The sequence below is a fragment of the Telluria sp. AC161 genome, from assembly GCF_979258535.1.
In genome coordinates, this window is sequence record NZ_OZ409861.1 from 5085876 (window position 1) to 5142597 (window position 56722).

At 63.3% G+C, this 56722-nt stretch carries 49 protein-coding genes and 3 tRNA genes (2 of these 52 only partly in view); 23 read left to right on the top strand and 29 right to left on the bottom strand.

Annotated features, from left to right (window positions below):
- Positions 1-705: the 5' portion of a diguanylate cyclase domain-containing protein gene (locus ACZ0AJ_RS22615; protein WP_499456622.1), read on the bottom strand. 654 nt of this gene lie to the left of the window's left edge; only the first 705 of its 1359 coding nucleotides appear in the window; its start codon is at positions 703-705; its stop codon lies off the left edge, out of view.
- 286 nt (positions 706-991) lie between these two features.
- Between ACZ0AJ_RS22615 and ACZ0AJ_RS22620 the strand changes: the two genes are divergently transcribed.
- Positions 992-1822 (top strand): lectin OAA family protein, encoded by an 831-nt coding sequence (locus ACZ0AJ_RS22620; RefSeq protein WP_499456623.1) that lies wholly within the window; start codon positions 992-994, stop codon positions 1820-1822.
- A 286-nt stretch (positions 1823-2108) separates the two neighbouring features.
- On the opposite strand, the gene ACZ0AJ_RS22625 is transcribed toward ACZ0AJ_RS22620, so the two are convergent.
- From ACZ0AJ_RS22625 to ACZ0AJ_RS22635, 3 genes are read right to left on the bottom strand one after another with little or no spacing between them, the layout of a single operon-like run.
- Positions 2109-3038 (bottom strand): transglutaminase family protein, encoded by a 930-nt coding sequence (locus ACZ0AJ_RS22625; protein ID WP_499456624.1) that lies wholly within the window; start codon positions 3036-3038, stop codon positions 2109-2111.
- On the bottom strand, positions 3035-5617 hold the full coding sequence (locus tag ACZ0AJ_RS22630; RefSeq protein WP_499456626.1) for a circularly permuted type 2 ATP-grasp protein: 2583 nt from the start codon (positions 5615-5617) through the stop codon (positions 3035-3037). Before ACZ0AJ_RS22630 ends, ACZ0AJ_RS22625 begins: the two co-directional genes overlap by 4 nt.
- A gap of 36 nt (positions 5618-5653) precedes the next feature.
- Positions 5654-8989 (bottom strand): transglutaminase family protein, encoded by a 3336-nt coding sequence (locus ACZ0AJ_RS22635; RefSeq protein WP_499456627.1) that lies wholly within the window; start codon positions 8987-8989, stop codon positions 5654-5656.
- Positions 8990-9191: 202 nt separating this feature from the next.
- Here ACZ0AJ_RS22635 and ACZ0AJ_RS22640 point away from each other — a divergent pair, with 202 nt between their 5' ends.
- From ACZ0AJ_RS22640 to ACZ0AJ_RS22650, 3 genes are all read left to right on the top strand, one after another.
- Positions 9192-10604 carry a circularly permuted type 2 ATP-grasp protein gene (locus tag ACZ0AJ_RS22640; protein ID WP_499456628.1) on the top strand — a complete coding sequence of 471 codons (1413 nt, stop codon included), beginning with the start codon at positions 9192-9194 and terminating at the stop codon, positions 10602-10604.
- Between the two features lies 1 nt (position 10605).
- Positions 10606-11664 carry an alpha-E domain-containing protein gene (locus ACZ0AJ_RS22645; protein WP_499456629.1) on the top strand — a complete coding sequence of 353 codons (1059 nt, stop codon included), beginning with the start codon at positions 10606-10608 and terminating at the stop codon, positions 11662-11664.
- Positions 11665-11758: 94 nt separating this feature from the next.
- On the top strand, positions 11759-12556 hold the full coding sequence (locus ACZ0AJ_RS22650; RefSeq protein ID WP_499456630.1) for a transglutaminase domain-containing protein: 798 nt from the start codon (positions 11759-11761) through the stop codon (positions 12554-12556).
- A gap of 131 nt (positions 12557-12687) precedes the next feature.
- On the opposite strand, the gene ACZ0AJ_RS22655 is transcribed toward ACZ0AJ_RS22650, so the two are convergent.
- The 3 genes from ACZ0AJ_RS22655 to ACZ0AJ_RS22665 form a co-directional block, all read right to left on the bottom strand.
- Positions 12688-13854, bottom strand: coding sequence for a zinc-binding metallopeptidase family protein (locus ACZ0AJ_RS22655; protein ID WP_499456631.1), 1167 nt, complete (start codon positions 13852-13854; stop codon positions 12688-12690).
- 259 nt (positions 13855-14113) lie between these two features.
- The gene (aqpZ, locus tag ACZ0AJ_RS22660) at positions 14114-14899 is read right to left on the bottom strand and encodes an aquaporin Z (protein ID WP_499456739.1); all 786 of its coding nucleotides are present in this window, start codon (positions 14897-14899) and stop codon (positions 14114-14116) included.
- A 49-nt stretch (positions 14900-14948) separates the two neighbouring features.
- Complete coding sequence (locus ACZ0AJ_RS22665) at positions 14949-15752, bottom strand: mechanosensitive ion channel family protein (RefSeq protein WP_499456632.1); 804 nt, start codon at positions 15750-15752, stop codon at positions 14949-14951.
- A 334-nt stretch (positions 15753-16086) separates the two neighbouring features.
- Here ACZ0AJ_RS22665 and ACZ0AJ_RS22670 point away from each other — a divergent pair, with 334 nt between their 5' ends.
- Complete coding sequence (locus tag ACZ0AJ_RS22670; RefSeq protein WP_499456633.1) at positions 16087-17622, top strand: hypothetical protein; 1536 nt, start codon at positions 16087-16089, stop codon at positions 17620-17622.
- A 21-nt stretch (positions 17623-17643) separates the two neighbouring features.
- On the opposite strand, the gene ACZ0AJ_RS22675 is transcribed toward ACZ0AJ_RS22670, so the two are convergent.
- Positions 17644-17886, bottom strand: coding sequence for a DUF2256 domain-containing protein (locus ACZ0AJ_RS22675; RefSeq protein ID WP_499456634.1), 243 nt, complete (start codon positions 17884-17886; stop codon positions 17644-17646).
- On the opposite strand from ACZ0AJ_RS22675, the gene ACZ0AJ_RS22680 reads away from it, so the two are divergent.
- Positions 17770-20955, top strand: coding sequence for a bifunctional diguanylate cyclase/phosphodiesterase (locus tag ACZ0AJ_RS22680; RefSeq protein WP_499456635.1), 3186 nt, complete (start codon positions 17770-17772; stop codon positions 20953-20955). The two genes, ACZ0AJ_RS22675 and ACZ0AJ_RS22680, sit on opposite strands and share 117 nt — an antisense overlap.
- 33 nt (positions 20956-20988) lie before the next feature.
- Here the strand turns inward: ACZ0AJ_RS22680 and ACZ0AJ_RS22685 are convergent, their stop codons facing one another.
- Positions 20989-22770, bottom strand: a complete 1782-nt coding sequence (locus ACZ0AJ_RS22685; protein WP_499456636.1) for a DUF885 domain-containing protein — start codon at positions 22768-22770, stop codon at positions 20989-20991.
- 175 nt (positions 22771-22945) lie between these two features.
- Here ACZ0AJ_RS22685 and ACZ0AJ_RS22690 point away from each other — a divergent pair, with 175 nt between their 5' ends.
- Positions 22946-23641 (top strand): SDR family NAD(P)-dependent oxidoreductase, encoded by a 696-nt coding sequence (locus ACZ0AJ_RS22690; RefSeq protein WP_499456747.1) that lies wholly within the window; start codon positions 22946-22948, stop codon positions 23639-23641.
- 6 nt (positions 23642-23647) lie between these two features.
- Here the strand turns inward: ACZ0AJ_RS22690 and ACZ0AJ_RS22695 are convergent, their stop codons facing one another.
- From ACZ0AJ_RS22695 to ACZ0AJ_RS22725, 7 genes are all read right to left on the bottom strand, one after another.
- On the bottom strand, positions 23648-24220 hold the full coding sequence (locus tag ACZ0AJ_RS22695; RefSeq protein ID WP_499456637.1) for a histidine phosphatase family protein: 573 nt from the start codon (positions 24218-24220) through the stop codon (positions 23648-23650).
- Positions 24221-24281: 61 nt separating this feature from the next.
- On the bottom strand, positions 24282-24824 hold the full coding sequence (locus ACZ0AJ_RS22700) for a hypothetical protein (RefSeq protein WP_499456639.1): 543 nt from the start codon (positions 24822-24824) through the stop codon (positions 24282-24284).
- A 121-nt stretch (positions 24825-24945) separates the two neighbouring features.
- Positions 24946-25389: an FxsA family protein gene (locus tag ACZ0AJ_RS22705; protein ID WP_499456640.1), complete on the bottom strand. Its 444-nt coding sequence runs from the start codon at positions 25387-25389 to the stop codon at positions 24946-24948.
- Positions 25390-25530: 141 nt separating this feature from the next.
- Positions 25531-26781: a DUF819 family protein gene (locus ACZ0AJ_RS22710; protein ID WP_499456641.1), complete on the bottom strand. Its 1251-nt coding sequence runs from the start codon at positions 26779-26781 to the stop codon at positions 25531-25533.
- Positions 26782-27005: 224 nt separating this feature from the next.
- Positions 27006-27950 carry a fasciclin domain-containing protein gene (locus tag ACZ0AJ_RS22715; protein WP_499456642.1) on the bottom strand — a complete coding sequence of 315 codons (945 nt, stop codon included), beginning with the start codon at positions 27948-27950 and terminating at the stop codon, positions 27006-27008.
- Between the two features lie 207 nt (positions 27951-28157).
- Positions 28158-28673 carry a peptide-methionine (S)-S-oxide reductase MsrA gene (gene msrA, locus ACZ0AJ_RS22720; RefSeq protein ID WP_499456643.1) on the bottom strand — a complete coding sequence of 172 codons (516 nt, stop codon included), beginning with the start codon at positions 28671-28673 and terminating at the stop codon, positions 28158-28160.
- A 190-nt stretch (positions 28674-28863) separates the two neighbouring features.
- On the bottom strand, positions 28864-29730 hold the full coding sequence (locus ACZ0AJ_RS22725) for an alpha/beta fold hydrolase (protein WP_499456644.1): 867 nt from the start codon (positions 29728-29730) through the stop codon (positions 28864-28866).
- Positions 29731-29962: 232 nt separating this feature from the next.
- Here ACZ0AJ_RS22725 and ACZ0AJ_RS22730 point away from each other — a divergent pair, with 232 nt between their 5' ends.
- From ACZ0AJ_RS22730 to ACZ0AJ_RS22745, 4 genes are read left to right on the top strand one after another with little or no spacing between them, the layout of a single operon-like run.
- Positions 29963-31375, top strand: a complete 1413-nt coding sequence (locus ACZ0AJ_RS22730) for a TolC family protein (RefSeq protein ID WP_499456646.1) — start codon at positions 29963-29965, stop codon at positions 31373-31375.
- Positions 31376-31380: 5 nt separating this feature from the next.
- Positions 31381-32358, top strand: a complete 978-nt coding sequence (locus ACZ0AJ_RS22735) for an HlyD family secretion protein (RefSeq protein WP_499456647.1) — start codon at positions 31381-31383, stop codon at positions 32356-32358.
- Between the two features lie 9 nt (positions 32359-32367).
- The gene (locus ACZ0AJ_RS22740; protein WP_499456649.1) at positions 32368-33549 is read left to right on the top strand and encodes an ABC transporter permease; all 1182 of its coding nucleotides are present in this window, start codon (positions 32368-32370) and stop codon (positions 33547-33549) included.
- A complete protein-coding gene (locus tag ACZ0AJ_RS22745) occupies positions 33546-34688 on the top strand; it encodes an ABC transporter permease (RefSeq protein ID WP_499456650.1) in 1143 nt (380 codons plus the stop codon). Before ACZ0AJ_RS22740 ends, ACZ0AJ_RS22745 begins: the two co-directional genes overlap by 4 nt.
- Positions 34689-34709: 21 nt before the next feature.
- Here ACZ0AJ_RS22745 and ACZ0AJ_RS22750 read toward each other — a convergent pair whose 3' ends face one another.
- From ACZ0AJ_RS22750 to ACZ0AJ_RS22770, 5 genes are all read right to left on the bottom strand, one after another.
- Positions 34710-35405 (bottom strand): SOUL family heme-binding protein, encoded by a 696-nt coding sequence (locus tag ACZ0AJ_RS22750; RefSeq protein WP_499456651.1) that lies wholly within the window; start codon positions 35403-35405, stop codon positions 34710-34712.
- Between the two features lie 186 nt (positions 35406-35591).
- Positions 35592-36392, bottom strand: a complete 801-nt coding sequence (locus tag ACZ0AJ_RS22755) for an HDOD domain-containing protein (protein ID WP_499456653.1) — start codon at positions 36390-36392, stop codon at positions 35592-35594.
- Between the two features lie 530 nt (positions 36393-36922).
- Positions 36923-36998 (bottom strand) — tRNA-Phe (locus tag ACZ0AJ_RS22760).
- A gap of 14 nt (positions 36999-37012) precedes the next feature.
- The gene (locus ACZ0AJ_RS22765; protein WP_499456655.1) at positions 37013-38566 is read right to left on the bottom strand and encodes a carboxypeptidase-like regulatory domain-containing protein; all 1554 of its coding nucleotides are present in this window, start codon (positions 38564-38566) and stop codon (positions 37013-37015) included.
- A 65-nt stretch (positions 38567-38631) separates the two neighbouring features.
- On the bottom strand, positions 38632-39345 hold the full coding sequence (locus ACZ0AJ_RS22770; protein ID WP_499456657.1) for a response regulator transcription factor: 714 nt from the start codon (positions 39343-39345) through the stop codon (positions 38632-38634).
- Positions 39346-39533: 188 nt separating this feature from the next.
- Between ACZ0AJ_RS22770 and ACZ0AJ_RS22775 the strand changes: the two genes are divergently transcribed.
- The 4 genes from ACZ0AJ_RS22775 (at position 39534) to ACZ0AJ_RS22790 (ending at position 42532) form a co-directional block, all read left to right on the top strand.
- The gene (locus ACZ0AJ_RS22775; protein ID WP_499456658.1) at positions 39534-39809 is read left to right on the top strand and encodes a hypothetical protein; all 276 of its coding nucleotides are present in this window, start codon (positions 39534-39536) and stop codon (positions 39807-39809) included.
- Positions 39806-41074 carry a hypothetical protein gene (locus ACZ0AJ_RS22780; RefSeq protein ID WP_499456659.1) on the top strand — a complete coding sequence of 423 codons (1269 nt, stop codon included), beginning with the start codon at positions 39806-39808 and terminating at the stop codon, positions 41072-41074. The genes ACZ0AJ_RS22775 and ACZ0AJ_RS22780 overlap by 4 nt, the downstream gene beginning before the upstream one ends.
- An 88-nt stretch (positions 41075-41162) precedes the next feature.
- A complete protein-coding gene (locus ACZ0AJ_RS22785; protein ID WP_499456660.1) occupies positions 41163-41480 on the top strand; it encodes a hypothetical protein in 318 nt (105 codons plus the stop codon).
- Between the two features lie 50 nt (positions 41481-41530).
- Positions 41531-42532, top strand: coding sequence for a radical SAM protein (locus ACZ0AJ_RS22790; RefSeq protein WP_499456830.1), 1002 nt, complete (start codon positions 41531-41533; stop codon positions 42530-42532).
- Between the two features lie 171 nt (positions 42533-42703).
- On the opposite strand, the gene ACZ0AJ_RS22795 is transcribed toward ACZ0AJ_RS22790, so the two are convergent.
- Positions 42704-42779 (bottom strand) — tRNA-Phe (locus tag ACZ0AJ_RS22795).
- A 58-nt stretch (positions 42780-42837) separates the two neighbouring features.
- On the bottom strand, positions 42838-43323 hold the full coding sequence (locus ACZ0AJ_RS22800; RefSeq protein ID WP_499456661.1) for an acyl-CoA thioesterase: 486 nt from the start codon (positions 43321-43323) through the stop codon (positions 42838-42840).
- A gap of 183 nt (positions 43324-43506) precedes the next feature.
- On the opposite strand from ACZ0AJ_RS22800, the gene epsC reads away from it, so the two are divergent.
- A complete protein-coding gene (gene epsC, locus ACZ0AJ_RS22805) occupies positions 43507-44448 on the top strand; it encodes a serine O-acetyltransferase EpsC (RefSeq protein ID WP_499456663.1) in 942 nt (313 codons plus the stop codon).
- A 10-nt stretch (positions 44449-44458) separates the two neighbouring features.
- Entirely contained in the window at positions 44459-45163 is a 705-nt protein-coding gene (locus tag ACZ0AJ_RS22810) for an alpha/beta fold hydrolase (RefSeq protein WP_499456665.1), read from the top strand.
- Positions 45164-45167: 4 nt separating this feature from the next.
- Here the strand turns inward: ACZ0AJ_RS22810 and uvsE are convergent, their stop codons facing one another.
- The 5 genes from uvsE to ACZ0AJ_RS22835 form a co-directional block, all read right to left on the bottom strand.
- Positions 45168-46082 (bottom strand): UV DNA damage repair endonuclease UvsE, encoded by a 915-nt coding sequence (gene uvsE / locus ACZ0AJ_RS22815; protein WP_499456667.1) that lies wholly within the window; start codon positions 46080-46082, stop codon positions 45168-45170.
- Positions 46083-46165: 83 nt separating this feature from the next.
- Positions 46166-47023 carry a CAP domain-containing protein gene (locus ACZ0AJ_RS22820; RefSeq protein ID WP_499456668.1) on the bottom strand — a complete coding sequence of 286 codons (858 nt, stop codon included), beginning with the start codon at positions 47021-47023 and terminating at the stop codon, positions 46166-46168.
- Positions 47024-47045: 22 nt separating this feature from the next.
- Entirely contained in the window at positions 47046-47630 is a 585-nt protein-coding gene (locus tag ACZ0AJ_RS22825; RefSeq protein ID WP_499456670.1) for a lipocalin family protein, read from the bottom strand.
- Positions 47631-47710: 80 nt separating this feature from the next.
- A complete protein-coding gene (locus ACZ0AJ_RS22830) occupies positions 47711-48052 on the bottom strand; it encodes a zinc ribbon domain-containing protein YjdM (protein WP_183553797.1) in 342 nt (113 codons plus the stop codon).
- Between the two features lie 63 nt (positions 48053-48115).
- A tRNA-Phe gene (locus ACZ0AJ_RS22835) sits at positions 48116-48191 on the bottom strand.
- Positions 48192-48365: 174 nt separating this feature from the next.
- Between ACZ0AJ_RS22835 and ACZ0AJ_RS22840 the strand changes: the two genes are divergently transcribed.
- From ACZ0AJ_RS22840 to ACZ0AJ_RS22860, 5 genes are all read left to right on the top strand, one after another.
- Positions 48366-49595 (top strand): FAD-dependent monooxygenase, encoded by a 1230-nt coding sequence (locus tag ACZ0AJ_RS22840; protein ID WP_499456672.1) that lies wholly within the window; start codon positions 48366-48368, stop codon positions 49593-49595.
- Positions 49596-49620: 25 nt separating this feature from the next.
- Positions 49621-50355, top strand: a complete 735-nt coding sequence (locus ACZ0AJ_RS22845; RefSeq protein WP_499456673.1) for a DsbC family protein — start codon at positions 49621-49623, stop codon at positions 50353-50355.
- A gap of 5 nt (positions 50356-50360) precedes the next feature.
- Positions 50361-50963 (top strand): nucleotidyltransferase family protein, encoded by a 603-nt coding sequence (locus ACZ0AJ_RS22850; protein ID WP_499456675.1) that lies wholly within the window; start codon positions 50361-50363, stop codon positions 50961-50963.
- A 51-nt stretch (positions 50964-51014) separates the two neighbouring features.
- Complete coding sequence (locus tag ACZ0AJ_RS22855) at positions 51015-52835, top strand: M61 family metallopeptidase (protein WP_499456676.1); 1821 nt, start codon at positions 51015-51017, stop codon at positions 52833-52835.
- 108 nt (positions 52836-52943) lie between these two features.
- Positions 52944-54269 (top strand): amidohydrolase, encoded by a 1326-nt coding sequence (locus ACZ0AJ_RS22860; RefSeq protein ID WP_482897243.1) that lies wholly within the window; start codon positions 52944-52946, stop codon positions 54267-54269.
- Positions 54270-54305: 36 nt separating this feature from the next.
- Here the strand turns inward: ACZ0AJ_RS22860 and ACZ0AJ_RS22865 are convergent, their stop codons facing one another.
- Complete coding sequence (locus ACZ0AJ_RS22865; protein WP_499456677.1) at positions 54306-54692, bottom strand: Fur family transcriptional regulator; 387 nt, start codon at positions 54690-54692, stop codon at positions 54306-54308.
- 163 nt (positions 54693-54855) lie between these two features.
- Between ACZ0AJ_RS22865 and ACZ0AJ_RS22870 the strand changes: the two genes are divergently transcribed.
- Positions 54856-56722, top strand: the 5' portion of a protein-coding gene (locus ACZ0AJ_RS22870; RefSeq protein ID WP_499456678.1) for a TonB-dependent receptor domain-containing protein. 239 nt of this gene lie beyond the right edge of the window; only the first 1867 of its 2106 coding nucleotides appear in the window; it begins with the start codon at positions 54856-54858; the stop codon falls past the right edge of the window.

The window sequence follows — 56722 nt, forward strand, 5'->3', positions numbered from 1 at the left end:
CGTGGTCATCGGCACGGCCAGGGCGCCGCCTGCGAGGGTTGCTGCCGCCGCCCGCAGTGGCGCCGGCAGACCGTCCTGGGCATCGGGCGCAAGCAGCAGTGGCGCAGCACACTGCGCCACTGTCTCGCACAGCAGCGGCATCAGCGCTGCGTCGCACGGGGCGCCGTTGTCCGCGAGGTAGGCAAACTCGATGCCCAGGCCGGCCGTATCGCACAGGGCGACCGCAAAGCAGCAGGCCGGCAGGAACTCGTGGACGATGGCGTGGCTGCGCTCGAACAGGTCTGCCAGGTCATCGCTTGCATGGGCCGCTTCTGAAATCGCGTACAGCACCGACTGCATTGCCTGCGCCTTCTTGAGCGCGGTCACATCGCGCGCAACGGCCACGCGCAGCTGGTCGGCCTCGGACCAGCGCGCCGACCACATGATATGGACGATGCTGCCGTCCTTGCGCACATACCGGTTTTCAAAGTTGGTGTGGATATGGCCATTCATGATGTCCTGCGCCGCAGCGAGCGTGCGCTCGCGGTCGGCGGGGGCGACCAGATCGACCACGCGCATGCCGATCATCTCCTGCGGTGTATAGCCGAAGATGTTGACACCGGCCGCACTGACGTACACGAACCGCCCGCCGGCGTCGACCATGCAGACGGCGTCGAGCAGCAGGTCCGTGAAGTTGGCAATCGGGGCGCCCACAGTGTATTCCATGGACATATTCTAAATGACATTTGATGTGGAAATCTGGCGTGTCAATACGGCTGCGGCGTCATGTGTATGGGATGCCCGTTCAGGCAATCACGAAAGACATCCGTAGGAGTAGTCCGGTTTCGAAAAAGCTTGCTGATCTGATAGCAATTCAGGCAGCTGACTAGCGCAAAATAAAGTTCGCTCAGGATGTTTATCCACTACAGCATCGACAGGGTCGTCAGGCGCAGCCAGCCTGCGCATCATCGGGGCAGCGCCGTTCTGCTGCGCAGTCAAGAAGGAGTCAGGCATGTCCAAAACAAGCAAGGCCACGAACAATCTGCATCACGTGCAGAACCAGTGGGGCGGGACGTCGACGCAGTGGCATGAAGGCGGCATGTGGATCATTGGCGCACGGCCCGGTCAGCACGTCGTGGCGCTCGACCTCACGTCGAGCGACAACGGCAAGACGCTCACCGGGCAAATGAAATATGCAGGTGAAGGCGCCATCGGCTTTCGCGCCACTCTGACCCAGAGCAACACGTACATCGTGGAAAACCAGTGGGGCGGTTCGTCGGCGCCGTGGCATCCGGGCGGGACGTGGGTGATCGGCTGCCGCCCTGGCCAGAGCGTGGTTGCTATCCATGTCGAGTCGGGCGACAACGGCGCCACGCTGAAGGGGACGATGACCTACAGCGGCGAAGGACCGATCGGCTTCCAGAGCCAGGCGAGCGATGGCGCCGTGTATGCTGTCGAAAACCAGTGGGGCGGCGGGTTCGCGCCCTGGCACCAGGGCGGCATCTCCGTGCTGGGTTGCCGCGACCAGGCCGTGCTCGCGGTCGACCTGGCGTCGATCGATGGCGGCAAGACCCTGACCGGCACCATGACGTATGCGGGCGAAGGCCCCATCCGCGTGCGCGCCACGGCGGTCGCTGGCAACAACTACCAGGTCGAAAACCAGTGGGGCGACACGTCGTCGGCATGGCATCCGGGCGGCGTCTGGCTGATCGGCTGCCGCGCCGGCCAGCACAGCGTGGCGCTCAATGTCACGTCCGGCAACCAGGGTAACAACCTGCATGGCGGCATGACCTACAGCGGCGAAGGCGCGATCGGGTACCGCGGTACGGAATTGCCGATGTAACCAGCAAGGCACCGGCCACGCTCCCGCAGGTGGCATGGCCGGTGAGTTGTTCGCGTCACACCGCGCCGGGCAGTCATTACAAGCGGGGTCATACAAGCGGGGTCAGGTCTGACATTCGGACACGAGCTCGACAAAAATCTATCTATAAAATCCCAGGCGAAAAGATCAAGGACGAGTCCGTGTCCAAATGTCAGACCTGACCCCGGCTGCTGAAAGAGATCAAGGAAGAGTTCGTGTCCAAATGTCAGACCTGACCCCGGCCGTGATCCTGGCTACCTGTGGATCATCAACTTACCAGCGGTAGCGGCGTCACCGTCACCTGCACGTCCAGCTCCTGCTTGCCCCCGCCCAGCACGATGCCGCGCATCGGCGTCACGTCGCTGAAGTCGCGCCCCCAGCCCAGCGTGATGTGTTCATGCTGCACGAGACACCGGTTGGTCGGATCGAAATCCACCCACCCCAGCGCCGGACAGAACACCGACACCCACGCATGCGAGGCATCGGCCCCGATCAGGCGCGGCTTGCCTTCCGGCGGGTGCGTCAGGATGTAGCCGCTGACATAGCGCGCCGGCAGGCCGATGCTGCGCAGGCAGCCGATCATCAGTTGCGCGAAATCCTGGCACACGCCGCGCCGGCCGCGCAGCACCTGGTCGAGCGGCGTCGAGATGTCGGTGGCCTTGCTGTCGAATTCGAAGTCGTCGAAGATCCGGTGCGTCAGGTCGAGCGCCGCGTCGAGCTGCGGGCGGCCCGGGACGTAGCTCTCGCGCGCATACGCTTCCAGTTCCGGGAACAGGGCGACATGGGGCGACGCGTACAGGTAGCGGCAGGCCTCCAGCGTGGCTGCGCTTTTTTCCTTGCCCATCATGTCGCGCACGGATTCCCACGATAGCGTGCCGGCGATCTGCGCCAGCGTGTAGCGCGCGCGCAGCGAGACCGTCGACTCGGCATGCACAAGCAGGCTGTCATGGGGCACGGTCAGCGCCACGTGGCGCGTGATGTTGCCGAAGTAATCGACGCCCTCGTTGCTGTCGTTGATCACCGGGTCGAGCCAGATCAGGTGCGACTCGGTCTGCTGGCACGAAAACGAGCGCGGCGTCAGGTGCAGGTATTGCTGCGACAGCGTCACCATGCTGTTGTACTTGTAGCGCGTCTCGTGCACCACGCGGTAGCGCGCAACCACATCGGCGCCCACGGCGCCCGGCAGCAAATCGGTCATGAGGTACGGTTCCTTTGCCGGCCGTTGGCGGTATAGCTGAAAAACTGGACGCCGATCTGCTCGGACAAGGCGGCGCTGGCTTGCCCGATGCGGCTGAGAAGGTCGCTGAGCAGCGCATTGCCATGCTTCAGATCGACGCCCGGATCGAGCGCCGTGAGTTCGGCCTTCAATGGTGCCAACAGGTCCAGGCCCCCGGCGCCCTGGGCCTGCGTGACCTTGCCCAGCGTGCCGATGATGCCGTTCAACTGGAACACGATCGAGCGCGGATTGGTTTCGTCCAGCAGCAGCAGGTCGAGCACCGGCAGCCACTCGGGCTGGGCGCGGTAGCGGGCGCGGTAGGTGATGATGCTGTCGGACAGTTCGAGCACCCAGTCGAGATTGCCGTTTTCGTCCATCGCCAGTGCGCGCTGCAGCACGAGCGCCTGGAACTGCAGGCGCTCGAGGCGCCGGCCGATCGACATGAAGCGCCAGCCGAGGTCGCGCACCATGCCGTCGAGGGCAAAGCCGGCCAGCGTCATCAGCGCCGCGGCGGCATCGTCGAGAATCGTCATGACGCCCGACTGCGACGGCCGCTCGCCTGGCGAAGCGACCGGCTGCACCATGCGGTTCAGGGCGCGCCAGTTGTCGACGGAGAAGCGCTCATGCAGCTGGCCGGCGATCCGGTGCAATTGCTGCTGCTGGCGCGCCAGGCCCGGAACAGCGGGCGAGACGACCGCCAGCAGTAGCGCCGATTCGATCTCGGCATCGGTGAAGATCGGGGCCGGCAGGGCGCTGGCCGTGCCCGGCAACTTGGCCGAGCCCACCACGGCCGGCGTGCCCGGCGCGGCCGGCTTGCGCTGCGCATCGAGCAAACCGAACCAGATGCACAGCGCCTCGACGGTGGGCCACTCGGCGCCGCGCTGGTCGAAGCGCACATTGAACAAAATATTCAGTGCCACCCGCAGCAGGCGGCAGATATTGTCGCTGCGCTCGGCATGGCGCCCGAACCACAGCAGGTTTTCGGCCACGCGGCTCGACAGGTTGCTGTCTTCGCGCACCAGGTCTTCGCCCGTGATGCTGCTCTTTTGCAGGCGGTGCGTTTCAACGCGGGCGCGCGCCTGGACCCAGGTGTCCTTGCTGGCGCCACCCATCTGCATCGTCAGCACGCGCGCGTCGGGCCCGGTGGCCACGCGGGTCAGGCCGCCCGGCATCACGACATAGCCATTCGGCGTGGCGCAGGCAAACACGCGCAAGCCCACCGCGCGCGCCTGCAGGCCCGGCGCGCGGCCATCCTTCCACACCGGCGCCTGCGACAGGCGCACCAGTTCCTGCGCGATGTAATGGTTGGGATTGGCGCGCAGATTGGCAATGAACGCCGCGCGCGCTTCGCCGTCGAGATCCTGGCCGAACACGGCCGGCTGGCCCGGCATCGCGCCACTTGGCTTGATCACCAGGCGATCGAGCCTGGCGACTACTGTTTCGAGCGCGGCCGGTTCGCCGCACCACCAGGTGGCCACCGAGGGCATCTTGAGCGGCTCGCCCAGCAGGCGCTTGGACAGCGCCGGCAGGAAGCCGAGCAGGGCGCCCGACTCGAGCAGGCTCGAACCGAGGCTATTGGCCACCACCACATTGCCACGCATGGCGGCCTGGGTCAGGCCAGCCACGCCGAGCAGCGAGTTTTGCAGCTCGAGCGGATCGCACGATTCGTCGTCGACCCGGCGCATGATCACGTGCACCCGGTGCAGCCCGGCCAGGGTCTTGATGAAGACGACGCCGTCGCGCACGGTCAAGTCGCCCCCTTCGACCAGCGTCAGGCCCAGGTAGCGCGCGAGATAGGCCTGCTCGTAATAGCTTTCGCTGCGCGGGCCCGGCGTGAGCAGTACGATCAGCGGCATTTCGCCCTCGCGCAGCGGCGCCGGTTTGTCGCCATGGGCCGCGCACAACCGGCCCCAGTGCACCAGGCTGTCGTGCATCGTGCGGAAGAACGGCGACACCGGCTGCACCTTCAGTTCGCGCAGCAGGTCGGGGAAGGTGGGGGCGATGATCGACCGGTTTTCAAGTGCGTAGCCGGCGCCCGACGGCGCCTGCGTGCGGTCGGCCATCACCCACCAGCGGCCATCGGGCGCGCGCGCCAGATCGACCGCATAGAAATGCAGCGCCACGTCGTCGTGGTGGCGCATGCCGTGGCAAGGGCGCAGAAAGCCCGCGTGGCCATGGATCAGCGCCGACGGCAGCAAGCCTTCGCGCAGCATCGCCTGCTCGCCATACACGTCGCCCAGAATCTTGTTGAGCAGCGTGGCGCGCTGGATCACGGCCGCTTCGATGCCGCTCCATTCCTCGTGCGGCAGGATCAGCGGCAGCACGTTCAGGTCCCACTGGCGCGGCCGGGTGCCGGCGTCGGCCAGCACGTTGTAGCTGACGCCGTTTTCGCGCACCTGGCGCTGCACCATCTCCAGACGCTGGCGCATCATGTCCGGTGCTTCGTGCTCCAGGTTGGCAAGCATCGCACGCCAGTGCGCGCGCGGCGCCTTGTCGGCGCCCAGCATTTCATCGAAACCATCCGGCGCGGCCAGATAGTGGGCAAGCAGTTGATTGGGCATTGGCGTGCAGCTTTACGGTTGAAACGAATGCCAGCGTTACATCGGCTGCCAGCGCAAATCGAGGGTCATCGGGAAGCTCGGATTGAGGTCTTCCTTGTACACCGTGAATGGGCCCGGCGTGTGACCGTGTGGCCAGAAACGGGCAAAACGGCGTGCCTCGGCAGCATTGGCATTGACCGGCGAGCCGGTTTCGCTGCGCCCGCCCGGATGCACGACGTGGTAGGTGCAGCCGCCGATCGAGCGCCCGCTCCAGGTGTCGACCAGGTCGAACACGAGCGGCGCCTGCACCCGGATGCTCGGATGCAGCGCCGACCACGGGCTCCAGGCACGGAAGCGCACACCGGCCACGTATTCGCCCGGCACGCCGGTCGGATGCAGCGGCAGCATGCGGCCATTGCAGGCCACCACGTGGCGCCCGTCGGTCAGGCCGCGCACCAGCAGCTGCATGCGCTCGACCGACGAATCGACATAGCGCGCAGTGCCGCCGGCGGACACTTCTTCGCCCAGCACGTTCCACGGCTCGATCGCCTGGCGCAGTTCCATCTCGACGCCCTCGTAGACGACGGTGCCAAAGCGCGGGAAGCGGAACTCGATGAACGGCTCGAACCAGTGGTCCTCGAACGCATAGCCGGCCGCGCGCAGGTCTTTCGCCACGTCGCGGATATCCTGCGCGACGAAGTGCGGCAGCATCCAGCGGTCGTGCAGCGCCGTGCCCCAGTGTACGAGCTTGGCCTGCAGCGGCTGGCGCCAGAAGCGTGCGACCAGGGCGCGCAGCAGCAGCATTTGCAAGAGGCTCATGCGCTCGTGCGGCGGCATTTCAAACGCGCGGAACTCCACCAGTCCCAGGCGGCCGGTCGGGCCGTCCGGCGAGTACAGCTTGTCGATCGAGAACTCCGAACGGTGCGTGTTACCGGTCAGGTCGACCAGCATATTGCGCAGCAGGCGGTCGACCATCCACGGCTTGTCGCCGGGGTGCATGGTCGGCAGCACCTTGTCCATTTGCTGGAACGCGATCGCCAGTTCGTACAGGTTGTCGTCGCGCGCTTCATCCACGCGTGGCGCCTGGCTGGTCGGGCCGATGAAGGTGCCCGAGAACAGATACGACAGCGCTGGGTGAATCTGCCAGTACGTGATCAGGCTTTTCAACAGGTCCGGCCGGCGCAGCATCGGGCTGTCTTCGACCGTGGCGCCGCCCAGCGTCGCGTGGTTGCCACCGCCCGTGCCGGTGTGGCGGCCGTCGAGCATGAATTTTTCGGTGCCCAGGCGGGTCAGGCGCGCTTCCTGGTACAGCGTCGTCATATTGTGGACCAGCTCATGCCAGCTTGCCGCCGGATGGATGTTGACCTCGATGACGCCCGGGTCGGGCGTGACGCTGAGCAGCTTGATGCGCGGGTCGCGCGGCGGTGCGTAACCCTCGATGCGCAGCTTCATTTTGAGCTTGGCGGCCGTGTTCTCGACCGCCGTGACAAGCGCCAGGTAATCCTCGATGCGCTTTTGCGGCGGCATGAAGATGTACAGGCGGCCCGCACGCACTTCGAGGCACAGCGCGGTGTGGATGACTTCGCGCGCCTCGGGGTCAGCCGGTGCAGCCGTTGCCTTGTTCGACGATTTGCCGGGCGCCACGCTCAGGACCGGGCGCCGGTCCTTCTTGCCAACCGGGAGCGGGCCGCGCGGCGCGAACGGGTCGACATCGAAATCGGGATCGCGTTCTTCGGGCAGCACCCACGGCAGCGTGGCCAGCGGCAAGCGCAGGCCGATCGGCGAATCGCCCTCGATCAGGTACAGGTTTTCGCGCTTGAGCGGCCACGGCGACGTGCGCCAGCTGGTGCCCAGCATGACGGATGGATCGTGCTCGCGGGCTTTCAGCGGTAGCACGTAGCCGGCCACCTGGCCCAGGCCCCGTTCGAGCAGGCGCGCCAGGCGGCGGCGCTCTTCCGGTGCTTTCAGGTCGGCGTCCAGCGGATCGAGATTGCGCGGCAGCGCCTGCTCGCGCTGGGCTTGCAGCAGCACGTCTTCGTAGGCCGGGATGGCGCTGCCGGCCGGCAGGCCGAGCGATTTGACCAGCTCCGCGGCAAAGCGGCCGGCATCTTCGCTGCCGTAGCCATCGTCGATGTGCTCGTCCGAGAACAGCGACGGATCGAACCACATCGGCTGGCCGTCGACGCGCCAGAAGATGTTCAGCGCCCAGCGTGGCAGCGGCTCGCCCGGATACCACTTGCCCTGGCCGTAATGGATCATGCCGCCCGGTGCAAAATGGTTCTTCAGGCGGTGCATCAGGTTGCCCGCCAGCTCGCGCTTCTTGTCGCCGTGCGCCAGCGTGTTCCATTCGGCGCCGTCCATGTCGTCGATCGAGACAAAAGTGGGCTCGCCGCCCTGCGTCAGGCGCACGTCTTGGTTCACCAGATCAGAGTCGACCTGCTGGCCCAGGCGGTTGATCTTGTCCCAGTCGTGTTCCGTGTACGGCTTGGTCACGCGCGGGTCTTCGTGGATGCGCGTGATCGTCATTTCGTGGACGAACGTGACCTCGGCCTTGTCGGTAAAGCCGGTGACCGGTGCCGCCGACGACGGCATCGCCGTGCAGGCCAGCGGAATATGGCCTTCGCTGGCCAGCATGCCCGAGGTCGGGTCCAGCCCGATCCAGCCGGCGCCCGGCACATACACCTCGGTCCAGGCGTGCAGGTCGGTAAAGTCGACGGTGGTGCCGCTTGGGCCATCGAGCGCTTCCTGGTCGGCGGTGAGCTGGATCAGGTAGCCGGACACGAAACGCGCCGCCAGGCCCATCTCGCGCAGGATCTGCACCAGCAGCCAGCCGGTATCGCGGCACGAGCCGGAGCGCTTCTGCAACGTATCTTCCGGCTCCTGCACGCCCGGCTCCATCCGCAGCAGGTACGCGATGTCGCGCTGCAGGCGCTGGTTGATGGCCACCAGGAAGTCGTTCGTGCCCATCGGCTGGGCCAGCAGGTCGCGCCGCGCGCTGGCGACCCACTCGGCCAGCAGCGGGCCGGGCTCTTGCGACTTGGTATATGGGCTCAGTTCGGATTGCAGCAGGTCCGGATAGGCGAACGGGAAGGTCTCGGCGTATTTTTCGACGAAGAAGTCGAACGGGTTAATCACCGTCATGTCCGCAACGAGGTCGACCGTGAACTCGAGCACGTCGGTTTGTTCGGGGAACACGAAACGGCCGATGTAATTGCCGTACGGGTCTTGCTGCCAATTGATGAAATGCTCTTTTGGCAGGACGGTCAGTGAGTACGACAGGATCGGTGTACGCGCATGTGGCGCCGGACGCAGGCGCACTTCATGCGGTGACAGATTGACCAGGCGGTCGTAACGGTAGCTGGTCTTGTGATGAAGCGCAACGCGGATAGCCATGCGGTAGTGCCTTTCGATTGGGGCGCGATCGATGCCGGCGCTCTGAATTTGGTCGTGTTAGTTTGCGCGCAACTAAGTATGAGACTGAGTAAGCGCAAGATAGAAGCATTTAAGCATGATTCATACCTGCGTTCGTTTGACTTGCGAGTCGGACGGGGTGGCTGGCACGTTTCTTGTTAGTATTCTGGCACAGGAGGCAATGATGTCGAACTTTTACGATGAAATGTATTCCACTGCAGCAACCGTACGACCTCATTACCAGGCGTTCGCGGATTGGCTCGCCCAGCAACCCCCGCATCTGATCGATCAAAAGCGGGCGGAAGCCGAGCTGAACTTCCAACGCGTGGGGATCACGTTCGCTGTGTACGGCGACAACGCCGGCAAGGAACGGTTGATCCCATTCGACATCATTCCGCGCGTGATCAACGCCGCCGAGTGGGCCAAGTTGCAGGCCGGCCTGGTGCAGCGCGTGACCGCGCTGAACCGCTTCCTGCACGACGTGTACCACGACCAGAATATCCTGAAGGCGGGCGTCATTCCTGCCGAACAGATCCTGAATAACGCGCAGTACCGACCGGCCATGCAAGGCGTCAAGGTGCCGCTGGATATCTACGCCCACATTGCCGGCGTCGACATCGTGCGCGCCGGCGAGGGCGAGTTCTACGTGCTCGAAGACAATCTGCGCGTGCCATCGGGCGTGTCGTACATGCTGGAAAACCGCAAGATGATGATGCGGCTGTTCCCAGCACTGTTCGCCCGCAACCGCGTGGCGCCGGTTGACCATTATCCCGACCTGCTGCTGGACAATCTGCGCACCGTGGCGCCGCATGGCGGCGACGATCCGACCGTGGTCGTGCTCACGCCCGGCATGCACAATTCGGCCTACTTCGAGCACGCGTTCCTGGCCCAGCAAATGGGCGTGGCGCTGGTGCAGGGGCAAGACCTGTATGTCAGCAACGACACCGTCTACATGCGCACGACGCGCGGCCCGAAGCAGGTCGATGTCATCTATCGCCGCATCGACGACGACTACCTCGATCCGCGCGCGTTCCGCCCCGAATCGACGCTGGGCGTGCCGGGCCTGCTCGACGCGGTGCGCGCCGGCCGCGTCGGCCTGGCCAATGCCATCGGCACCGGCGTGGCCGACGACAAGTCGATCTACCCGTTCGTGCCGGACATGATCGAGTTCTATCTCGGCGAAAAGCCGATCCTGAACAACGTGCCGACCTACCAGTGTCGCAAAAAAGAGCATCTGGACTACACGCTGGCGAATTTGCCGCAACTGGTGGTCAAGGAAGTGCACGGCGCCGGCGGCTACGGGATGCTCGTCGGGCCGGCTTCGACGACGGCCGAAATTGAAGACTTCCGCCGCCGCCTGCTGGCCAATCCGGACGGTTACATCGCCCAGCCGACGCTGGCGCTGTCGGCCTGCCCGACCTATGTCGAATCGGGCATCGCGCCACGGCACATCGATCTGCGCCCGTTCGTGTTGTCGGGCAAGACCGTGTCGATGGTGCCGGGCGGGCTGACCCGCGTGGCGTTGCAAGAAGGCTCCCTGGTGGTCAATTCGTCGCAGGGCGGCGGCACCAAGGACACCTGGATACTGGAGAACTAGCATGTTGAGCCGCACCGCAGATCATTTGTTCTGGATGGCCCGCTACACCGAGCGGGCCGAAAACACGGCGCGCATGCTCGACGTGCGCGTCCAGTATTCGCTGATGCCGCAATCGGTCCAGGCCGAGCAGCAGGGCTGGCGCACGATGCTGAGCGTGTCCGAACTCGAAGCCCAGTTCGACGCCAAGTACGATGCGCTGACGCAGAAGAACGTCATCGACTTCATGGTGCGCGACCCGGACAACCCGTCGTCGATCGCCAGCTGCCTGCGCGCCGCGCGCGAGAATGCCCGCGCCGTGCGCGGCACCTTGACCACCGAAGTCTGGGAAACCGAGAACACCACCTGGCTCGTGCTGCAAAAGCATCTGAGCGAGCGCATGTTCGAACGCGATCCCGGCCAGTTCCTCGAATGGGTCAAGTACCGCTCGCACCTGTCGCGCGGCGTCACGCTGGGCACGATGTTCCAGGATGAAGCGTTCAACTTCATCCGCCTGGGCACCTTTCTGGAACGGGCCGACAACACGGCGCGGATCCTCGACGTGAAGTTCCGGTTCCTGGCGTCCGACACGATCCAGGAAGGCGCGCAGGGCGAATACTATTACCTGGCCGCGCTGCTGCGCTCGGTATCCGCGTTCGAGACGTATCGCAAGGTGTACCGCCACGCGATCACGCCGACGCGCGTGGCCGAGCTGTTGATCTTGCAAGGCAAGATGCCGCGCTCGCTGGTGGCCTGCATGGCCGCGGTCGTCGCCGTGCTGCAGGACGTGCGCAACGAGCTGTCGCACGACACCGAGCGGCTGGCGGAAAAACTGCATGCGTCGCTCAAGTCGGCCGAGATCAACGAGATCCTCGACGAAGGCCTGCACGAATTTTTGACCAAGTTCCTGGCGTGTATTGGCGAGTTGGGCAACGGCATTGGACGTGACTTCCTGCTGCCGGTGGCGCCGGAGTTGCCGGAGATTGTGCCAGTGTCTGTGCCGACCCAGTCGCAGACGCAGTCGCAAACCTCGTCGCCGACCTCGTCACAGACGCAGTCACAAACACAGTCGCAGACGCGCTGATCAATCCGCGCACCAAACCGTGGCGCGGCGCACCGTCATAGCGAGCCTGCGTCATGACGGTGCGCATACTTTAACGATGGAAGGCGGGCCTGCGATGTGGCTGCGAACCGGTTGCAAGCTCAGTTTTACCGTTGATCAGCCCACGCCCTTCATCCTGATGCTGCGTCCCCGCAGCGGTGCGCAGCAATGGGTGGCGCGCGAATCCTATACGCTTACCCCGAGCGTGCAGGTGCTTGAATACACGGATGCCTACGGTAACCTGTGCCAGCGGCTGACGGCGCCGCCCGGTGAATTTTCGATCCAGACGTCGGCCGACGTGCTGACCGATCAGGTTATCAACGTCGCGCCTGGTGCGCCGTTCGACGAAGTGCAGACCTTGCCGGTCGATGTGCTTCTCTATCTGTTACCGAGCCGCTATTGCGAGTCCGACCGCTTTGCCGAAATGGCCAGCGCGATCGTGGCCGGCGTTGCGCCAGGCTACGATCAGGTCGCCTGCATCAGCGACTGGATCCGGCGCGAGGTGCGCTTCAATCCCGCAGCGAATCACACGCAGATGGCAGCGACCGAGGTCAATGAATATCGCGAAGGCGTGTGCCGCGATCTGGCACATCTGGGCATCGCGTTGTGCCGCGCGCTGAGCATTCCGGCGCGCATCGTCGCCGGTTATCTGCATGGCCTGGTGCCGATGGACTTGCATGCGTGGTTTGAAGCGTATGTGGGCGGGCGCTGGTACACGTTCGATGCGAGCCAGGATGGACCGCGCGGCGGTCGCGTGACGATAGGGTATGGGCGCGATGCGGCCGATGTGGCAATCTTTACCCAGTTCGGGCCGGCGCTGGCGCTGCATGAGATGCAGGTGACGGTGGCGTTGCTGGAGGGGGCGCCGGGTTGACGCTTCGTTGTTGCCTATGCCGACCGTAGGGTGGACGGCTATGCCGTCCACGCGTTCAAAGTACCGTGATTTTGTGGCGCGCCAAGGATTGTTGAACGCGTGGACGGGAAACCCGTCCACGCTACTCAAGCTCAGACGGCAGCTGGTGCCGGTGCTGCAGGTGCTGCCGGTGCTGGCGCAGCCGCCGGTGCTGGCGCAGCCGCTTGTGCCTGCGCCGCCTGCGCAGCCAGCGACGGCTTGCCCATCTGATCACGCACGACCTTGTGCACAAATTCCAGCTTTTCCAGCACAGGCGTGCTGAGCTTGAACGGGTACGAATCCGGCATGCCGATGCTGCGGTTCAGGCTATTGAGCACGTAGGTCAGCGCGAACCAGTCGCTCAGCGTTTCTTCGAACGCGCCGGATTTCGTTGGCAGCGTGATCTTGTCCAGTTCCGGTTCGTCGGCCTTGGCCGGCTTGAGCGACAGCCCGCACGAGTGGGCCGTTTCCAGCGTATCGATCATGTGCAGGTAGTGGGCCCAGGTCTCGGCCCAGTCTTCCCATGGGTGCGATGCAGCGTAGCTGCTGACGAAGCGCTCTTCCCAGTCGGCGACCGGACCGTTCTCGTAGTGCCGCTTGAGTGCGTCGCCATAATTCTGGCGCTCGTCGCCGAACAGCACGCGGTAGCTGTCGATCCATGGTGTATCGGCAACCAGGCGGTCGAAATAATAGTGGCCGCTCTCGTGACGGAAGTGACCCAGCAGCGTGCGATAACGTTCGTGCATCTGTTCACGCGTGCGCTCCCGCTCGGCCGGATCGGCTTCGGCGATGTTCAGCGTGATCAGGCCATTGTCGTGGCCGGTCATCACGCACTGGTCGGTCACGCCATCTTCGAGGAACTGGAATGCCAGGCCGGTATCCGGCTGGATTTCTTTCGAGGCCGGGGTCAGGTTCAGCTGCGCCAGCGAGAACAGCAGGCGACGCTTGGCGGTTTCAAGGCGCGACCACAGGACGCGGTTCTTCTCCGAGGTCAGCGCCGGGATCACCACTGTCAGCTGGCATGATTCGCACAACTCATGCGGGTCGTCGGCCGGCAGCATCCAGTTGCACACATTGTGCTGCACATAATTGCTGCACTGCTTATAGAGCTTGCCTTCATCCTTGCGGTTCAGGCTACGCCACAGGCCGCCTTCAGCCTGTTCGAAGCTGTTGATGGAACGCTGGGACGGCTGGTAGCCCAGGGTACTTTCGCAATTGAAGCAGAGGGTGTTCTCGAAGAAGATCTGATGCGAACATTTGTCGCAGTGAAAGGTTTTCATAGCAGCACTGATAGAAGGGTTGGGGATGAAGGTGTATTAACAATCTAACAGTAAATGCGATGCGGGTTTAATCATGTAAGACAATGCCTCATATCGTGTGCGCCCCCTATGATGCGCGCCTGTTACGCCCTTGGCGCGCGCACCAAGCACATGAAAAAATGTGCATAAAAAACAACAAATCACGCCGCTGGAAGACGGCGTGATTCGGCAGCCCCGCGGCCCGGCGTTCCGCCGCTCCGGTCGATCACATACCCGCACGTCAATGCTGGGCTTGCTCTCGACCGACGCCGCTGCCCCGTACCTGCCGCTGGCGCCGCTCCACATGGCCGTAGGCGGGCGCGTCGACCGGTTCCGACACGGGCGCCTGCGCGCCAATGAAGCGGTAGAGCGCGGCGCCAAGTAATGCGCCGGCGATCGGCGCGATCCAGAACAGCCATAGCTGCCCCACGGCCCAGTCGCCTGCAAACACGGCAACGGCCGTGCTGCGCGCAGGATTGACGGACGTGTTGGTCACGGGGATGCTGATCAGGTGAATCAGCGTCAGCGCGAAACCGATTGCCACTGGGGCAAACCCCTTGGGAGCACGCTGGTCGGTCACTCCCAGGATAATCAGCAGGAAAAACGTGGTCATGACCACTTCGCTCAGCAGTCCTGCCAGCAGCGAATAACCGCCTGGCGAATGATCGCCGTAGCCATTGGCAGCAAAGCCATTGGCGCTGTCAAAGCCAGGGGCGCCGCTGGCAATCACATACAGCACGCCGCCGGCAAGGATGCCGCCGGCGACCTGCGCCACGATATAGGGAAACAGCTCTCGCGCGGGAAAGCGGCCCCCGGCCCACAGGCCGATCGAGACCGCCGGATTCAGGTGGCAACCCGAGATATGGCCGATCGCGTACGCCATTGTGAGCACGGACAAGCCAAAGGCGAGGGCGACACCGTGCAGGCCGATGCCCAGTTCGGGAAATGCGGCAGCCAGCACCGCGCTGCCGCACCCGCCCATCACCAGCCAGAATGTGCCGAGAAACTCGGCGCCGTAGGTTTTCATCGTGTTCTCCAGAGGATTGGTCATTGCCAGTCAGGAACCACACGCAGCATCAGGCGCGGCTGCCCGCGCGCCGATCCGCCATGGCGGTGCGGCGCTCGGCGCCGGGAGCACGGCCCAGCATGTTGACCTGATTGGCGGCGACATCGCCTGTACTGCGGATCTGCGGCGCATTCGCCTGGCCACGGTCATACCACCGGCGCACGATCATGGCGGCCGTGTCGCGGCCGCCCAGTCCGAACGACAGGCCGAGTGCCAGCGCGATCGCGCCGGAGGTCGTCATCACGAGAATATTGATGAGCGACGTCGCGATGCCGAGCTGGTTGATCGCCACCATGGCTGCGAATGCCCAGACGGCGTACCGCGCGATCTTGGCCAGCATGGCGGGACTGCCCAGGCCGCCCTTGGCTGCCGCGCCCTGGACCAGATTGCCCAGGGTATTGGCGGCCAGCCCACCGATGCCCAGCACCACCAGCGCCACGACGAGGTTGGGCAGCCACATGAGGAGCTGATGCAGGATGTTCGAGATGGCCGCCAGGCCGAGCGCGTCGAACGCCACGACCAGCGCGATCAGCCGCACGAACCAGCGGGCAATGGCGCCAATCGCGCCGGCGGCGTCGCCTTTCATATTGCTTTTTTGGATGAAGCTGGCCACACCGGCGCGCTCTGCCATGACATTGAAGCGCGCAGCGCGCAGCACCGTCACCACGCCTTTCTCGATGAGCGAGGCGATGAGCCAGCCCGCGACCAGGATGACGGCAAAGCCGAATAGCCGCGGCACGGCCGCAAAGAACATGGACGCTGCCGCGGTGAGCGATCCCAGCATGGCTTCGCTCCAGTTCGTGATGTGCTGCATAGTGCCCTCCCGCTAGCGCGATATGAGGAATCAATGAACACCAGTAAACAACGTGGTGGCGTGTGGAAGACCGCAAGTGATGGTGGGACACCTGGATTGGTGCGAGGTTCCGTCAGTCGACATCCGATCGCGACGGATTGGCGCAATGTGGCGGCAACGATATTGTCGTCGTATTGGGAATCAATTGGCCTTCATACAGCCCATTGACCCAGCACAAACGGCGACGTCATTTCCTGTCGCGCGCTGGCGTACGCGCCCTGCACCGGGCATGATCGGTGCCGGTTCCTGGCAGCGCCGTCGAGCGGCCAGGCGTTCATCACTGACCGGAGAATCCATGCGAATTTCAATGATCTTGTTGTCGATTGCCGGCGCTGCCGCCCTGCGGGCCTGGCCGGGCCTGCTGGTGCTGCTGTCGGTGCTGGGGACCGTCGTTGCGGCGCCAGCCCAGGCGCGATCCGGTGCTGCTGATGCCGGCCGCACGCAGGCCGCTTACCGCGTGATCAATCTGGGCCCGGGGGCAATCGCGGCCTATCCGCACATCAATGCCGCCGGGCAGGTTGCGTTCTCGCTCACCAACGACAACCGCACATCTGGGTTCTTTTACGATGGCAATGTTGTGCGGCAGATCGGTTCGTCGGGCGGCCATACTGTGTACGTGAATGGCCTGAATGATGCAGGGCAGATCGCTGGCACGGCGGTCAACGAAGACAGCGTCGAGAACGCCTTCTTCTGGAGCGCAGGCAGCGGCATGGTCGATATCCGCGTCGAGCAGGGTCGTGGCCGTTCATACGGCTGGGCCATCAACCACCATGGCGTCGTGACCGGCGCGTTCGGCGCTGCCGGGCATCCTTTCCGCTGGAGCATGGCGGGCGGCCTCGAAGACCTGGGCGTCACGCCCGCCATCCCGGCGCCTGCGGCCGGGCGGGTACTCAACGACGCCGGCCTGATCGCCGGCGTGACCACGATCGACGACGAAGTCACGCGGGTGTTTGTCTGGACGCGCTCGGGCGGCGTGGTCGATATCGATACGCTCGGCAGCATCGAATCGTCGCCGGTAGCGGTCGGCGCAGGCGGCGAAGTGGCGGGCAACCGGCTCGCGTTGCAAGACGACGCCGGTGATCACCCGTTCCTGTGGACCCGCTCTACCGGCATGGTCGATCTGGGCACGGGTCCCGGCACGTCGGCATGGGTGAATGCGATGACGCCCGGCCTGCAAATCGCGGGCGCAATCGGTTATGGGGACGGTCGCCAGCGCGCAATGTCATGGACGCGCCAGGGCGGCATGCGCGAGCTGGGCACACTGGGCGGCCGGACTTCGGTAGCGCAGGATGTCAATGCGAAGGGGCAGATCGTTGGCTTTGCCGAGGATGGGGCCGGCGCCATGCGCGCGTTTGTCTGGCGCGCCGACAATGGCATGCGCGACCTGAACCAGTCCCTGCGCCATGCGCCGCCAGGCCTGGTGCTGGAGCACGCGCTGGCGATCAACGACAGTGGCGCGATCGTGGCCACCTCGAATGCCGGGCTGGTGCTGCTGCGGCCTGATCGTGGATGCAGGTGCGGGCATCCGCTCGGCCAGCTGGAGGCGCCGCGCAGCGTCGCAGTTGGGGCGACGCTGCAGGCGTCGGTGGCATGGGTCGATGGCGACCGGGTCGGCACGCGCAGCGTCGAATGGTCGTGGGGTGACGGCAGCGGCGGCTCAGCACGCGTGCTGACCAAGGCAGATGGCGCAGGCCAGGCAACGGCCTGGCATGGCTTCTCGGCGCCGGGCCGCTACCAGGTGACGGCCACCGTGGTCGGCCGCGATGGCCGCCGCACGGTGGTCGGGCGCGAGGTGGCCGTCATGCCGGCGCGCGCTGAGCTCGCGCACTGATTCGCGCAGCGCGACCGGCGCTCAATCCTGATCCTGACCATCGCGCCGGGTTGCCGACGTTGTCGTGCGCCGACAGCGTTCCGAGCAGTACTTGACCTGGTCCCAGTCGCGCGCCCACTTCTTGCGCCACGCGAACGCAAGCCCGCAATGGGCGCAGATTTTAGACGGCAGCTCGGATTTTTTCCGCATTTTCATGCGAAGATTGTACGCACGCAGGCGAGGACTTGCCAGGCGTGTGCAGGCGTGCGGCGTCGGCCGACGCATGTCGTTGATCTTGCGATAGAACTAACACCTGTCGAACCAATCCAAGATGTTTGGCCCCTGTTCCGACTGGCGTGTCACATCAGGTGCCTTGTGACAGCGCCGACCCGGTGCAATGCTGCAGGAGAGAACATGAACTCCGATAACCCTGATGGCTTGATCACGGACGAGTTTGAAAAGGCCTGTGCACTCGAGCCGATTCACCTGTTGGGCACCGTGCAGTCGTACGGATTCCTGATGGTGCTGGCTGTGGACAGTGGCCGCATCATTCAGGTATCGGAAGGGGTCGTGCGCCATGTGCCGCAACTGCACGATGCCGGCGCGCTGATCGGTCAGCCGGTTGCCGACTGGGTCTTGTTTCCGGATCCGCAGGGCATGCCCGATTTCGACACACTGCCTGAAACCGGGCCGCTGGTGCTGCCCTGGCGCCTGCGGCTCGAACACGATGGCCCCTGCGCGCCGCAGACGGCAGTGCCTGCGGCATCTTTGTGGGAATGCCTTGGCCACCGCAGGGGGCGACTGGCCATCCTCGAGTGGTTGCCTGTCCAACCGGCCACCGACAGCGCCTCGACCGAAAGCCGGATGTTTGCCGACTTCGCCGGGGTGATTGCACGGCTGCGTCGTGCCGACAGGCTTGGCACGTTCTTCGGGGAATGCGCCGCACTGGTCCAGTCGTTCACCGCGTTCGATCGCGTCGTGGTGTACCGGTTCCTTCCGGATGGTTGCGGCGAAGTAGTGGCCGAATGTACCTCGCCCGGTGGCCAGCCGAAGTACCTTGGACTGCGTTTCCCCGCCAGCGATATCCCGCTGCAGGCGCGCCAGCTGTATCTGTCGAACAAGCTGCGGGTGGTGGCAGACGTTCATGCATCGATGGACCGGCTGGTGCCGCCCGTCCTGCCCGATGGCGCAATGCTCGACCAGAGTCACTGCATGCTGCGCGGACCGTCCGAGGCGCATCTGGCCTACCTGCACAATATGGCGGTGCAGGCCACCCTGACAGTGTCGATCGTTTGCGATGGCACATTATGGGGACTGATCGCGTGCCACCACGACACGCCCAAGACCCCGCCCCACCAGGTCAGGGAAGGCATGCGCCAGGTGTGCACCTTGCTGGGCGACATCACCAACATGCGCATCGAGGCCCTGTCAAACATGGAGACCATGATGCGGCGCCTCTCCCTGGACCGCCTGATCAACGAATTTCACCAGGCTGCGATCCAGCGCGGCGACCTGCCGGCAGTGCTCGATGCCTGGGCGCCCAAGATTCTTCAAGCCTTCGGGGCGAGCAGCCTGGGCGTGCGGATCGGCGCACTGTCCTACTCGAGCGGCAGCGCACGGCAGCACGGACCTGCGCAGGGCATACTCGACGAGATCGAGGGCAAGCTCGACAAAGGCACGATCCGCCGGCGCGTTCTGATGGAGACCGATTTGCTCGTGTCGCCGGAACGCGCGCTTGCCTCGCTGCCCGACACTGCCGGGCTGCTGCTGGTTCAGCGATCCAAGCCCGATCTGACATTCGCCTGCCTGGGCCGCCCCGAACACCGGCACGAAGTACGCTGGGGCGGCAAGCCCGAGAAAGGCGATGCAATGGTTTCTCCCGATGGCATGGTGCACCTGCAGCCACGGCGCTCCTTCGCATTGTGGCGCGAGATGGTACGGGGTCATGCCGAGCCCTGGACCCAGGTCGAGGTCGATGCGCTGCAGGATTTCCTGCGCGTTCTGAACGAAGTCCACAAGGCGCACGTCAACCGCACACTGCAGGAAAAGCTGCACTGGCGCGCCCACCACGATCATCTGACCGGTCTGTATAACCGGCACGCGATCGAGGAGGCGATCACGCAGCGCCTCGAGGAGGGGGACTACGACTGCGCCATGATGCTGCTCGACCTGGACCATTTCAAGAACATCAACGACACCTATGGCCATGCGACAGGCGATCTGGTACTGCAGCAACTCGGCTTGCGGCTGAAAACAGTCACCCGCGAATTCGACTTGCTGGCGCGGCTGGGCGGGGACGAGTTCCTGTTGCTGCTACAGATTCCTTCCCCCAGCGCCACGTCCAGCATGATTTTTTCGGAGCAGCTGCACCAGGCCGTCACACGTCCCTTCGAAGTCGGCGAGCATCGTTTGCGCCTCAGCATCTCCGTCGGTATCGCTATTCCGCCTGTTCACGGCACGACCATCAGCGAGTTGCTGCGCCATGCCGACCTGGCCTTGTACCAAGCCAAATCCCTGGGCCGTTCACGCAGTGCCGTGTTCGAGATGTCGATGGCGTCGGACCACCTGGATTCGTTCCTGCTCGAGCGCGACCTCCACGATGCCGTGGAGTACAACCAGCTCGCACTGGTCTATCAACCGAAGGTCGACCTGTCCAGCCATAAAGTGGTGGGCCTGGAAGCACTCGTGCGCTGGAACCATCCGACACGCGGCCAGAGTGGTCCGACGACATTTATCCCCATCGCCGAACGCAGCAACCAGATCATCGGCATTGATCGCTGGGTCATGCGCACCGTCATTGCCGAGCAGGCGCAATGGCAAAATGCAGGCCGGTTGCTGCTGCCGATCGCGATCAATCTCTCGATCGCGGATATCCTGTCACCCGACTTGAAGGACTACGTGCTGCAATTGCTCGACGAATATCACGTGGCGCCCGACGCGCTGGAAATCGAGCTGACGGAATCGAGCATCATGCGCGAACTCGAGCTGACCCAGACCGTATTGAAGGGCATGAACGACAATGGCATCGTGACCTCGCTGGACGACTTCGGTACCGGCTTTTCGTCACTCAGTTATTTGCGTCAGTTGCCGTTGCAGTGCCTGAAAATCGACAAGTCGTTCACGCAAAATCTTTTGCAGGATCCGAACGCCGAGAAGGTGACCGAGGCCATCATCGCCATGGGCCTTGCCTTGAAAATGACGCTGGTAGCCGAAGGCATCGAGACGCAGAGCCAGATGAATTGGATGCTCAACCATGGTTGCCACATCGGCCAGGGCTATTTCTTCAGCCCGCCCGTGCCGATGCAGGAGGTACACCATGTCATCGATCGGGTCGAGCTGCAGTTAAGCGCCTGAGCGAGGCGCATCGGCTGGCCTCGCACCAGTCCTTCAGCCTTTCTTCTGCGCCGCGATCCAGCGATCGGTCGCCGCTTCCAGCACGTCGAGCGGCACCGCGCCGTGCGACAGCACTTCGTTATGGAAAGCGCGCAGGTCAAAGTCCTTGCCCAGCGTTTTCTCAGCGCGTGCGCGCAGTTCGCGCAGCTTGAGTTCACCGATCTTGTAGCTCAGCGCCTGGCCTGGCACCGCGATATAGCGCTCGACTTCCTGTACTGCCGTCACTTCGTTCTGCGGCACGTTGTCCATGAAGTAAGCGATGGCCTGTTCGCGCGTCCAGCCTTTCTCGTGGATGCCGGTGTCGACCACCAGGCGCACACCGCGCCAGATCTCGGCCGTCAGGCGCCCGATCCACTGCCACGGGTCGTCGTACATGCCGATTTCCTGGCCCAGCATTTCGCTGTACAGGCCCCAGCCTTCCGAAAATGCGGTGCTGCCGCCAAAGCGGCGGAAGGCCGGCAGGCCGGTCGTTTCCTGTGCCAGGCTGCGCTCGAAGTGGTGGCCGGGAATCGCCTCGTGCAGGAAGAACGCATTGGTGGTGAAGCGCGTGCGCGTTTCGGGCTTGTAGGCGTTGTAATAGAAGATGCCGGGGCGCTTGCCGTCGACCGAGCCGCGCTGGTACGACGCCGGCGCCGCGCTCACTTCGCGGAACGCTTCGACCGGGCGGATTTCAAACGGCGCCTTCGGCACATTCGCGAACAGCTGGCCCACCTTGGCCTCGACCTGCGGCCGCACGCCTTCATAGGCCGCCTGGATTTCTTCGCGCGACTTGAAGCGCAGCTCGGGCGCATTGTTCAGGTGGTCAAAAAACTGTCTGAGCGTGCCCTTGAACCCTACGCGCACCTTGGCCTCTTCGAACTGGGCGCGGATGCGCGCTACTTCGGACAGGCCAATGTCGTGAATCTGCGCTGGCGTCAGGTCGGTCGTGGTCGACTGGCGCGCGCGGAAGGCATACCATTCCTTGCCACCGGGCAGGGTGCCGATGCCGGCCGTGGTGCGGCCGGCTGGCAGGTAGGTGTCGCGCATGAACGCGAGCAGCTTGCGGTTGGCGGGTGCGAGCTGTTCGCGCACCAGTTTGCCGTAGGCGTCGGTCAGGCGCGCCTTGTCGGCGGCGCTGAACGAGGCCGGGAACTTCTTCACCGGGCCCATATAGGTGCTGGTCGCCAGGTCGTCACTGCCGACGCTCTCGAGCTGCGGCAAGACGCGGCTGATCAAGGCCTTCGGCATCACGATGCCCTGTTTGATACCGAGGCGCATGTCGGCAATCACGTTGTCGACCGCAGGCGCATAGCCGGCAGCGCGCGCCAGCCAGTTGTCGTAATCCTGGACGGTCTGGAACGGCTGCGTCGAGGCGCCGGAACCCAGTTGGGCCATCATCAGGTGCAGGCCCGAGAACTGGTCCACCGGCACCAGGTCGGACGGAAAGCGCAGACCATCGAGGACTTGCTGCAGGCGGTAGCGCAGCAAGTCATAGCTGATGCGGTCTTCGGCTGGCAGCGGCGCCGGATCGAACTTGGCGCTGGCGGCGAGATATTTTTCCGACAGCGCGCGGCTTTGCTTGCGCTCCTCGGCCGACGAAACGGGGCCGAAACGGTCGTTGTAGCGCGCGTCGCCATTGAAGGTCGCGGCGATCGGATTTTCGCGCAGGTAGTCTTCCCAGTAGGCGGCGTACAACTGGTTCATTTTTTCCGGTGTGGCCGGCGTCTTGACCTGGGCAATGGCGGGGAGGGCGGCGCACAGCAGGGTGCACAGGAGCAGGGGAAGCGAGCGGGTCATGGGGTCTCGTGGTGGTCGGGGCGATGCAAGAATAGCATGGGGCTGCCGGGGAATGATCGCGCAGCAGCGCGGGTCAGCCCGCGTATTGACCCGTCGTTATCGTCGCATGACGGTGATGGCACGACCTGCCTTCGGTACACTCGATGCACGTACAACCGCGGAGCACGACATCATGATGAACAGTTTGCCAGATCAATTTCATGCGCTGGTCATCGGCGCCTCGGGGACGATCGGCGCGGCCTTTGTCGATCTGCTTGAACAGTCGCCGCGCTGCGCCTCGGTACGGGGATTGCACCGTCAGTCGGTGCCCGCGATCGACTTTGCGGACGAGGCCAGTGTCGCCGCAGCGGCGCAGGCACTCGCCAGCGGGCCGCGCTACCACCTGATCGTGAATGCGACCGGTGTGCTGCACGACGGCGCAACGATGCCCGAGAAGCGCCTGGCCGATCTGAACTATCCGCAGATGCAGGCAACCTTCATGGCGAACACCTTTGGTCCGGCGCTGGTCATGCGCCATTTCGCGCCGTTGCTGGCAAGTGAACGCGCCGTCATGGCCATGTTGTCGGCCAAGGTGGGCAGCATCGGCGACAACCGCCTGGGTGGCTGGTACAGCTACCGCGCTTCGAAGGCGGCCCTGAACATGCTGATAAAAACCGCGGCGATCGAAGTGGCGCGCACGCAGAAGAACAGTGTGCTGGTCGCCCTGCATCCGGGGACCGTGAATTCACGGCTGTCGAAACCGTTTCGTGGTGAGATTATCGGGCGACCGGCTCAGGCTGCTGCCGCCGACATGCTGCAGGTACTCGATGCGCTGACGCCGGCCGACAACGGTTCGTTCAGGTCGTACAACGGCGCTGAATTGCCCTGGTAGGGCCGGTCAGCCCGTCAGCTGTGCCACCGGCACTGTCGTCTCGATGCGCAAGGTGCCATCGGGACTGCGGGTGGCGATGACGATGTCGCCCTGTTCGACGTACTTGCCGACCAGTGCGCGAATGTTCACGTCATGGGTCACCAGCACCAGGTTGCCGGGATCCTTGTACTGCGCCAGATAGGTGCGCAGCTGCGCCAGCTTGCGCTCGCGCGCTGCGTCCTCATCCTGGAACATCGAGTCGACCATCTCGCTGGGTTCGACCCGGCCGAACGCAAGCCGGGCGGTGTCGACGCAGCGGCACCAGCGGCTCGACAGCACCGGGCCGACCGGCACCGCATGCTTGCGAAAAGCTGCGCCGATGTTGGTGGCATCCGCGCGACCCGCCTGCGACAGGTTGCGCTGGGTGCCGCATACGCCGAGCTTGAAGCCGGGCGGATCACCGATGCCCGGCACCGTCGCGGCATGGCGCATCAGGATGACGTAGCCACCGCGCTGGAGCAGGGGCCATGGTGATGGGGCGGCCCCGGCAACGGGCGCTGCGCATGCCGCCAGTGCGGCGAGAAAGTGGCGTCGGTCCATGGGGGCTCTCGGTGGCGGGGCCGTTTGAATGATCAGATGGTACGCATCACGCTGTTAAAAATCATTTTCCTGGCGCATCCAGGAAGAAGATGGCGTAGACCTTGGCGCCGGATTTCTCGGTCGGCTTGTCGATCTGGATCTGCGCGCAATCCTGCGCCACCAGGCTGCGCCAGTTGACAACGCCTGCATTGGCAAACACCGAATTGACCTTGCACGCCAGACTCATGTCGAGCGCCAGGCGGGCATTGCGCTGCTCTGTTTTTGCGTAGTTGACGCCGCGGATCTCGATGCCGAAGGCGCTCATCCATGGTTCCCACAAGCCCATTTCCACACCTTGCGCCATGCGGCCCAACATGGTCTCCAGCGACAAGCCTTTCTTGACGACGTCGCGCAGCAATTGCAGTGACGGCGCCTCGCGAATGTCGGTGCTGTGCTTGCCTGCGCCGCTGTCGCCGATGGCCTTCAGCTCCTTCGAAAAGGCGGCGTCGCGCTCGGTGTAGTCACGCATGCGCTGGTAAAACTCAACGTCGAGGAAAGGATTTTCAGTCCGGCCGGCGGGCGTCTCGGCTGGCTGGCGGGTGGAAGGCTGTTTTTTATTGGTCATGGCATTGGCTTCGGAGTTTAAGGGCGCAGCATACCACTGAGCGCCATCCCGCTTGCATGCAAGAAGGATGCGGTTGCACCTTCTGCACGCGTCGTCGCCCCTTGTTGGTGACGCTCAGCCCTTACTCTTTGCGTTCCTTGAATTCACCCTCGATGACCATATCGTCGCTGCGTTCAGGCGGGCGTCGGCCAGGCATGAACTTGAAGAACGACGAGGACACCCGATCGAACAGGGTTTTGCGCAGCCACGGGAAGGCAACAAGAAAGGTCGTCACAAACCCGGTGAACAGGGCTGGCACGTACTCGCCTTGCCACACGAAGTGCAGCAGGCAGAGTGCGACCAGGGTCACCATGAGCGGGCGACGGACAGGCTTGGGCAGCAGGCCGACGAGGCGCAGCTTGCCCTGGCTAACCGAGGGAAACCTGGCAAACAGAATACCAAGCAGCAAGCCGGCCACGAACCGGCCCGTGCCGAGATACTCGGCCACGACCCCGATCACGAGGTAGCCGGTATAGGTGATCGTGCCAGCCAACACTGCCAGCAGCGCCACCACCAGGGCAAGCACCAGTTTTGGCTTGCCGATTGCCAGTTTGACGAGAAAGCCGAGGATTTGAATACTCCTGCAAATAAATAAGGAAAGATTGTCGCAAATTCTAACAGCCCGCTGATGAGGTCATCCTTAAGCCGCGCGCGCCAGCGGCTAGGTTTACCCGCCAGCGATCGCGCGCAGGGAAATCCCCGTGATGTAGGCGCCATAGGTGCCCAGTGCATAGCCCAGCACGGCGAGCAACACGCCGACCGGCGCGAGCGCCGGGTGGAAGGCGCTGGCAACCACCGGCGCCGATGCTGCCGCGCCGATATTGGCTTGCGAGCCGACCGCCATCATGAAGAGCGGTGCACGGATCAGTTTAGCCATCAGGATCATCAGGCCGCCGTGGAACGCGATCCAGATAAAGCCCAGCAGGAACAGCCAGGGGCGATCGATCAGGGCACTCAGGTCCATCTGCATGCCGATCGTGGCGACCAGAATGTACAGCATCACCGAGCCGATGCGCGAAGCACCGGCGCCTTCGAATGTACGGGCCTTGGTAAAGCTGAGCAGCAAGCCAATGGTCGTGGCGATCACGACGATCCAGAAGAAGCCCGACGTCAGGCTGTAGTCCTGCAGGCGCCACTCGGCCGGCAGCGACGTGATCCAGCCGACCAGCAGCTCCGACAGGAAATGGGACAGGCCTGTTGCGCCCAGGCCAATGGCAAGGATCACCATGATGTCGGCCGTGGTCGGGATGCGGGCGTGCTGCGCCTGGTACTGCTCGATGCTGTCACGCAAGCGGTTCAGCGCCGTGAGATCCGCGCCTGTCCAGCGATCGAATACCTGGGCCCGGCTGGCAAGGAACAACAACACGGCCGTCCACAAATTACCGACCAGCACATCGACCGCGACGAATTGGCCGAACATCGTGGCATCGACGTCAAAGACCTCGCGCATGGCAGCCTGGTTGGCACCGCCGCCAATCCAGGAGCCGGCCACCGTGGTCATGCCGCGCCAGGTGTCGCCGGCCACCGTCTCGGGATGGATCACGCGCATGGCCTCGAACGACACGAGTGCACCGAGCATGACGCCAACGGTACCGGTCAGGAACATGATGATCGCCTTGGGGCCGAGCCGCACGATCGCCTTGAAGTCGATGGCCACGCACAGCAGCACGAGAGAACTGGGCAGCAGATAGTCGCGCGCCATCGGGTAGAGGCGTGAGGCCGCGCCGTCGATGATGCCAAGCGTGTTCAGCAGTGAAGGCAGCAGGTAGCACAGCAGCAGGGCGGGTACATAGCTGTAGAACTTTTTCCAGAAACCATCCGGACGCGCTGCGGTCCACAGGACGGTACCGAGTATGGCGGCAAGCATGCCGAAGACGACGGCATCGTTGGTAATCATGGCAGCAGAAACAGGCGGCATGCGCGCTCCAGGTTATTCGTATCAGGGACCGATGACGAGCATGCATCGTGCATCGTATTGGTCGAAGAGCAACGAGTATCGCCGGGCGCAAGGGTGTCGTCAACGTCATGGACGCTGGCAGCCGGCAGCGTCAGTACAGGCACGCCGCTTAGTCTGTATTGCTTGATTGGTCTGCGCCCGGTCCTGGACTAGCCGCTGCAGCGCTGCCATGGCTGGACGTGCACCTATCTAGGAATCAACACTTTTCCGATGACATGAATGACGCCGTTGCTGGCGCGGACGTCCGTTGCCAGGATGGTGGCCGGCACCGCCGTGGTGTCGGTGATCGTCAGATTGCGGTTGATCGTGATGGTCTGGGCCGCGACCGTCGACCCGTCAAGGGCTGTCGTCGCCAGCGTGGCCACCGGCGTGCCAAACGGTATGGCAGTAGACAGGACCTGTGCCGGCAACACGTGATACGTCAGGACCGACGTGAGCTGTGACCTTGTCAGGCCCGTGGGTGCCGAGGCGAATGCGGCATTGTTGGGTGCGAAGACCGTAAAGGGGCCGCTTGCACTGAGCGCAGGTGCCAGGCCGGTTGCCACGACTGCGCCGACGAGCGAACTGAAAGAGGCCGGATTGGTCTGGGCCATCTGCACGACATTGAGCACGCCGGGTGGTATCAGGACCTTGTCGATCCCGTGGATGATGCCGTTGTCGGCGTACACATTGGCCGTCGTCACGCTGGCCCTGGCCAGGACGGCGTCGGTGAATGCCACGCCGGATGAAGTGTTCAGTGCGAGCCGGGTAGCTGCGCCGTCGACGACATAGGCTGTCGCCAGGGTTGCGCCGGCAGTGCTTAGCGCCGCCGAGGACCTGGCCCCGGGGAGCACATGGTAGCGAAGTATCTTGCCCAGGTCGGCCGCTGGAAGTGCCGCCACCATGGCGCCGGCGTTGGCAAAGCCGAGCTGTGTCGCCAGTGCGCCGAAGGCTGCGTCGGTGGGGGCCAGAACCGTCAGGTCGGCATTCGCGGCGGTCAATGTACTGGCAATGCCTGCCTTGTCGACTGCTGCCAGTAATGCTGTGAAACCATTTTTTTGAGCGACCTCAGCGACGTTGCCAAGATCGTCGTCACTGCTTCCGCAGGACGACAGAAGAACCGCCAGACTCAACGCACCCAGCCACTTCAAGACAGATCTCATGGTTGCACCTCCGGAATGAACGTCCTTTTTGGACTGAGGTTCATCTGTTGGAGTTCCGCTTCAGCATGCAACCGATGGTCGGGATCAAGCGGATACGGTGTAACTTGACGTCGCTACATCAGCTTTTCCATGGAGTTACCGGCCCGAGGATATTGCATCCTCGTCTGGCAACTCCATGCCCGTGGGGTACCGGGATTACGTCGATTCCTGGCGCGATGGCAGCTTCCAGTCCGGGCGGATGAAGTGGCAGGTGTAGCCGTTCGGAATGCGTTCCAGATAATCCTGGTGTTCCGGTTCGGCTTCCCAGAAAGGCCCTGCTGCAGCGATCTCGGTAACGGCTTTGCCGGGCCAGAGGCCGGATGCGTCGACGTCGGCAATGGTCTGTTCGGCCATCTGCTTTTGTGCATCGTCGAGATAATAGATGGCGGAGCGATAGCTCATGCCCCGGTCATTGCCCTGGCGGTTCGGGGTAGTCGGATCGTGGATCTGAAAGAAAAATTCGAGAATCCGGCGATAGCTGATCTGGCTTGGATCGAACACCAGTTCGAGCGCTTCCGCGTGCGTGCCATGGTTGCGGTAGGTCGCGTTGGGTACGTCGCCGCCGGTGTAGCCGACGCGCGTGGACAGCACGCCAGGCATGCGGCGCAGCAGATCTTCCATGCCCCAGAAGCAACCTCCGGCCAGGATCGCGGTTTCAGTTTGTTGTGTCATTGATGTCCTTTGCTTGGATGAGTCATGAGTCGATAACGTCTATCTTCCCACGTTGATGCATTCGCCGTCGCACCTGCCCTGTTTTTGGCAAATGGCAGCGTTGCAGCCCACCGGCACTGCTGCATTCAACGGAGCCCAGCAACGGCGCGGACGACGCTGATTGACACATCGACGTGTCGGGCCGTGAACATCAGCGGGCGGGCAGTTGCAGACTCATGGATTGTTCAAGATGGGGCCCATGGCCCGCATAAGCAAGTCCAGCAGCAGTGGCGTGCGTGCCGGCCAGTGCGCTCAGGATCAGCTGCGCGGCTTCCGCTGGCGCATCCCAATGCGGGAAATGGCCACAGCGTTCGAACCAGTGCAACTGAGCATCCGGAAACAAGGCCAGTGCCCGCTTCGCCTGCCATGGGAAACAAACCCGGTCACGTCGTCCCCAACCAATGACGAGCGGCTGCGTGATGCTGTTGCGGGGCGCGCCTTGCTGCTCCTCGCCATACGCGAGCTGGGCCAGCATTTCGTCAAACACCGGTGAGGCTACATAGCTGCACAATTCATCGGTCACGATGTCCGGCGCCAGCTCCGTTGGCCGGGAAGAAAATTGCGCCAGCAACAGCGCGCGGCCAATCGGGTTGGCGCAGACCGCCGGCAACACGGGGCGCAGCAGCCGCAGCAGCCGGATCGACAAGTAAATCGAGCTGAAGAATGCATGACGCTCCCACCCCTGCCAGAACCCGCCCGGATTGAGCGCCACCACGCCGCCAACGACGCCACCGCGGCGCGCCAATTCCAGCACCAGTCGCGCGCCCATCGAGCTGCCGACTGCATCGATGCCGGTCAAGCCCTGGGCGTGGAGGAAGGCCGCCGTTTCATCCGCCAGCGTGCGGATCGAGGTTTCGCCATGGAGTCTCGGTGTCTGGCCAAAGCCGGGCAGGTCCACCGCGATGACTTCGCGCCGGCTTGCGAGATCGGCCAGGATGGGATTCCAGCTCTGCCAATGGCCACCGAGGCCATGAATCAGAAGCAATGGTTTGCCGTTGCCGCAGCGAATGTGATGCATGATCGATCTCCCATCGCACGGGTGTGCGTAGGCTGCAAGCGTACCGCAGCGTGCATAACGACTGCGTCCGTTAGGATGATCGCCAGCCAGTAACGGTGAACGCAGGCAGGTAGCCGTCAATACGCTTGAGGCGTTATCATTACGTCCATGATGCCAGTCATGCAAGATGCGTGACCAGCAACAGCATCCGCCCCGACGAGGATGGATCGACGACTGAACACCGGAGCAATGCATGAAAGTGAAGGCTATTTTGCCCGGGGCAATCGCAGCCGCCGCGCTTGTGGCGCTGACCCTGCCCGCGCGGGCCGATACCGGCATCGACTATGCTGAGGCGCTGCGCCGGGTGCAAACCAGTGCGGGTGCGGTGAACGGCGCCCGGCTTGATTTCCAGGCCAGGCAATTGCAGGCCGAGGCGCTGCGCCGCATCGATGGCCCGGATGTGCGCCTGTCCGGCTTTGCCGGGCGGGTCTCGACCACCCTCAGCGTCGACACCGGCGCCATTACGCAGCTGGCCAACCCGGTGCTCGACTCGCTGCCGCCGCTGCCAGCTTTGAACCTGCCGGAGATCCCGCCGGCCATCAATGTCGACCGCGTGTTCAACGTGCATTCGCTCGGCCTGAACACGGTCTGGCCGCTCTACACGGGTGGGCGCCTCGATGCGGTCAAACAGATCGCCGCCGGCCGCGCGGACGAAGCCCATGCGAGCGTGCAGGCGGCCGTGGACGATGCCTCGATCCACCTGGCGCAGCGCTATTTCACAGTGCAACTTGCCGCCAAGGCCAGCCAGTTGCGCAGCTCGGCGGCAGAGCTTGCCAAAGAACACCAGCGCATGGCGCGCAAGATGGAGCGTAGCGGGCTGATCGCAAAGGTCGAGCGCCTGAAAGCCGATGTCGCCGTCGACAATGCGGTCAGGGAAGCGGCCAAGGCGGGCAGCGACCTCGAGATCGCGCAGCTCGCGCTGCGCCGCCTGCTTGACGCGCACGGCGCCGTCACGCCGACCACGCCGCTGTTCGTGCATGCGGAGTCGCCGGGCTCGCTGGCCTCGTTCATCGATGCGGCCATGGCGTCGAACGCGGCCTGGAAACAGATTGCAGGCAAGCGAAAACAGGCAGACGGGGCCCTGCAACTGCAGGGTCGGGAATTCAGCCCCACCGTCATCGGGATCGCCAACTATAACCTCAACCGTGGCAGCTCCAGCCGCGCCAACTGGCTGGTCGGGGTGTCGGTCAGCGTCCCGCTGGTCGAGCGCATCGACCGCGCAAAAATGACCGCCGCCGCCCGGCTCGAGCAGCAACGCGTCGAGGTCGCGGCAGAACAGGCAGGGCGCGATATCCCGACCCTGGCTGAAAGCCAGTGGCGCACCATGGAGGATGCCCGCCAGCGCTACCTGGCGATGGGGTCCGCAATCGAACTGGCAGCCGAGACGCAGCGCCTGGCGCAGGTAGGGTTCCAGAACGGGCAGGCCACGTCGACCGATGTCGCCGATGCGTCGCTCAACTACACCAAAACGTCCCTCGAGCGCGCCCAGGCTGGCTACGACTACGTCATGGCGCTGGCCAAATTGCTGGGCACCAGCGGCGAGCCTGAGCGCCTCGGCGTGCTGTCCCGGACCGCCACGCACATCGTCGACCTCACGAAAGAATAAGCATCATGGCAAAACCTTCCACCAAAGGCCTGCTTGCCGGCGGCACCGGCATCGTCATTCTCGCCCTGCTCGGCTGGGGCCTGTACCTGGCCTTCCAGCCGGTCCGCGATCCGCTCCAGGGCCAGATCGAGGCGCAGGAAATCAATGTGGCGTCGAAGGTCCCGGGGCGGGTTGGCCAGGTCCATGTGCAGCTGGGCCAGCGTGTCGCCCGCGGCGATCTGCTGTTCGAGCTCGACAGCCCTGAAGTGCGGGCCAAGGTGGCGCAGGCCGAAGCCGCGCGCGACGCGGCGCGCGCGACCAGCCAGAAGGTGGAGGCCGGCGCGCGGCCGGAAGAAATCGTCGCCGCGCGCGCCAACTGGGAGCGCGCCGAGGCGGGCGCCAGGCTCGCCAGGATCACGTTCGAGCGCATCGGGGCGATGTATGCCGAAGGTGTGGTCGCGCGCCAGAAACGCGACGAGGCCGAAGCCCAGGCGCGCTCGGCGAGCGAGCTGGCCACCGCCGCTCGCGCCCAATACGTGCTGGCACGCCAGGGCGCCCGTGCCGAAGACCGCCAGGCCGCCGAGGCGCAAGCACGGCAGGTGGCGGGCGTCGCGGATGAAGCAGGCGCCGCGCTCGACGAGACGCGCATCACCGCGCCCGCCGCGGGCGAGGTGACCAAGCTCGCGATCCAGGCCGGTGAGCTGGCGCCGCAGGGCTTTCCCGTCATTACCCTGGTCGACCTGGCCGATGTCTGGGCCGTGGTTGCCGTGCGCGAAGATGCATTCAAGGCGTATGCGCAGGGTTCGGTGCACCAGGCCACCATCCCCGCGCTCAACACACGGGTCCAGTTCAAGGCCACTACGGTGTCCGCCTTGCCGGCCTTCGCCACCTGGCGCGCGGCGCGCCCGGGCGGCACCGATCTGCGCACCTTCGAGGTCAGGCTGCGCCCGACCACCGTGGTGCCCGGACTGCGCCCGGGAATGACGGTCGTATTCGATCACTGAGCGCGGCCGATGACCCGATCCGGCAACGCCATCGCATCGTCCTTGCGGCGCGAATGGGCACGCCTGCGCGCCGATCCGTGGGATATCGCCATGCTGGGCGCGATTCCGCTCGCGCTCTACCTGCTGACATGGTGGATCTTCTCGGCCGGCGTGGCGCGCGACCTGCCGCTGGTGGTGCATGACCGCGACCACACCGTCGTCTCGCGCAACCTCATCCGCATGCTCGACGCCTCGCCCGGCCTGAACGTGGTGCTCGCGGCAGACAACGAGGCCGAGGCGCTGCGCCTGATCCGCGCGCGCGAGGCATTCGGCCTGGTGTCGATTCCTGCAGATCTGCAGGAATCGGTGCTTGCGGGCCGCGGTGCCAAGGTCCAGTGGGCCTATAACGCCCAGTTCTCGGCGCATTCGGGCAGCATGACGCGTGACGTGCGCGCCGTGGTGGCCACCCTGTCGGCGGGCATCGAACTGCAAGCGCGCGCGCGCCGCGGCGCTGGCCCCGGCCAGGCCGGCGTGCAGATCGAGCCGGTGCAAACCCGCATCAGCACGCTGTTCAATGAAAACGGGAGCTACATCCCGTCGCTTGCATTGCCGGTGGCCTTTACGCTATTGCATATGTTCGTGACGCTGGCGGCGGTGACGGCAATTGGCCGCGAATTTCGCGCCGCCACCGTGCCCGACTGGCTGGCCGCCGCCCACGGCAAGCCTGCTGTGGCCCTGCTAGGGAAATTGCTCATCCCTTGCGCCTGCTTCGCCGTGCATGCGCTGTTGCTGTTCGTCTTGTTTGGCGTCGTGCTGCGCTGGCCGGTGCAGGGGAGCGCCACGGCCATGCTGGCGGGCACCGCCCTGTTCATCACGGCCTGCCTCGCGCTTGGCGCGGCGATCGCCGTCTTCACCTCATCGCTGCGCGCGGCGCTGTCGGCCAGCGCCTTCATCACGGCGCCCGCGTTCGCGTTCGCCGGCCAGGGCTTCCCGCTGCTGTCGATGCCGCTGAGCGCGCGCATCTGGGCCGAATCCCTGCCATTGACACACTATCTGCACATGCTGAACAACACCTGGACCGGGGGCGCGCCGCTGCGCTACAACCTGGCGCACCTGGCGATCCTGCTGGCCTTTACCCTTGGCCTGGGCATGGCTGCCTGGCTGCGCCTGGCGCGCCGCATGCACCAGCCAGCCACCTGGGGCAAGCAATGAGCGCCCCGCGCCGCGCCTGGGGCGCGTTCGTGCTGACCTGGCAAGCCATCCTGCGGGACAAGGCGGCGCTGCTGCTGTTTTTCATTTCCGGCATCATCTATTCGTTTTTCTATCCGCTGCCCTATAGTACCGAGACGGTGCGCCGGGTGCCGGTCGCGGTGGTCGACCAGGACCAGTCGGCCCTGTCGCGCCAGCTGATCCGCTATGCCGGGGCGCACCCTGGCCTGGTCGTGGCGGGCGTCAGCACGCGGCCGGAAGATGCACAGGCGCTGATCTGGCAGGGCAAGGCTGCCGGCGCGCTGTTCATTCCCGCCGACTTCAGCCGCAAGGTGCTGGCCGGCATGCAGCCCGAAGTGGAGGTCAGCGGCCACGGTTCCTATCCTTTGCTGAACAAGGTGGTCCTGAACGGCCTGGCCGAGGTCGCCGGCACGGTGTCCGCCGGTATCGAACTCAAGCGTCTTGGCGCGGCGACCCCATCGGGCATGCAGGCCGAGGCGGCGCGCCAGCCGCTGGCCGTTGAGGCGCTGCCCCTGTTCAATGTGCGCGAAGGCTATGCCTCGTATGTCGTGCCTGGTGTCATGGTGCTGGTCATGCAGCAAACCTTCCTGCTCGGGATCGGGCTGTTGTTCGGCAGCTGGGCGAGCGACAAATCCTTCCCTTACGGGCAGGACGCGGCCTCGTATTGCGGCGCCCTGAGTGCGTTTGCGCTGGTCGTGGTGCTCAATGCGCTGTACTTCTTTGGCTTTGTCTTCTGGTGGCAGGATTATCCGCGCGGCGGCAACCTGGCGGGCACGGCCATGCTGACCCTGCTGTTCGCCTATAGCGTGGCGGCATTGGGCATGTTGATCGGCATGTTCTTCCGCACCCGCGAGCGCAGCATGCAGCTGCTCGTTGCCACCTCGTTGCCCATCATGTTCCTGTCGGGCCTGACCTGGCCTGCAAGCGCCATCCCGCTGCCGCTGCGTGCACTTGGCGCGCTGTTGCCGTCAACTGCGGCGATCCAGGGCTTCGTCGCCACCAACCAGATGGGCGCCTCTCTGCACGAGGTGCGCATGGAGCTTGCCATGATGCTCGGCCTGGCGCTGGTGTTCGCCGTTGTCGGCCTGGTCAAATGGAGGCGCATGCCTGCGGGGCAGTAGCAGGCGCCAGCGCGGCGCCGTTCAGTCGAGTTTCAGCCAGATCTCGTTGCGCCGCATGAACCATGGCGTCATCGAGCTGTTGTAGCGCGACAGTACCGGTTCGCCGGTCCAGCGGATAGTGGCTGCACGCAGCGCCGCCTGGAGTTCGGCCAGATGCTGGTCATAATTGGCTTGCGACCAGAAGCCCGAATACCGGATCACCGCCACCTGTGCAGGCGGCACTTCGCGCAGCCTGATGCGTGGATCGAGCGGCAGCGGTGCATTGTCCATATTGATATCCTTCGGCAGGACGAACTGTACAAGGATGCCGTCAGGGACTGTGCTCTGGGTCACGGGCGCCGTCATGTCCAGCTTGGCAGGGACCGGCGCCTGGGTCACCGGGGCGGTCATGGCAAGCTTGCGTTCGCCCTTGTTCTTGCCAAAGATGTAGCCGGCCAAAATGGGAAAGGCGCGGTTCCCAGCATCATCGGCGGGCGGCGGCATCACCACCTCGGCGACGGTGTAGGCCCCGTACTGGCGAATCTCGAATGCGGGGTAGGACCGCACAATGGAGTAGGCGGGTTCTTCGACCGCGTGGCTGGCTGCGGGCAGCAACGCCAGCGACAGCCCCAGGACGCAGGCAAGGCCAATCAGCTGGCGTGTGCGCCTTGGCCGGGCTGCGCGGCGGGATGGTTGGGTGGGGGCAGCAATGGCGCGCTTTCCTGGGACCGTGGACATGGCAAGAGCATACACTTTTACCCACGCGGCGCCGGGCCTGCAGGGCGCCAGAAGGCGTGGCGTTTCAGTCGCGCGTAGCCGATGACCTGAATAACGCCGATCGCAAGCAGGCTTGCGAGTCGATTGCCCAGGCTGCCGGTCGCGCACATCGCCAGACGGCTTTGCCGGTGAGCGCGACCAGGCGAGTCATGGCGCGGGCGAGAAGGATGCGTGAGATGGAAACTTTTTGTGCATCCACTCGCGGTTCAGCTGTAAAGCGGTGACGACGTCTTGCGGCAAGCTCTCGAGAATGGCCGGATCGTCGCTCGGTGTGTCAGCCAGCAGGCTGGCCAGGTGGATGATGGCACCGAGTTTGCTGAACGGGTGGGCGACCATTGGATCGGATGCACTTTCTAATGCGGTCACGATGACGACCGGGAAATTCCAGCGACGACAAAGTTCGGCGGTAATGTGCCCCTCCGAAAAGCCCAGCAGTCGCGTTTCGCGCTCCCACCGGCCGCCCGGCAAGTGGGGTTGCGCCTCGATCTCGGCAAACGTTGTCGGCGCCGCCTGGTAGATCAGGAGTTCGCCAAGCCGCATCATCATGCCTGCGAGCCAGGCATCCTGGCCATCGTCGCCCAGGCAGACGGCCAGCCACTTGGCGTAGCCGGCGCAGGCCATGCTGCTTTTCCAGAACTCGTTGCTATCGAGGCCTGGCAGGTCGGGGAAGGTTTCGGCGAAGCAGGCAGCCAGGGCCAGGGTGCGCACATGCCCAAGGCCCGCCATCGCGATGGCGTCGTCGAGTGACGTTACACCACGCGCAGCGCCGAAGCGGGCGCTATTGGCTAAGCGCATCAGTTTGGCGGTGAGGGCGGGGTCGCGCGCAATGATCGCGCTGATTTGAGTGGCCGACGCATCCTCATCATCGAGGGTTTTGATCAATGCATGGGCAACTTCTGAAATGACGGGCAATTTTACGGCATGAAAAAAAGACGATAACTCGCTCATGGCAATTCTCCAACAGAACATCGCCGCTGCGACAGGTTGACGGTCGCGCGATGGAATGACATTGAAATTTCACGATAGCATAGTTGTTTCACTTGGGAACTAGATCGGGAAATTATTTCCTGGGCCTGATACAAGGATAGCGGATGCCAGAAAGCCCGCTTGATCTAGTCTATGCGGTAAGGACCTTTGCGGCCAGCGTCGCCTCGATAACGCGGACGATTCCTGGGTTTTTGGAGATCCAGTGCATCGGGATGCGGCGAGGAAAAATGCCCCATGTCGTTATGGAAGTATGGGCTGAAAGCCGCTGCGAATTCTTCTGAACACGTCGTCCGAACGTGGTTTGCCGCGCCAGTGTCGATATCGCAACCCGCCACACCAACGCCTTCTCTGACCGGAATGGACCGAGTCCTGAACGTCAAGTCGCTCCCAACAAAAGGCAGTCAACCGTAAATGGACCGGACACGAAGACTCTGAAAGCAAGAAACAAAAACGCCCACTTGCATGAGTGGGCGTTGCGCGAACGATATTCTTGGTGGCCCGGGGCGGAATCGAACCACCGACACAAGGATTTTCAATCCTCTTCTTTAGCAGGCTCGCTACTTAGCTAGCGGCACGGGTTTCTAATAAATGACTACGGATGTCGTGATATTGTCCAGAGGAGCCGACTTTGGACGTGATGGTGCATTCGCCGCTGGACCGGGCTGGTTCTCTTGTTTAGGGGGCTTAGATAGAGCCGGCGGTTCTTCGTCCAGTGCAATCGTGCAATTCGTCGTATGACCACCTAGCACCTGGAGATTCATCTCACCAAAACGCTTACCAAGCCTAGCGACGATCTTGGCGGGACCAACTGGCACGGCGTTAAAGTGAAAGCGCCCGTTCAGATCGGTAGTGGTGCGCTGATTGTTGCCAGCAACTGCGATTTCGATCTCGGCTTCAGGCACAATCTGCAAGCCGTCCGTCACTGTGCCATGGACGGTACCGCTACTTGTCTGCAGCGTACCTCTCTGCGGTGCAAGACCAGTGGCAACGCCGCGGATCATCAGGAGGATTGTTTCCGAGCCGAAACCGGCCATGAAGGCCAAGGCAATCGCAGTGCTATAGTTTTTAGGGTCCAAGATGTGATGGGCCACAATAGCAATCAACGGGGCTGCCATGAACTGAAGAATCTGGAATGCCAACTGTTCACGCGCTTCTTCCGGCTTGAGTGGTAGCTGATCGGGCGTCGATACGTATGAGGCTTCGACCCGTTTCTGAATTTCGGGAACCCGGCGTGACAGGCTGATTGCCCCGCCAAACAGTGCGACAATCAGCACTGGCAGCGGCACTACCAGTCCACCGGTGATCCATGCGCGATTACTTTGTGATCCGGGCTTGCACTTCCCTTCGGTGGGTTTTCCCTTACATTCCGGGTTTTGCCCAGTCAGCACCCCACCGATGTTGACTAGCCACTGGTTTTGATATTTTGGGAAATTTTCTGGTTCGGAACCCGTCAATTTTGTGGGTACCGTCCCGCCGGCAGTGTTCGTGTTCTGGATAGGAGCCGTCGTTCTGGCCGGGTCGCTTGAGCTAGTGTTCGTGGATAGCAGGGGCACGGCATTGCCCAGGACGTTCGGCGTGCCTCGCCCGGCAGTAGGGACTTCCCCCGTCGTATTGCCGGAAGGACCCGGCTGGGCGCCGGCTAGTCCGGGGGATGTGTTTGCATTCGCTGGCTGGTTTATCGCGGTATTGGAGATGGCGGGGCGATCGATTTCGCACCGTATATTGGCATCTTCTGAATAGGGTACACAACCCGATATGATTCCAATTGGTTCGCTGCCAATCGCCTGGGTTTTGACGAACGGTGGAATGACGAGAACAGCAAAAGAAGACAGCACGAAGAAATAAGCGAACCGTACTTGATTTTCCTGATGATCTGCTTTATTGCCAAGGAAAGCGTAGCAGAACCAAGCTACCCCAAAGGCTGCAGCCAGCATCCCGGTAAAACTCGAAAGAATTCGTAACGACGCAGTCAGGACTGTGCAGGCAGTCACACCTACTATCACGCTGCACTTCTGCGCCACCCCGGACGAATCCATGTCCATCTGCCCAAGTGTATAAGCGAATACACAGACGAAGCAAAGAATACCGACAATCCATGGGTACCACTTTTGTAGCCGTTCCGTCAACGCTTGCATGAGTACCTCTAATGCTCAAGTGAATTGACTTATCGAAGACGTGAATTGTCGGCGGCCGTGTCCAGTTATATCGCCACCATGGATGCCTTGCTTGACGCTTCCGGCCTGTCTGAACGATCCCGCACTGCAGCAAGATCGGTTGCTGCTGCTGGCGGTGACCCGGCCCATACAATCTGCGCTGCTTGCATACGGTTATGTACGCCCAGGTTGCGGAACGCCGCCGACAAATGGGCTTTAACTGTGCCCTCGGACACGCCAAGTTCGCGCGCAATTTGCTTGTTGGGTTTGCCGCAAAGTGCTTCTTCCAGCACTTCTTGTTGCCGAGGAGACAATCCTCCTCTCGGCAAGCCCGCCTCTAACGCTGCCACAGAGCGTCCAGAACCCCACCCGGCTATATTGCGGGTAATGCTTATCGGTAAGTAGCAATGACCTTGCGATAGCAGGAACAGCGCCATGCGTATGACTTCAATAGTACTGCTGCGCGGTATCAATCCAGTTGCACCAGCCCGGACCAGTGCAGTTAAGGTGTTGTCGGAATTGTCGAAAGTAATCGCAGCCAAGGCTGTACATGGTGCAGCGGCTACGATTGCGCCAATACACGCCTGATGATCTGTGAATTGGTTCGCGCCATCGACCAGCACCACATCAACCGCCCGCAGGTTGAGTTGGCAGATTGCCTTGGTCGCGTTGTCTGCGTTCGAAATATGATCGGACAAACTCAGAGCAGGGCGCACCCAACAACTCAGCAAAGCCCTCTGGCTCACAAGGAGGATGTGCATGGTCATATCCTAAATATTACTGTATTTACAATCAAAATAACTTATTTGGGTTTGCTCGTCTATTAGCCGTTAGTCTAATAGACAGTGTGTAACTTTTTTTACACACTTGGTTTCAAAGAAAGCGGTTATCAATTGGTCGTGAGCCAATGATAAGTGCTGCAAAGAATCACGTAACCAAGGGGACTATCATGGCTTTTTCATTTGAAAAAATGGAGGCAGTACGAAATGCTGTCATTGCTCAGCTTCGACACGACTGGCGCCCAGTTAATGATTTGCACGCAGTCATGCAGGACGACCTCAAGTACGACAAAAAACCGCTCTCGATTTTCTTGAACACCATCGAAGAGATGCTATTTCACCACGTGCCGAGCTACGATTTCGAATTCGATCCGGAATTTGTGCTGAATGCGCTACCGCTGACCGTGGAGGAATTGATGCAGGAAATCAACCAGAGCACAGCATGAACGCTATTCGCACACTCTTACCCGTACTGATGATGACGGCGGTGCTGTCAACGCAGCGTGTGCAGGCTCAGACCGGCGCATTCGACTTGATCTGTCACGATGGCAGAGTGGCCGATAAGGAGCAACTGTCAGATTGGCTTTTGGGAAAACACAAGTTGAGCGGACGTGGCTGGCGGTCGTTACAGACTGACACCAAATCATCTCGACAAGTGTTGGACAGGGTGGTTTCTACTGATAAAAGCTGCGTTAATTGCACAAAGGAAGATCAGGAAGAGATTAATGCCCTGAGCGTATCGTTCGGTCTTGCCGCTAGCGCCGGCGGGGTGCCCGGGGTCGACCAACAATCCTATTTCGCCAGCGATTCGACTGCTGAGATAGCATGCTCTGCTGAATTTAAGGCCTACGTCAATGGTGCCCTGAAACCCAATCGACCCAACCCCATCTCATCTGCTTGGCGCGTAAGGGGTAACGTATCTGATCTCTACATTGATCAGGCCACGGATAAAAACGCTTTCAAGGCCAGCAAGGCCGCCTCGCTATCAATCCACAAGGACAAGGTGACGAATACCGATGCGCACTCGGCACTCGTGTTCATTGGGCATAATTTCGACATTACGCCCGGAAGTGACAGGCCATCGGATACATCGGTCAACTCGCTGTCGTTGATTCCGTTTGTCGGCGTCGACAAACATAAGGTGGAGCTGGATGGTGCATTCGCAGCAGAGGATTCCTTAGACAAGCGCCTGGCCGGCTTGACCGCGCAGCTATTTCGCAGCGACCAGCCTAACTGGGGTTACTCAATCAACCTGATCGCCACCCATAGCCGCGACAACATCGACAATACGCGCCTCAATCAGTTGACGGCTGAGTTCGAACCCATCGTGAACGGACGCTTGAACGATGCATTCACACGAGATAGCTGGTGGGTTTACCCCCGTCTGCTCTTCCTGGTGGACGCGGCGAATTTTTCCAGACGATCCGATCGCCCGGATATCGCGGCCGTTCAGCAGAATGCCAGGCGTGCAGGCGTCGATCTGGGGGTAGTGATCTATGCGCCCGGAGATAGACTGAGCTATGGCTACAGTTATCGAAAGCTGAACGATTGGAAAGGGGATGGCGATGTCAGCCTGTTCGACCAATATCTGCAATTCATACCAGACCAGCGCAACTACACCGCGCTGACGTTGAGGTATTTACGTGGATATAAGGAAATTGGGCGTGATCCAGTCAAGAAAATGGCACTGGAACTGCAATTCCGTTACTGAACATCGCCATCGAATGGTCTTAAGCCACACCGTAGCGCAATGAAGCATTCTTCAGTATTGTCGATTTTTACCATCCAGGGAGAGCGCAATGAGTATCGACCACGTACAGATTGAAAAATCTTTAAGTCAACGCCTGAAGAGCCGTCTAAGTAAGGAAGAGATCAATCATCTCGCCAGTAAAATCGCTGAATTGTCGAGTAACGGCATAGAGATCGACGAGGTGTTTCCCTATGGGATTCCGCCACAACGTGAGCGTCTCGCCATCCGAGGTACCTTGACGGCAGCGCAGCTCGGAAAATTGGGCGACCTGATACCCAAGCTCGGTGACCTGAAGGATTACCGCATTTTCCCGCGCGGCATTGCAGCGCCAGAAAAGTATCGCGTGCACCTAAATCTCAACCGTTGAATTGCTGCACTCTTCCGTTCATGGACGCCGCCAATCTGTCTGTTTTTCATATGCATCCACTGCAACGCTGCAATTTGCGCTGCCTCCATTGCTACTCAAGTAGTGGGCCAGACGGAAGAGAACAGCTGTCAGGCCAGCTTGCACTAAAAGCGATTTCGTCCGCCTCCAGCTGGGGATATAGTGAGCTCGCCATGGCAGGAGGCGAGCCGTTGCTGTATGCGGATTTGCCGATGCTTCTCGCTCATGCGGCCAATGTGGGTATGGGCAGTTCGGTAGTGACCAATGGTCTTTTGCTACGTAGTAAAGCCGATATCGACAAGCTACGCCACGCGCATACCGTCACAGTCAGCATCGACGGGCTGGCGATGCACCACGATAAAATGCGAGGTCGCCGCGGCGCCCATGACGGTGCTGCCAACGCAGTACGGCGGCTGGCGGAGGCAGGTGCGCACGCATGGGTGGCCTGTGGCGTTAGCACTCACAACGTAAATGATATCGAGGAAATCGTTGACAATGCCAAGTGCTGGGGAGCGCAAGGAATTACCTTTCACCTGGTCGAACCAACCGGTCGGGCTTGCGCTTTGCCGTTAGGAGATTTCCTGTCATCGGATGACCGATCGTTGTTATATGTGACAGTCGCATTGCTGGCTGCTGCACATCGAGACTCGATCGATATCCGTATTGACCTTCTGCATCGCGAGACATTATTGCAGCAGCCCGCCTTGCTCTACGCGAAGTCAGAGCCGGCTGATCGAGCTTGCCCAGCACAGACAGTGCGGGTACTTGTGATGTATCCCGACGGGACACTGGTCCCGGTATGTCACGGAATCCACCGTCGATTTGCGCTCGGCTTGTACAACGGGGATCCCGGATGGCTATGGGATCATTTTTTTGAACGTATTTATCCGACTCTGTGCACACTCGGTCGGGTTGCCCTTGGTCGACTGAGTGCGGATGAAACATTAACGTTGATTAACCCCGGCGATTGGCTGGCCGAGTTGTCTCATCCAAAATTCCCAAGCGTAATCGGCATTTCTGAGTGCTCTTATTAGAGATATCACCAGAACAGATTTATGCTTTTGCACATACGGAAAACAGCAGGAAGAGGAAAGCCGGGTAGTTTGGGATGGAAACAGTTCTGGAAACGGACCGGATACGAGAACTAAGAATCCCCGAAACGACAACGCCCACTTCGATAGTGGGCGTTGTGCTAATCATATTCATGGTGGCCCGGGGCGGAATCGAACCACCGACACAAGGATTTTCAATCCTCTGCTCTACCAACTGAGCTACCAGGCCAAGAGCGCGCAATTATAGCAGCGTTTTTGGCAAGCAGACAATCCTTCCGCGCCGATCCTCAACCCTTGCTGCTGATCCGCTGCGCATGATCCCGCTCGAGCGCCAGGCGCAGGTCGCGTCGGCCTTTGGCTTCCTCGAAGCGGCGCACTTCATCCGGCGTCGCTGGCACCAGCGGCGGAATCGAGGCCGGCTTCTTGTCGTCGCCCACCGCCACCATCGTGAAGAAACAGCTGTTCACGTGCCGCACGGCCTTGCTGCGGATGTCCTCGGCAATCACCTTGATGCCGATTTCCATCGAGCTGCGGCCAGTAAAGTTCACGGCGGCCAGGAAGGTCACCAGTTCACCAACGTGGATTGGCTGGCGGAAGGTAACCTGGTCGACGCTCATCGTCACCACGTAGCGCCCGGCGTAGCGACTTGCACAGGCGTAGGCTGCCTGGTCGAGCAGTTTCAGGATGGTGCCGCCGTGCACGTTGCCGGAGAAATTGGCCGTGTCAGGCGTCATCAGCACTGTCATGCTGAGCTGGTGCGAGGGCAGGTTCATGGGTGCAATCAATACAAGTGGCTGGGCGAGTGCTGATGTTGCCTCAGAAACTGCCGCGCGGCAAGGTCAGCAGTGGCCGTCGGCGATCTGCTAACCCGACGAAAAAGTAGCCCGACAAAACGCGCATATCGAAATACCCATAAAATCGTGGGCATCACCATGCAAACCCGCTAGGCTCGGCAAATGAACAGCGAACTCCCATACCAAGGTGGATCGGTGCAGTGGCACCTTGGTCCCGTCATCGATGCATTGCGCACCTCGCGCGAGTCGACCCACAATATCCGGCACCAGGGGCGCGTGCGCGAGCTGCCGTCGCGCGACGTGCTGCGCCAGATCGTCGATGGCCTGTCGGCCGCGCTGTTTCCCACGCATTACGGGCGCCCCGACCTGAACGACGAGAGCATCGACTACTACGTCGCCGATACGCTCAACGTCGCGCTTGACCGACTGGTCGAGCAGGTGCGGCGCGCGCTGCGCTTTTCGCCGGCGGCGCCGTCCGAATTGACCGGCGCGGACGCCCAGCGTGAAGACCTCGTGCTGGCCGAGCGCGCCCGCGCGATCACGCGCGAGTTCGCGGCCAGGCTGCCTGACTTGCGCGCATTGCTGGTGTCGGACGTGCAGGCCGCGCTCGCGGGCGACCCGGCCGCCACGTCGGTGGCCGAGATCATGCTGTGCTATCCCGGCACCATCGCCATCCTGTACCACCGCATCGCGCATTGCCTGACGCGCCTGGGCGTGCCGTTCCTGGCGCGTGTGGTGGCCGACATCGGCCACTCGCTCACCGGCATCGACATCCACCCGGGCGCGCAGATCGGCGGCAGTTTCTTCATCGACCACGGCACCGGCGTCGTGATCGGCGAAACCGCGATCCTCGGCGAGCGCGTGCGGCTGTACCAGGCGGTTACGCTGGGCGCCAAGCGCTTCCCGGTCGACGACAGCGGCGCGCTTGTCAAAGGCATCCCACGGCATCCGATCGTTGAAGACGACGTCGTCATCTATGCCGGCGCCACCATCCTGGGCCGGATCACCATCGGCGCCGGGTCGACCATCGGCGGTAATGTCTGGCTCACGCAGAGCGTCCCGCCGGGCAGCAATGTGTCGCAGGCGCAGATGCGCAATACCTGATCGTCAAGCGATGACGATTCTGCTGGTACCCGGCTACATGGCCGATGACACGCTGTGGGACGATCTGCGCGCGCCGCTCGCGCCATTCGGCCCGCTCAAGCATGCCGACCTGCGCCACGACACATCGCTCGAAGCGATGGCCGCGCGCGTGCTGCGCGACGCGCCGCCGTCGTTCATCCTTGTCGGTTTTTCGATGGGCGGCTACGTCGCGCGCGAGATCGTGCGCCAGGCGCCCGAACGGGTGGAAGCGCTGGCCCTGATCGCCAGCTCGACCCGGCCCGATACCGATGCGGTCAAGCAGGGCAAGCGCGCGGTGGCGCGCTCGGCGCCGTCGGTGTCATTCGCGGGCCTGAGCCGCACGGCGATCGCCACGTCGCTGCATCCTGCGCATGCGGGCGACGAGGTGCTGATCGAGCGCGTGCGCCAGATGGGTGTGCGGCTGGGGGCAGAGGCGTTTCGCCACCAGTCGATGGTCGAGCGGCCCGGCGACCTGCATCTGCTGGACCAGATCCGCTGCCCGACGCTGATCGTCGCGGCCGAGCACGATCGTTTGCGTAGCCTGGAAGAATCGCAGGAGCTGCATGCGGGTATTGCGGGATCCACGTTGGCCGTCATCGAAAACAGCGGTCACATGATCCCGATCGAAGCGCCGCAGGCGCTGGCGGATGTGCTGACGCCGTGGCTGGGAAGCGTGTCAGCCTTGCACGCCAGTTGAACGACTACGCCGCGGCGGGGGTGACTTTCTCGCACCAGCCGTGCAGGCCGCGGATCGCATCTTCCTTGTGCTTGGCCTCGATCTCGATCCACGGCGCCTGCAGGTAGGAAGACGGCATCACCGAAATCAGGTCGGAATGCTGGCGGTCGTTGAAACCTTCGCGGCCGTTCGAGATGTGCACCAGCTGGTGCGCGGGATCGGGCCAGGTCGCGCGGGCCTTGGCCAGCGTCTCGGCCACGCTCGGGTGGTCGTAGCTATCGAGCTTTTCATGAACGATGTGGTGGTGGGCGTCGAACACCATCGGGATGCCGGCGCGCACGCAGACGGCGTGGATCTCGTCGGCGCTGTAGGCGTATTCGTCGTTCTCAAGGCACAGGCGGCTGCGGATTGCCTCGGGCAGTTCGGCGATGCGGGCCACCAGTTGGTCTTCGCGGTCGGATTTGCCGCCGTGGATTTCCAGCAGCGCCCAGGGCGAGCGCGGCTGCTCCAGCAAATCCATGATGTCGGCGTGCATCTGCAGGATCTTGACGCTGTTGGCGACGACGTTCTCCGAGTCCGAGCTCAGTACCACGAACTGATCGGGGTGCATCACCAGCCGGATGCCGCGCTCGGTCGCGCGCCGGCCCCAGCGGCCCAGGGTCTCCTTGAACTTCTCCAGGATCGCCAGGCCGAACGGCTCGTCGGCGAACGGGAAGATCGACGACGGCATCCGGTACAGTTTGATGCCTTCGCGCTCGCAGTAGCGCAGCGCGTTGTCGAGCGTCTGGATATTGTCGCGGTAGATGTCTTCCAGCGCGCGCTGCTGGCCTTCTTCAGACAGGTCGAGCAGGCGCTTGCGCGTCATCGTGCGATACCGCACCTCTTTCGAGACGGTGATGCAGACAAGGCCGAGGTGTGGTTGCGTGGCGATCAGGGTCATGGTGCAGGCAAGTCTAGCCGAAGCAGCGTTGACGAAGAGCGCGCCCGGGTTCGGAACCAGGGTCGAAAGCGGGGCAGGGAACTTTACCGCGGCGTGCCGAACACCTGGGTCCAGTAGATGATGCCAGCCTGCCGGTCGACCGTGACGCCATAGGCCGCGCCCATCTCGGTGAAGTCCGCTTGCATGATGTTGGCGCAGTGCCCCGGGCTGTCAATCCAGCCGTCGACGGCTTCCTGTGGCGAGTGCTGGCCGAAGGCGATGTTTTCGCCCAACCGGTGCCAGCGGTACCCGGCGCGCGTGGCGCGATCGGCCGGATCGCTGCCGTCCTGTGCATAGTGGTTGAAGTAGCGACGGGTGGCCATGTCGCGGCTGTGGGCCAGTGCGGCCTCGCCCAGCACGGCGTTCCACTGCAAGGGCGCCGCCGCCGCAAATGCGCGGTCGCCGCACATGCGGGCGCTGGCGCGTGCAACATTGACCGCCTCGAGGATCGCGCGGCCGGCGTCGCGCCAGTCCGGGTAGGTGGTCGATGGCAAGGGCGGCGCCGGTCGGGCCAGCACGACGGTCCAGGTTGCGCCTTCGCGGTAGCTGCCCACGGCTGAGAATTGTTCGCTGCGCAGCACCTTGCAATACCTCTGCTGCAGCACCTTCATGGCGGCCACGGCATCTTCCGGACCGGTGACGTCAACAGAATCCGCGTTATCGGCGGCGTAGCCGGCCTGCGCCAGAGCCGATTCGATGAAGGTCCCGAAGCCGATCCGGATTTGCGCCAGGGCCGGCTCGGCGACCAGCGGCGTCACTGGCGCGACGGGTGCGCCGTCGCAGTCAGCCGGTTTGGCGCGATAGGCATTGATTAGTGCTGCCAGTGGATCACCGGCAAGCGACTGGGCCCAGGCTGGCGCGATCGATGTCAGCAGGCCGAACCCGAAGAGGGCAGCGCGCATGACCGATCGCTTCACCAGAAGGTTACTGCCCGGATTGCGGCGCCACCGTATGCGGTGTGAGCACGAGTTTTGAGGTGTCGAGGCCCTGAGCCTTCAGGCGTGCCAGCAAGGCGTTGTATTCGGCCGCGGGGACCTGCGGTGTACGCGACAGGATCCACAGGTATTCGCGCTTGGGTTCGCTCACGGCGGAGAGCTGGTATTTGTTGTCCAGATCGATCACCCAGTAATCGCCCCACACCATCGGGATGAAGGACAGGATCGCCGGTGCGAAGCGCACCTCGAGCTTGGGCGACGTGGCCGCACCCGGTTGGCGCGCGACACCTTCGGCGGTATCGACCTTGCCGTCCGCCGTGCGGCAGCGGTTGATCACCTTGACCCGGCCGTCCTTGTCGAGGTTATAGGTGGCGCTGGTGTCGCCCACACATTTCTTCTGGAATTCGTTTGGGAACTTGGCGATTTCGTACCAGACGCCCATATAGCGGGGCACCGCGAGCGATTCGATCGGCTGCAATGGCTTGGCAGCGTCAGCAGCCAATGCCGACCCGGCGCAGAGGCCAGACAGAGCGAGCGTGGCGCACGCGGCAAGGAACGATGGCTTGGCAAACATGGGAACCTCTTGTGATCTTCAAGGTTCACAGAATAATGACAAAACCGCCATGGTGTCGCATGGTTTACAGCGCCACGCTATTACACCTTGCGCACGAACTCCGTCTTCAGGCTCATGGCGCCGAAGCCATCGATCTTGCAATCGATATCGTGGTCGGCATCGACCAGGCGGATGTTCTTGACCTTGGTGCCCTGCTTGATCACACCGCCCGAGCCCTTTGGCTTGAGGTCCTTGATCACGGTGACGGTGTCGCCGTCCTGCAGGATGTTGCCCGACGCATCCTTGTAGACGCGCGCAGTCTCGGCGGTAGCAGCACCCGCGATCGGCCACTCGTGCGCGCATTCCGGGCAGACGTACTGGCCGGCGCCGTCGTCATAGGTGTAGGCCGATTGGCAGAGGGGGCAGGGCGGAAGGGTATGCATGAGTGGCCTTGGAATGCAAAAACGCCACTCGGTGGTGGCGTTTTTTGCGTGTTGCTGAATTCTTGGTGGCCCGGGGCGGAATCGAACCACCGACACAAGGATTTTCAATCCTCTGCTCTACCAACTGAGCTACCAGGCCAAGAGAGGCACGATTATAGCCAGCGTTTTTCAGTTGCGCAAGTCCTCTTGCGCGCCCGGCCGCGCAAACATGGCCTGTGCGTCGTTGCTGGCTGTCTTCGCCTGTCCCGCTCACCTGCGCGGGTGCGAGCCCGCCGCCCGGCCCCCACCACCGGCATATCGCTATAATGCCTTCATGACCACGCCCACGACCTCTACCATCCGGACCGACGTCTGCATCGTCGGCAATGGCGCCATCGCCAAGACGGCAGCCCTCGGCTTCGCCCAGGCCGGCCACAGCGTGACGCTGCTGGCGCCGCCGGCCCGGCAAGCGCCCGCTGCAGCGACTACGCCGGCGGTCGAGCGACCGTGGGACGTGCGCGTGTATGCGCTCAACCATACGGCGCATGACCTGCTGGACTCACTGAAGGTATGGGATGCCCTTGACATGGCGCGCATCGCGCCGGTCGATGCGATGGACGTGCACGGCGACGGCGCCGATGGCGGCAGCTTGGGCTTTGACGCTTTTGGCGCCCGGGTCGGCACGCTCGCGTGGATCGTCGAAGATCAGAACCTGAACGGCGCGCTCGATGCCGCGCTCCGCTTCGCGCACAATGTGCAGCGCGTCGAAGGCCGCGCCTGCGAGCTCACCTGCAGCGACAGCGGCGCGGCCGTGCGGCTCGAAGACGGGCGCCGTGTCGAGTGCGCGCTGCTGGTTGGCGCGGACGGGCGCGAATCGTGGGTGCGCGGGCAGTGCGATATCGGCGTCGACTACCGCATGTATCACCAGAGCGCCATCGTCACCAACTTCGCCTGCGACAAGCCGCACCATGGCGTTGCGCACCAGTGGTTCACCGGCTCGGACGGCATCATCGCGCTGCTGCCGCTGCCGGGCAACCGCGTCTCGCTCGTGTGGTCGGCGCCGGAAACCCTGGCCGCCACGCTGATGGAAGAGTCGCTGGGCGAGCTGGCGATCCGGCTTGGCGAATACGCCGACGACAAACTGGGTACGCTGCGTCCATTGCAACCCGATGCGGTGGCCGCCGTGCCGCTGGCGCTGATCAAGCCGCATGCGATGGTGGCGCCGCACGTGGCGCTGGTGGGCGACGCCGCGCACGCCGTGCATCCGCTGGCCGGCCATGGGATGAACCTGGGGTTTGGCGACATCGTCGACCTGCTGGCCATCGTGCGTGACCGCGAAGAGCGGCGCGCCATCGGCGACGAGCGGGTGCTGGCGCGCTATGCCCGCAAGCGCAAGGAAGAGGTGCTGCTGATGCAACTGGCCACCGATGGACTCGAACGCCTGTTCGGCGCGAACCTGGAACCGCTGCGCGTGGTCCGGAATATCGGCCTGAACCTGCTCAATAACATGCCGGCACTGAAGCGGCGCCTGATGGCCCATGCCATGGGCAAGTCATCAATCTGAGAAATACACGCTGAGGAATACAAGCATGCTTAAAATGAAGATCGCCGTCCTGCTGGCGACTGGCCTTCTCGCATCGTGCGTCGATGCGCAGACCAACGTCGAATCGACCATCAAGAAGGCGCTCGAGCCACGCCTGAGCGGCGCGAAGATCGAGTCGGTCAAGGAAACCCCGTATTCGGGCCTGTACGAAGTGCGCGTCGCAGGCGACATCCTGTACACCGACAAGAAGGGCGAGTACCTCGTCATCGGCCAGGTCTACGACGTGAAAAGCTCGCGCAACCTGACGCGCGAACGCATCGATGAAGTCAACAAGATCAAGTTCTCCGACCTGCCGCTCGAGATGGCGCTCAAGCAGGTCAAGGGCAACGGCAAGCGTGTGATCGCGGTGTTCGAGGATCCGAACTGCGGCTACTGCAAGCGCCTGCGCCAGACCACGCTCAAGGACATCGACAACGTCACGATCTACACCTTCATGTACAACATCCTGTCCGAGGATTCGTCGGTAAAGTCGAAGAACATCTGGTGCGCATCGGATCGCAACAAGGCCTGGGACGACTGGATGATCGCCGGCAAGGTGCCGCCAACCACGCCGGCTGCGTGCGAATCGCCGAACGAGAAGGTTCTCGCGCTGGGCCAGAAGCTGCGCATCACGGGCACGCCGGCGATCTTCTTCGCCGACGGCTCGCGCATCCCGGGCGCGATCGACCTCAAGGCGCTTGAAGGCAAGTTCGATTCGCTCGAAGGCAAGGCCGGGAAGTAACCGGCGTGCCGCAGCGAGATAGCAGTACGCTTACTGGCATCCTGCTGGCTGCAGGGCGCGGCCGGCGTTTCGATCCGGCCGGTGTGCAGAACAAGCTGCTCCAGCGTTTGCCGGACGGCGACTTCGTCGTCGTGGCCAGCGCGCGCACATTGCTGGCGGTGCTGCCGCGCGTGGTGGCGGTGGTGCCACCAAGCGATGGCGGCGTGGCCGATGCGCTGCGCGCGCTCGGCTGCACCGTCACCGTGTGCCCGGACGCCGACAGCGGCATGGGCCTGTCGCTGGCGCATGCGATCCGCCATGCGCCACTTGATACGCATGGCGCCAGTGGCTGGCTGGTGGCGCTGGGCGACATGCCGTTCGTGACTGGAGCCACGCTGCAGGCGCTGGTGCGCGCGATTGAAGAAGGCGCTGGGATTGCGGCGCCGCTGTTCGATGGCCGCCGTGGCAATCCGGTCGCGTTTGGCGCCAGCCACCACGCCGCCTTGCTGGCGCTGGACGGCGACCAGGGCGCGCGGCGCCTGCTCGCGAGCAGCCCGGTGGCCGGGATCGCCGTGCCCGACCCCGGCATCCTGCGCGACATCGATACCCAGGGCGATCTGCCAGCCTGAATCCGCTTACACTACTGTCCATACGGCGCGACCCGAGACCAACCCGAGATCATGAAAAAGCCATCGCAAAAAAAACAGAGCGCAATTTTCTACACCATCGTCCCGCGGGACCTGGCCGGTCACCTGTTCAACGTCACGCTGACGGTAGCCAATCCCGATCCTGACGGGCAGACCTTCGCGCTGCCGGCCTGGATCCCGGGCAGCTACATGATCCGCGAGTTCGCGCGCAATATCGTGCGTATCCGCGCCGAGCGGGCCGGGGCCGCGGTGGCGCTGACAAAACTCGACAAGCACACGTGGCGCGCAGCACCTGGCCTGGGCGCGCTGACGCTGCACTACGAGGTATATGCGTGGGATTTGTCGGTGCGCGCGGCGCACCTGGACCAGACCCACGGCTTCTTCAACGGCACCAGCGTGTTTCTGCGCGTGGTGGGGCAGGAAGCGACGGCGCACCAGGTCGACATCCAGCGGCCGGGCGATGCGGCCGCACGCACCTGGCGCGTGGCGACCTCGATGAAAGAAGCGGGCGCCAAGCGCTACGGTTTCGGCACCTACGGCGCGGCCAACTACGATGAGCTGATCGACCACCCGGTCGAGATGGGCGACTTCGAACTGGCGACGTTTGAGGCGCACGGCATCCCGCACGACATCGTCATCACGGGCCGCGTGCCCAACCTGGACATGGCGCGCCTGCAGGCCGACCTGAAAGCCATCTGCGAAACCCAGATCGCGTTCTTCGAACCGCTGACCAAACGCGCGCCACTCGAGCGCTACGTGTTCATGACGATGGCCGTGGGCGACGGTTACGGCGGCCTCGAACACCGCGCCTCGACCGCGCTGATCTGCGCGCGCGCCGACCTGCCCACCACCGCGAACCAGAAATCCGGCGAGCCGGGCGAGGGCTATCTGCAGTTTTTGGGCCTGTGCAGCCACGAGTACTTCCATACCTGGAACGTCAAGCGCATCAAGCCGGCCGTGTTCGCGCCGTACGACCTGCAGGTCGAGAACTACACGCCGCTCCTGTGGCTGTTCGAGGGCTTCACCAGCTACTACGACGACCTGATGCTGGTACGCGCCGGGATCATCGGCGAAACGACGTATTTCAAGCTGCAAGCCAAGTCCATGTGCGGCGTGTTGCGCGGCAGCGGGCGCCTGAAGCAGAGCGTGGCCGAGTCGAGCTTCGACGCCTGGAGCAAGTACTACCGCCAGGATGAGAACTCGCCCAATGCGATCATCAGCTACTACACCAAGGGTTCGCTGATCGCGCTGGCATTCGACCTGACGATCCGCGCCAAGACGGGCGGGGCGAAGTCGCTCGACGACGTGATGCTGGCGCTGTGGGACCGTTACGGGCGCGACTTTTATCCGAGCGTCGGGCGCGGCGTGACCGAGCACGAAGTCGAAGCGCTGTTCGATGAAGTCAGCGGCCTGAAACTGAGGAACCTGTTCGAGCGCTATGTGCGCGGCGTCGAAGATCTGCCGCTGGCCAAGCTGTACGCGCCGTTCGGCGTCAAGCTGGTCGACGAGCGCAAGACCGGCAAGGCCTCGCTTGACGCCGGCATCGGGCGCGATCCGCTGGGCGCCAAGCTCACGCAAGTGCACGAAGGCGGCGCCGCGCACCTGGCCGGCCTGTCGGCGCTCGACGTGGTCATTGCGATCGACGGGTTGCGCGTGAACGGCAATCCATCGAATGTCGATGCGCTGCTGGCACGCTACCGCGTCGGCGACCGGGTGCCCGTGCACGCGTTCCGGCGCGATGAACTGATGGCATTCGACGTCACGCTGCAGGGCGACCGGGTGCCGGTCATCACGCTGTCGCAGGCAGCGGCAGGGCGCAAGCCGGCAGCGCTCAAGCGACCGAGCGCCGTCTAGCCGCACCGGGCGGCGGGTACAGCCCGCCGCCCGTATCGCATCGCATTGGATCGTAGCGCAGTGCAGCATGCTATCGTTGTGGCCTGTTCAACACGACCGCAAGAGCCCATGCCGATCCTGACCCGCATCGCCGCCGCAGCCTGTGCGCCGCTCCTGGCACTGTCCGCAACCTCCGCCCTGGCCCAACCGGCCGCCCCGCTCAAGAACGATGTCGTCACGCGCGTGGACGCCATGTATCCGTGGCTCGACACGATTTACAAGGATCTGCACGCGCATCCTGAGATCGCGTTCCAGGAAGTGCGCACCGCCGGCAAGCTGGCCGCCGAGATGCGCAAACTCGGCTTCACCGTCACCGAGAAGGTCGGCAAGACCGGCATCGTCGCGGTGCTCAAGAACGGCGCCGGCCCCACCGTCCTGGTGCGCACCGACATGGATGGCCTGCCGATGGAAGAGAAAACCGGCTTGCCGTACGCCAGCCGCGCCCGCGCCACCAGCGAAGGCCGCGACAGCTTCGTGACCCACAGCTGCGGCCACGACATCCACATGACCAGCTGGCTCGCCACCGCGCGCACGCTGGTCGAACTGAAAGGGCAGTGGAAGGGCACGCTCGTGTTCATCGGCCAGCCGGCCGAAGAAATCGTCTCCGGCGCCAAGGCCATGCTGGACGACGGCCTGTTCAAGCGCTTCCCGAAACCCGACTACGCGTTTGCGCTGCATTCGTGGCCGCTGGCGCATGGCACGATCGGCTACAACGACGGCCCGGTATCGTCCAACTCTGACTCGCTCGAGATCACCTTCAAGGGCCGTGGCGGCCATGGTTCGGCGCCCGACAAGACCGTCGATCCGATCGCCATTGCGGCGCGCTTTGTCGTCGATGTCCAGACGGTCGTCAGCCGCGAGAAGGACCCGAAGGAATTCGGCGTCGTCACGATCGGTTCGATCCAGGGCGGCACGGTGGGCAACATCATCCCCGACAGCGTCCAGGTGCGCGGCACCATCCGTTCGTACAGCCCGCAGGTACGGGCCAAGCTGCTCGAGGGCGTGCGCCGCGTGGCGGAAGGATCGGCCGCGATGGCCGGCGCACCGAAGCCCGAGATGCTGATCGGCGGCGGTGGCCAGGCGATCGTCAACAGCACGGAGCTGGTCAACAAGACCGAGGTGGTGTTCAAGGAAGCGTTCGGCGCCGACAAGGCCCATCGCATGCCGGCCATGACGGCCAGCGAAGACTTCTCGCTGTACGCCAACGAAGGCGTGCCGTCGATGTTCTTCTTTACCGGCGTGTATGACCCGAAGGATGTCGCCGCAGCTGAACAGGCCGGCGGAAAACCGATCGCGTTCAACCACTCGCCGTTCTACGCGCCGGTGCCGGAGCCGTCGATCAAGACGAGCGCCCAGGCGATGACGCTGGCGGTGCTGAACGTGCTGGGTAAATAAGAGAAACCACGCGGCCCTTCACGGGCCGCGCTGCTGTTAGGGCGAGGCGTTGATGCAATCGGCGCAGCGGCCGTACAGCGTCAGTTCATGGCGCTCGACGCTGAAGCCTTTCGGGGCCATGTGGTCGATGTCGCCCGGGCAGGCGTGCACGTCGAACACGCGCTGGCAGTTGGTGCACTGGAAGTGGTGGTGATGGTGCTCGGCCACGCTGGTCGATTCGTACCGGGCGCCGTCGCCCGGCAGCGTGACGACCTTCAGCGCGCCGTCATCTACCAGCGACTTGAGGTTGCGGTAGATCGTCGCCATGCCGATCTGGCTGACGGCCTGACTGGCTTCGGCCAGGATCTCTTGTGGCGACAGTGGGCGGCGTGCATGCTCGATCGCGTGCAGGATGGCTGATTTTTGGCGTGTATTGCGTTGCATAGCCGAAGAATACCTGAAAGCGCGACCCTTCGACCAGAAGGGGGTTGAATCCTTATTGATAATGGCCTATCATCTCGACGTTAATGATAATGGCTTATCACTAGACGCGTCCGCGCCCGGTGACCTGCCGCCTGCCGTTCATCTCATCATCAAGGATTTCACCATGTCGCATTTCACCTGCAAGCGCACGCCACTGACCGTGGCGCTGATGCTGGCCTTCGGCGCGCCGCTGGCCGTCCATGCCCAGACGACGACGGGCCGCATGGCGGCCGATCCGGACAGCGTACCGACCGTGGTGGTGTCGGCCAGCGCGCTGGGCGTGGTGCACGACGACATGATCACGCCAGTGACGTCGCTCGGCGGCGCCGAACTGGTGCGCGCGCGCGAATCGACGCTGGGCGAAACGCTGGCCCACCAGCCAGGCATCACGTCGAGCCACTTCGGCGCCGGCGCCAGCCGTCCGGTGATCCGCGGCATGGATGGCCCGCGCGTGAAAATCCTGTCGGATGGCGCCGAGATCCAGGATGCCTCGACCATCAGCCCCGATCACGCTGTCGCCTTCGAACCTGTGCTGGCCGAGCGCATCGAAGTGCTGCGCGGCCCGTCGGCGCTGGCCTACGGCGGCGGCGCAGTGGGCGGCGTCGTCAACATCATCGACCGCAAGGTGCCGACCGCGATGCCGGAAAACGGCCTGGAAGGCAGCGCCGAAATCCGCGCCAATTCGGCGGCGCGCGAAAAGACCGGCGCTTTTGAATTCACCACGGCGGCCGGCAGCAACGTCGCGCTGCACGTGGAAGGCGTCAAGCGCGATGCGGGCGATTACCGTGTCGGCAAGGACTGGGTCGATGGCCGCCGCGTGCTGGGCAGCTACAAGGAAGGCGAGACCGGCACGGTCGGCCTGTCGTGGATCGGCAAGAACGGTTATCTCGGCGCGGCCTTCACCAAGGAGCGCACCGAATACGGCATCCCGGGCCACAACCACGAATTCGAAGGCTGCCATCCGCATGGCGTCCAGCTGCACTGCGGCGGCCATGAAGAAGAGGGGCACGACCACGAGGAAGAAGGTCACGACGACGATCATGAGCATGAACACGAGCACAGCGAAGTGCCGGTCGTGAAACTCGACAGCGAGCGCTGGGATGTGCGTGGCGAGTACCGCAATCCGGTGGCCGGCATCGAGCGTGTGCGCATGCGCGCCTCGTTCACCGAATATGTCCACGATGAGCTGGAAGAGAACGTGGTCTCGACCTCGTTCCGCAACAAGGGCATCGATGCCCGCCTCGAGGCGGTGCACGCGCCGATCGCCGGTGTGCGCGGCGTGTTTGGCCTGCAGACCACGCGCCGCGATTTCTCGGCGCTGGGCGAAGAAGCGTACGTGCCGCCGACCCTCACCAAGAAGCACGCAGCGTTTCTGACCGAAGAATACAAGCTGCAGGACTGGCGCTTTGAGGCGGGCCTGCGCCACGAGTGGCAGGACATCGAGGTCGATGCCCCGGGCCTGGTCAACACCGATGCGCGCGGCACGTCGGCATCGGTCGGCGCAGTGTGGAAGCTCACGCCGGGCTATTCGCTGGGCACGTCGCTCTCGCGTAGCCATCGCCTGCCGACCGCCGAAGAACTGTACGCGGACGGCGCCCACCTCGCTACGTCCACCTACGAAATCGGTAACCAGGACCTGGACAAGGAAACCTCGAACAACATCGACCTCACGCTGCGCAAGTTTGATGGCGACACGACGTTCTCGGTGAGCGCGTTCCGCAACAAGGTCGATAGCTACATCTATGCGCGCACGCTGGACAGCCAGGACGGCTTCCAGCTGGTCGAGTACACGCAGCGCGACGCGTTGTTTACCGGCCTGGAAGGCGAACTTCGTCAGAAGCTGTCGTCCAGCCTGAGCGCGACCGTGTTCGGCGACTATGTGCGCGCCCGCTTCGATGGTGGTAACGGCAGTCGCAACCTGCCGCGCATTCCGGCCAGCCGCATCGGCGTGAAGCTCGACGGCGAGTGGAACGGCTGGCATGGCATGGTCG

What these genes read in the sequence shown, in the direction of transcription:
- ACZ0AJ_RS22620 (WP_499456623.1), top strand. Translation starts at nt 992, where the DNA reads ATGTCCAAAACAAGCAAGGCCACGAACAATCTGCATCACGTGCAGAAC.
- ACZ0AJ_RS22625 (WP_499456624.1), bottom strand. Translation starts at nt 3,038, where the DNA reads ATGACCGATTTGCTGCCGGGCGCCGTGGGCGCCGATGTGGTTGCGCGC.
- ACZ0AJ_RS22630 (WP_499456626.1), bottom strand. Translation starts at nt 5,617, where the DNA reads ATGCCCAATCAACTGCTTGCCCACTATCTGGCCGCGCCGGATGGTTTC.
- ACZ0AJ_RS22635 (WP_499456627.1), bottom strand. Translation starts at nt 8,989, where the DNA reads ATGGCTATCCGCGTTGCGCTTCATCACAAGACCAGCTACCGTTACGAC.
- ACZ0AJ_RS22640 (WP_499456628.1), top strand. Translation starts at nt 9,192, where the DNA reads ATGTCGAACTTTTACGATGAAATGTATTCCACTGCAGCAACCGTACGA.
- ACZ0AJ_RS22645 (WP_499456629.1), top strand. Translation starts at nt 10,606, where the DNA reads ATGTTGAGCCGCACCGCAGATCATTTGTTCTGGATGGCCCGCTACACC.
- ACZ0AJ_RS22650 (WP_499456630.1), top strand. Translation starts at nt 11,759, where the DNA reads ATGTGGCTGCGAACCGGTTGCAAGCTCAGTTTTACCGTTGATCAGCCC.
- ACZ0AJ_RS22655 (WP_499456631.1), bottom strand. Translation starts at nt 13,854, where the DNA reads ATGAAAACCTTTCACTGCGACAAATGTTCGCATCAGATCTTCTTCGAG.
- aqpZ (WP_499456739.1), bottom strand. Translation starts at nt 14,899, where the DNA reads ATGAAAACCTACGGCGCCGAGTTTCTCGGCACATTCTGGCTGGTGATG.
- ACZ0AJ_RS22665 (WP_499456632.1), bottom strand. Translation starts at nt 15,752, where the DNA reads ATGCAGCACATCACGAACTGGAGCGAAGCCATGCTGGGATCGCTCACC.
- ACZ0AJ_RS22670 (WP_499456633.1), top strand. Translation starts at nt 16,087, where the DNA reads ATGCGAATTTCAATGATCTTGTTGTCGATTGCCGGCGCTGCCGCCCTG.
- ACZ0AJ_RS22680 (WP_499456635.1), top strand. Translation starts at nt 17,770, where the DNA reads ATGGGCGCAGATTTTAGACGGCAGCTCGGATTTTTTCCGCATTTTCAT.
- ACZ0AJ_RS22675 (WP_499456634.1), bottom strand. Translation starts at nt 17,886, where the DNA reads ATGCGTCGGCCGACGCCGCACGCCTGCACACGCCTGGCAAGTCCTCGC.
- ACZ0AJ_RS22685 (WP_499456636.1), bottom strand. Translation starts at nt 22,770, where the DNA reads ATGACCCGCTCGCTTCCCCTGCTCCTGTGCACCCTGCTGTGCGCCGCC.
- ACZ0AJ_RS22690 (WP_499456747.1), top strand. Translation starts at nt 22,946, where the DNA reads ATGAACAGTTTGCCAGATCAATTTCATGCGCTGGTCATCGGCGCCTCG.
- ACZ0AJ_RS22695 (WP_499456637.1), bottom strand. Translation starts at nt 24,220, where the DNA reads ATGGACCGACGCCACTTTCTCGCCGCACTGGCGGCATGCGCAGCGCCC.
- ACZ0AJ_RS22700 (WP_499456639.1), bottom strand. Translation starts at nt 24,824, where the DNA reads ATGACCAATAAAAAACAGCCTTCCACCCGCCAGCCAGCCGAGACGCCC.
- ACZ0AJ_RS22710 (WP_499456641.1), bottom strand. Translation starts at nt 26,781, where the DNA reads ATGCCGCCTGTTTCTGCTGCCATGATTACCAACGATGCCGTCGTCTTC.
- msrA (WP_499456643.1), bottom strand. Translation starts at nt 28,673, where the DNA reads ATGACACAACAAACTGAAACCGCGATCCTGGCCGGAGGTTGCTTCTGG.
- ACZ0AJ_RS22725 (WP_499456644.1), bottom strand. Translation starts at nt 29,730, where the DNA reads ATGCATCACATTCGCTGCGGCAACGGCAAACCATTGCTTCTGATTCAT.
- ACZ0AJ_RS22730 (WP_499456646.1), top strand. Translation starts at nt 29,963, where the DNA reads ATGAAAGTGAAGGCTATTTTGCCCGGGGCAATCGCAGCCGCCGCGCTT.
- ACZ0AJ_RS22735 (WP_499456647.1), top strand. Translation starts at nt 31,381, where the DNA reads ATGGCAAAACCTTCCACCAAAGGCCTGCTTGCCGGCGGCACCGGCATC.
- ACZ0AJ_RS22740 (WP_499456649.1), top strand. Translation starts at nt 32,368, where the DNA reads ATGACCCGATCCGGCAACGCCATCGCATCGTCCTTGCGGCGCGAATGG.
- ACZ0AJ_RS22745 (WP_499456650.1), top strand. Translation starts at nt 33,546, where the DNA reads ATGAGCGCCCCGCGCCGCGCCTGGGGCGCGTTCGTGCTGACCTGGCAA.
- ACZ0AJ_RS22750 (WP_499456651.1), bottom strand. Translation starts at nt 35,405, where the DNA reads ATGTCCACGGTCCCAGGAAAGCGCGCCATTGCTGCCCCCACCCAACCA.
- ACZ0AJ_RS22755 (WP_499456653.1), bottom strand. Translation starts at nt 36,392, where the DNA reads ATGAGCGAGTTATCGTCTTTTTTTCATGCCGTAAAATTGCCCGTCATT.
- ACZ0AJ_RS22765 (WP_499456655.1), bottom strand. Translation starts at nt 38,566, where the DNA reads ATGCAAGCGTTGACGGAACGGCTACAAAAGTGGTACCCATGGATTGTC.
- ACZ0AJ_RS22770 (WP_499456657.1), bottom strand. Translation starts at nt 39,345, where the DNA reads ATGCACATCCTCCTTGTGAGCCAGAGGGCTTTGCTGAGTTGTTGGGTG.
- ACZ0AJ_RS22775 (WP_499456658.1), top strand. Translation starts at nt 39,534, where the DNA reads ATGGCTTTTTCATTTGAAAAAATGGAGGCAGTACGAAATGCTGTCATT.
- ACZ0AJ_RS22780 (WP_499456659.1), top strand. Translation starts at nt 39,806, where the DNA reads ATGAACGCTATTCGCACACTCTTACCCGTACTGATGATGACGGCGGTG.
- ACZ0AJ_RS22785 (WP_499456660.1), top strand. Translation starts at nt 41,163, where the DNA reads ATGAGTATCGACCACGTACAGATTGAAAAATCTTTAAGTCAACGCCTG.
- ACZ0AJ_RS22790 (WP_499456830.1), top strand. Translation starts at nt 41,531, where the DNA reads ATGCATCCACTGCAACGCTGCAATTTGCGCTGCCTCCATTGCTACTCA.
- ACZ0AJ_RS22800 (WP_499456661.1), bottom strand. Translation starts at nt 43,323, where the DNA reads ATGAACCTGCCCTCGCACCAGCTCAGCATGACAGTGCTGATGACGCCT.
- epsC (WP_499456663.1), top strand. Translation starts at nt 43,507, where the DNA reads ATGAACAGCGAACTCCCATACCAAGGTGGATCGGTGCAGTGGCACCTT.
- ACZ0AJ_RS22810 (WP_499456665.1), top strand. Translation starts at nt 44,459, where the DNA reads ATGACGATTCTGCTGGTACCCGGCTACATGGCCGATGACACGCTGTGG.
- uvsE (WP_499456667.1), bottom strand. Translation starts at nt 46,082, where the DNA reads ATGACCCTGATCGCCACGCAACCACACCTCGGCCTTGTCTGCATCACC.
- ACZ0AJ_RS22820 (WP_499456668.1), bottom strand. Translation starts at nt 47,023, where the DNA reads ATGCGCGCTGCCCTCTTCGGGTTCGGCCTGCTGACATCGATCGCGCCA.
- ACZ0AJ_RS22825 (WP_499456670.1), bottom strand. Translation starts at nt 47,630, where the DNA reads ATGTTTGCCAAGCCATCGTTCCTTGCCGCGTGCGCCACGCTCGCTCTG.
- ACZ0AJ_RS22830 (WP_183553797.1), bottom strand. Translation starts at nt 48,052, where the DNA reads ATGCATACCCTTCCGCCCTGCCCCCTCTGCCAATCGGCCTACACCTAT.
- ACZ0AJ_RS22840 (WP_499456672.1), top strand. Translation starts at nt 48,366, where the DNA reads ATGACCACGCCCACGACCTCTACCATCCGGACCGACGTCTGCATCGTC.
- ACZ0AJ_RS22845 (WP_499456673.1), top strand. Translation starts at nt 49,621, where the DNA reads ATGCTTAAAATGAAGATCGCCGTCCTGCTGGCGACTGGCCTTCTCGCA.
- ACZ0AJ_RS22855 (WP_499456676.1), top strand. Translation starts at nt 51,015, where the DNA reads ATGAAAAAGCCATCGCAAAAAAAACAGAGCGCAATTTTCTACACCATC.
- ACZ0AJ_RS22860 (WP_482897243.1), top strand. Translation starts at nt 52,944, where the DNA reads ATGCCGATCCTGACCCGCATCGCCGCCGCAGCCTGTGCGCCGCTCCTG.
- ACZ0AJ_RS22865 (WP_499456677.1), bottom strand. Translation starts at nt 54,692, where the DNA reads ATGCAACGCAATACACGCCAAAAATCAGCCATCCTGCACGCGATCGAG.